The following is a 54,421-nucleotide window of genomic DNA, read 5'->3' as shown; positions in this document are numbered from 1 at the left end:
TCAGCGCCCGGTGCTCGGTCAGCAGCGACTCCACCACCTGGGCCGCGCCCGCGTGGCCCGCGCCGACGCGCTGCAAAGCGGACCTTGCCCGAGTGAGAAGCTGCTCGCAGTGCCTGTTTTCTTCTTCGAGTTCCTCGAGCAGCTGGTCGGCCTGCGCCGAGCGGCCGCGCAGCAATTCGAGCAGGACCACGCCTTTGGGGCGATGGGTGGCCTCGTCGAAGGCCCGGAGCCGGCCGATGAGTTCGATCAACCGGGGCGCCTCCGCGACCGGATTGGCGGCCCAGTCGGCCGTGTTCAGTTGGCCGCTCACAAGATCGAGCAACTCGCGCATGCGAGCATGTTCGGTTCGCAGAACGGTCCACGCGCACTCGGCTGACAGCATGATTGCACCCCCTTCGCGTCGTCGGTTCCAGTCTACGCGCGCGCCTGGGGAATTGAAGCCGGCCCGCATGCCCATTTGCAGTGCGTTTTGCCTGACGAGCTCGGTTGCTAGACTGGTCGTTTTCTTTCGCTCAGGTTCACACCATGTTCAGGCCCCATCTGTTCGCGGCCGCGCTGTTTCTGGCCAGTACGGCGAGCCATGCCGACAACAACAACTGCGACGCCATCCGCGCCCAGATCGATGCCAAGGTCCGTGCCACCGGTGTGACGGACTTTTCGCTGGCGGTGCTCGAGGCCAATGCCCAGGCCGACGGCAGGGTGGTGGGAAGCTGCGACCTGGGCACCAGGAAGATCGTCTATCAGAAGACTTCGTCGCCGGGTGTTTCGCCATCGAAGCCGAGACCGGCCAGGGAGCAGATCCTCACCGAGTGCAAGGATGGATCGGTCTCCATGGGTGGCGACTGCAAATCCTAGGAGGGTTTTTGAAAATGAACAGCACAAGCGGCAGCAACGCCGATCCGATCGGCACCTGGCACCGTCTGCTCAAGGCGCGGGACGTGCGGGGGCTCGATGCATTGCTGGCTCCGGACGCGGTCTTTCATTCGCCGGTGGTGCACACGCCGCAGGTCGGCAGGGCCCTGACCAAGGCCTACCTTGCCGCCGCCTTTGCCGTGTTCGGCAACGACACATTTCGCTACGTGCGGGAGCTGTGGTCCGGGCATGACGCCGTGCTCGAGTTCGAACTCGAGTTGGACGGCATCCGCATCAACGGTGTCGACATGATCCGTTGGAACGACCAGGGCGAGGTCACCGAGTTCAAGGTGATGCTTCGCCCGCTCAAGGCGGTCAACCTCATTCACCAGAAGATGGCCGCCATGCTGCAGGCGAACCAGCAGCAGCAGTAGCGGCCTCCGGGCCGCGAAGCTCAGGCCGGCGTAGCGAACTCGGGTCCGTCGTAGGTGATGGGCACATGCAGCCGTCCATCCGCGATCTCGGCCGCAACGCGCTCGATGCGCCCGCGCACCTCGGCGGGAACGTCGGGCGCCAGCGTGAGGCGCACGGCATCGCGCTGGGCGAGGCCGATCTTGCGGATCTCGCCCGCGGGAAAGCGGCCGGCCTGCAGGTCGCGCACCGCCTCGAACACGCCGACGCTGACGTCGGCGACGGCCGAGCCGACGAAGACCTTGGAGTCGCGCGCCACCCAGTCGCCCACGTTGCCGATCTGGCGCCGGCCCTGCTCGCGGCAGACCTGGGTGACGCCATCGCGGCCGGCATTGAGCATGGTGAAGATCACGTCCGCGCCGGCGCGGCTTTGCGCCAGCGCGACTTTGCGCGAGAGCGCGTTGTCATCCTGGTTGCCGGAAAAGTTGGTCAAGAGGCGCACCTTCGGATCGGCGGCGCGCACGCCGGCCGCGAAGGCCGCGCGGCCCTTGAGACCCGGCACCACCCGGATGCCTGACATGTGGCCGACCACGCCGGTGCGCGTGATCGACGCGGCCAGCACGCCGGCCAGGTAGGCCGATTCCTCCTGCAGCACGTCGTAGCTGGCCAGGTTGGCGCCGCGCACCGCGCCCTGGGTCACGACGAAGCGGGTGCCGGGATGGCGCGCCGCCACCTCGGCGCAGGCTTCGTTGTTCTGTCCGCCATGGGCCACGATCAGGTCGGGCTTGTCCTTGGCCAGCTCCTCCAGCGCCTGCGCCAACTGCGCCTTCTGGGGGGAGATGCCGTCGATGTAGCGGGTCTGGACGCCCAGCTCGGCGCCGGCGCGTTGCAGGCCGCGCCAACCGGCTTCCATGAAGCCCTGGTCGGCCACGTTGCCGGCGAACAGGGCCGACACCTTCAGTGTGGAGGAGGGGCTGCGTGCGGTGGCGCCGCAGGCCGCCAGCAGGGGAAGTGCGCAGGCGCTGGCCAGCAGGTGTCGGCGCGAGGGCGATGCAGGGGAGACGAGGTGGGTCATGGTGCTCGAAGAGGGTTGAGCCGTATTCAATGCGCCTCGGCCTGCTTGGCCGCAGCGATGATCGCGTCGTCGTCCTGCTTGGCGCCGTTCAGGAACAGGTTGAGCAGCACGGCAGCCACCGAGGCCAAGAGGATGCCCGATTCGACCAGCGAGTGGATGGCATGCGGCATCCATTGCTTGAAGTTGGGGGCGATGAGCGGAATCATGCCGACGCCGATGGAGACGGCCACGATCATCGGGTTGTAGCGGTTGGTCTTGAAGTTCACGCCCGCCAGGATGCGGATGCCGGTGGCGGCCACCATGCCGAACATCACCAGGCCCGCGCCGCCCAGCACCACGGTGGGCAGCGACTCGACCAGCGCCGCCATCTTGGGCAACAGGCCCAGCACGACCAGGATCACGCCGCCGGCCACGCAGACATAGCGGCTCTTGATGCCCGTGACGGCCACCAAGCCCACGTTCTGCGAGAAGCTGGTGTAGGGGAAGGTGTTGAACACGCCGCCGATGAGCGTGCCCAGGCCATCGGTGCGCAGGCCCCGTGCCAGGTCCTGCTGGCTCACCTTGCGCTCGGTCATCTCGCCCAGCGCCAGGAACATGCCGGTGGATTCGATCATCACCACGATCATGATGAGCGTCATGGTGAGGATCAGGATCGGGTCGAACTGCGGCATGCCGAAGTGAAAAGGCAGCACCACGTCGAACCACTGGGCACGCGCCACCTTCTCGAAGGTCATCAGGCCCGTCACCGCCGACACCACGCCGCCGATCACGATGCCCAGCAGCACCGAGATGTTGGCCACGAAACCCTTGGCGTACTTGACGATGAGCAGGATGGAGACCAGCACCAGCGCCGAGATGCCCAGGCCGGTGAGGTCGGCGTACTTGGGGTTGGGCACCGAGGGCACGATGGCCAGGCCCTTGGGCACGGGCGGCAGCGCCGAGCCGGGCGAGGTCACGTCGGCCAGCCACTTGGCGTACACCGGGTCGACCAGCGCAGGCGCCGTCGGGCCCACCGGGTTGCCGAAGATCCAGTTGATGCCCACGCGCATCAGGCTGATGCCGATGACGGTGATGATGGTGCCGGTGACCACCGGCGGGAAAAAGCGCAGCATGCGGCTGACCATCGGCGCGATCAGTATCGAGATGATGCCGGCGCCGATGATGGAGCCGAACAGCAGCTGCGCGCCGTCATGGCCGCCGTGCGCGTTGGCGATGGCCACCATGGGCGCGACCGACGCGAAGGTCACGCCCATCATCACCGGCAGGCGGATGCCGAACCACTGGGTGGCGCCGAGCGACTGGATCAAGGTGGCGATGCCGCAGCAGAACAGGTCGGCCGAGATCAACAGGGCCACTTCCTGCGGACTGAGCTTGAGCGCGCGGCCCACGATGAGCGGCACCGCCACGGCGCCGGCATACATCACCAGCACATGCTGCAGGCCCAGCGCGGCCAGCTTGCCGCCGGGCAGGCGCTCGTCGACCGGGTGGACGCCCGCGGAGGCGGAGGATTCAGGGGAAGCGGCGGCAGCCGACATGGCAAGTTCTCCCGGCAGGATGGTTTGCAAAATAAAGGACCTTGCGGCGCCGAAGCGGGTGCAGTGTCCACAGGATTTGTACGCGAAACTGTATACAAACAAGAATGCACCATGTATGGCGGAAAACCCCGATGCCGCGATGACATCTTCTTCGTCGGTCAGGCAGTCACATCCCAGTACGGCGGCTCGCCGAACGTCTGGCGCAGGCTGGCCACCAGCGCCCGCAACTTTGCCGATGACCGCCGGCCTTCAGCGTGCGCCACGTAGATGGACTCCGGCTCCACCAGGCGGCCCACGTCCACCACGCGCAGGGTGCCGGCTTTCAATTCCTGCCCGACGATAAAGGTGGGCAACAGCGCGATCCCCAGGCCGGCCAACGCGGCGTCGCGCATCATGTCGCCGTTGTTGACCCGCAGCGCTGCCGCGGGGCGCGCGAAGGCGCTGTCGCCATGGTCGAGAAAGCGCCAATCGGCCACGCCGCGGTTCAGGTAGTAGATCGCCCGGTGGCCGGCCAGGTCGTCGAGCGAGCGTGGACTTCCGTAGCGCGACAGGTAGCCCGGCGATGCCACCAGCAGTCGCTGGCTGGGTGCCAGCTGCCAGGCCACCAGGCGTGAATCCTCGAGCGCGCCATGCCTCACCACGGCGTCGAAACCGTCGGACGAGGCATCCACCCGGCGGTCATCCAATTCCAGGGTGAGCGCGATGTCGGGATGCGCCGCCAGGAAGGGGTACAGCGCGGGCCCCAGGTGCATGCGTCCGAAGGTGACGGGGGCCGACAGGCGCATGGGTCCGGTCAATTTGCCGCGCCGCTCCGCCATGTCTGCAGATGCTTCTTCCACCTCGCGCACGATTCGAGTCGCCTTGTCCAGAAAGACCGCACCATCCTCGGTCAGGCTCAGCTTGCGGGTGCTGCGCTGGAACAGCGATGCGCCCAAGCCGTGCTCCAGTTCCGCCAACCGATCGCTCACCACGGACTTGGACAGGTGCAATCGCCGTGCAGCGGCGCTGATGGATCCGGCCTCGGCGATGGCCACGAAGCTCGCGATGCCGTCCAGTTTGAGCATGTAGATCCTCGATGTGTGCGGGGGCGGGGCAGCGGCCATGCGCCATGGCGGCATTGTTCGCCATTTCCGGACGCCAGTTCCGTCATCTGCCGTCTTCTCGAACGGGCTGTCGAACTCCAAACTGCTGCTCATCCGTTCATCAACCTGTTCGACCCAAGGAAATTCATCATGAGCAAGCGACTCGAAGGCAAGACAGCCCTCATCACCGGCGCCAGTTCCGGCATCGGCCACGCCACGGCACTTCTGTTTGCACGGGAGGGCGCGAAGGTCGTCGTCGGCGCGCGGCGCCAAGCCGAGCTGGACCGGCTCGTCGCCCAGATCGAGGTGGCCGGCGGCCAGGCCGTGGCGCTGGCCGGCGATGTGCGGTGGGAAGACTACGCCAAGGCCCTGGTCGCCCTGGCCGTGGACCGCTTCGGCCGCCTGGACATCGCCTTCAACAACGCCGGCACCTTGGGCGAGGGCGGCGCCAGCACGGCCGTGTCCGAAGCCGGATGGAGCGACACGTTGGCCATCAACCTGACGGGCGCCTTCCTGGGCGCCAAGCACCAGATCGGCCAGATGCTGAAGAACGGCGGCGGCTCGGTGATCTTCACGTCCACCTTCGTGGGGCACACCTTCGCCTTCCCCGGCGTGGCGGCCTACGCGGCCAGCAAGTCCGGCTTGATCGGGCTGACCCAAGCGCTGGCGGCCGAGTTCGGCGCCCAAGGGGTCCGCGTCAATTCCGTGCTGCCCGGCGCGGTGGACACCGACATGTATCGGGGCATGAACGACACCGCCGAAGCGCAGGCCTTCGTGACCAATCTGCATGCGCTCAAGCGCGTTGCCAAGCCCGAGGAACTGGCCCGCTCGGTCCTGTACCTCGCTTCGGACGACTCGGCCTTCGTGACCGGCACGGCCTCGCTGGTGGACGGTGGCGCGTCCATTACCCGCACCTGAAGGCAATGATCATGTTCATCAAGAAATTCATGCGCGTTCTCGGTGCCGGCCTGATTGCCCTGGCGGCCGTCTTGCCGGCCCATGCCCAGCCCAAGCCCTTTCCATCCGGCTTCAAGGCCCAGCAGATCCAGACCGACGGCGCCAGCATCCACGTGCGGGTCGGCGGCAGCGGCCCCGCTGTCGTGCTGCTTCACGGCTTCGGCGATACCGGCGACATGTGGGCGCCGCTGGCCGCGGCCCTGGCCAAGGACCACCGGGTGGTGGTGCCGGACTTGCGCGGCATGGGCCTGTCCTCCAAGCCCCAGGGCGGCTACGACAAGAAGACCCAGGCCGCCGACATCCGTGCCGTGCTGGACAAGCTGGGCATCGACAGTGCCGACGTCGTCGGCCATGACATCGGCACCATGGTGGCCTACGCCTATGCGGCCCGCTACCCGAACAAGACCACGCGGCTGGTGGTGATGGATGCACCGGTGCCCGGTGTGCCGCCGTGGGAGCAAATCGTGCGGTCCCCATTGCTCTGGCATTTCGACTTCGGCGGCAAGGATGCGCTGCGCCTGGTTCGGGGCCGCGAGCGCATCTACCTGGACCGCTTCTGGAACGACTTCGCGGGGGATCCGCACAAGGTCGACGAAGGCACGCGCGTTCACTACGCCAAGCTCTATGCACGGCCTGGCGCGATGCGCGCCGCCTTTGCTCAGTTCCAGTCCATCCGCAAGGACAGCGAAGACAACGCCGAGTCCGTGAAGACCAGGCTCCGCATGCCGGTCCTGGCCATCGGCGGCGAGAAGTCCTTCGGCGCCACCCAGGCGGTGGTGATGCGCAACGCGGCAACCGACGTGACCGAGCTGGTGGTGCCTGCATCGGGCCATTGGTTGATGGAGGAGGCGCCGGCCATCACCGTCAAGGCGGTGCAGGAGTTCCTCGCGCCGCGCTGAAAAAGAAGCTACGCGAGCAGCGCCTTCACCAGGTCCATCTGCCGATTCGGCGTTTCGCTGTCCAGGCTCAGGTTGGCCTCGATGCGCGAGAGGTGTTCGGTCATGCAGGCGACGGCCGCCTCCACATCGCCGCCGCGGCAGACGCGAAGCAGATCCGAATGCTCGTCGGATGAGCAATGCGGGTCGTTGGACGAGTGATAGAGCATCGCGATGAGCGAGCTGCGCCCCACCAGTTCGCGCACCAGTTCGGTCAGCGTCTGGTTGCCGGCCGCTTCGGCCAGCGCCACGTGAAAGTCGCCCAGCAACTTCTCGCGTACCGTGCCGGTGGTGGCGGTCGAGCGCAGCGTGCTGCGCTCGAAGTGGATGTGCTGCTCCAGCGCCAGGTAGTGGGCCGGCTTGGCGCGCGCGATGAACAGGCGCACCACCTCGGCCTCCAACAGGCGGCGCACGCCGAACACCTCGCGCGCCTCCTGCACGCTGGGCTTGCTGACGAAGGCGCCCTTGTCGGGAATCATCTCGATCAGCTTGTCTTTGGACAGGGTGAGCAGCGCGGCACGGATCTTGGTGCGGCTGACGGCGTAGACACGGCCCAGCGCCTCCTCGCGCAGCCAGGTGCCCGGCGGCAGGCGCTTTTCGACGATGGCGGTGGCGATGTCCTGCGCGATGCTTTCGATGGTCGCGCTCTTGTCGGCAACGGAGGCCGCGGCGGATGCAGCAGGAGTCTTTTCAGCGGTGGGCATGGCCCGATTGTGGGCCAGCCACGCGCTCATCGCACGCCCGCGCGGACCCATCACGCGGCGCGTTGCAGCAGTGCCTTGGGCGCGGGCAGGGTGAAGTCCGACAGCAGGCCCGTCATCGGCTTGGCGAGCGGCGCCGCCAGTTCGCCGTGCTTGCTGGTGCCAAGGCGCAGGTTGACCAGCGATTCGATCAATTGCGTGCCGGCGGCGACGCCGTCGATCACCGGCACGCCCAGCTGCTGGCTGATGTGCTGGCACAGGTCGGCCATGCCGGCACAGCCCAGCACGATGGTGTCGCTGCCGTCCTCGGCGAGCGCGCGCCGGCATTCCTCCACGATGCGCTCGCGTGCGCCGCTGCCGGGCTTCTCCAGCTCGAGCACCGCAATTTCGCAGGCCCGCACGTTGGCGCAAAAGCGCTTCATGCCGTAAGCCTCGGCCAGGTGCCAGGCCTGGCCCATGGTGCGGCCCAGCGTGGTGACCACGGAAAAGCGCGTGCCCACCAGGCTGGCCACGTGCATGGCGGCCTGGGCAATGCCCACCACCGGGCCGCGCGCCAGCTCGCGCGCCGCCTGCAGGCCCGGGTCGCCGAAGCAGGCGATGACGTAGCCGTCCACGCCCTCCAGCTCGCCGGTGGCGATCTCCTGCAACAGGCCGGGCACGGCCAGCGCCTCGTCGTAGTGGCTCTCGATGGAGGCCGGCCCCATGGCCGGGTTCACCGCCACGATCGTGGTGCCGGGCCGTGCGGCCGAGCGGGCGCACTCGCCGATCTTCTCGGTCATGCTGCGCGTGGTGTTGGGGTTGATGACTTTGATTCGCATGGGAGTGAGTTCAGTGCTTGCGTGCGCAAAGGCCCAGGTAGCTGACGAAGCCCAGTGCCATGCCGATGAACCACGCGTAGTTGGCTGCGCCGTTGAGCGCCGGAATGAAGACGCACAGGCTGGGCACCAGGGCCGAAGGAACCAGCGCCCACACCGCCTTGCGGTTGACGCCGTTGGTGTACCAGTACTCGCCCTTGGGGCTCATGGTGTAGAGCGCGTCGACGTCGACCTTCTGCTTCCTCACCAGGTAGAAGTCGGCGATCAGGATGCCGAACAGCGGGCCGATGAAGGCGCCCAGGATGTCCAGCGTGTAGTGGATCACCTGCGGGTTGTTGTACAGGTTCCAGGGCGTGATGAAGACCGAGCCCACCGCGGCGATCATGCCGCCGGTGCGCCAGCTGATCTTGCTGGGCGCCACGTTGGAGAAGTCGAAGGCCGGCGACACGAAGTTGGCCACGATGTTGATGCCGACCGTGGCGATCATGAAGGTCAGCGCGCCGATCACCACCGCGGTGGTGCTGTCGATCTTGGCCACGGTGTGCACCGGGTCGGTGATGAGCTCGCCGAACACCGGCAGGGTGGCGGCCGAGGTGATGACCGACAGCAGCGAGAAGAACAGGAAGTTGACCGGCAGGCCCCAGAAGTTGCCCTTCTTCACCGCGTCGAAGCTCTTGCCGTAGCGCGAGAAGTCGCCGAAGTTGAGCATCGGGCCGCTGAAGTAGCTCACCACCAGCGCGATGGCGCTCAGCATCACCGGCAGGGCGGCCCAGCCTTCGAACTTGACGCCGCCCAGGTTCATGTCGATGTTGCTCCAGCCGGCCTTCCACACCAGCCAGCCGCACAGCACGGCCATCACCACGTACACCGCGGGGCCGGCCCAGTCGATGAAGCGGCGGATGGCTTCCATGCCATGCCAGAACACGAAGGCCTGCAGCACCCACATGGCCATGAAGGCGACCCAGCCCAGCGTCGACAGGCCGGCAAAGCCGTGCAGCTTGACGTCCGCGTAGGGCGCGAGGTTGGGGAAGAAATGCAGCGCCAGCAGCATGAAGGCGGCCGAGGCCAGGTAGGTCTGGATGCCGTACCAGGCCACCGCGATCAGTCCGCGGATCACCGCCGGCACATTGGCGCCCAGCACCCCGAAAGAGGCGCGGCAGATCACCGGGTAGGGCGTGCCCGTCACCTGGCTGGGCTTGGCCACCAGGTTGCAGAAGAACTGCACGATGCAGATGCCCACCAGCAGCGAGACCAGCACCTGCCAGCTCGACAGGCCCAGCGAGAACAGGCTGCCGGCCGTGATGTAGCCGCCCACGCTGTGCACGTCGGACATCCAGAAGGCAAAGATGTTGTATTGGCCCCAGGTCTGCTTTTTCAGCGGAGCCAGGTCTTCGTTGGTCAGGCGTGAGTCGTAGCCCGGCTTGATCAGGGCATTGGAATGCTCGGCGAGGGGGATGTGGCCGGATGCGAGGGATGGCTGCATGTCGGCGCTAGCTTGACTGACGGCGGTGTTCACGGGTTGTCTCCTCGTGGCGAATGGCTGGGATTTCCGGGCGCGAGCCTGGTTCGGTGATTGCACCCGTTATTTGTATACAAAAACTGGGTGCAATCAAGCGGCAAATGAAAGCTGGGTCTGGGTGTTTACCCGGAGCCCGGCGGCCACGACGACAATCGCCCGCCATGCATTCGCGGGTTCTTCGCTATCTGGACGAGGTCGTGCGCTGCGGCTCCATCCGGAAGGCCGCGGAGAAGCTGCACGTGGCGCCGACCGCCATCAGCCGGCAGATCCTCGAGTTGGAGCAGAACCTGGGCACCCCGCTGTTCGAGCGCATCCACAAGCGGCTGCGCCTCACGCCGCTGGGCGAAATGGTGCTGGGCCATGTGCGCCAGACCTTGCGCGAGCACCAGCGGCTGCTGTCGCGGGTGGAGGAATACAAGGGCGTGCATCGGGGCGAGGTGAGCCTGGCGGTGACGGCGGGCCTGGCGGGCTCGTTGCTGCCCTCGCTGGTGCAGGCGTTTCGCCGCCGGCATCCCGGCATCGTGGTGCGGGTCAACGACATGCCGGTGGCCGCGATCGAGCAGGCCATCGAGTCCGGCGCGGCGGATCTCGGCCTGGCCTATTTCCCGCCAGGCCCGCGCACCCTGCGCGTGCTGGCGGCCAGCGAATGGCGGGTTGGCGCCGTGGTGGCGCCGGCCCACCCGCTGGCCGGGCTGCCAAGCACGCAACTGGCCGATTGCGTGGGCTCGCCGTTGATCCTGCCTTCGGCCAGCCTCTCGCTGCGCGCGCTGCTGGATGCGGCCGCGGCGCATGCCGGGGTCGAGCTCAACCCCGCCATCGAGGCCAGTTCGACCGCGCTGATGCGCCAGCTGGTGGCACTGGGGGCGGGCCTGACCTTTCTCAACGAGCTCGACGTGTTCGAGGAACGCGCGCGCGGCCTGCTGGCTTACGTGCCGCTGCGCGACGAGGCGCTGGCGCAGCAGACGCTGCAGCTGGTGACCCGCACCGGCGGCGCGCTTTCCAGTGCGGCTGGGCAATTCGCCGATGCGGTGGCCGAGCGCATGGCGCGCCGCTTCGCCGACTGAGCCTCAGCCCATCGCCTGTGCACATTGGGTGCACACCCTGCGCGAAATTCTCTGCTTAGTGCCCGGGCGTTACCGCCCCTAGAGTCGACCGGCGCCGGGCCATGGCTCGGCGCTCACACACAAGCAACAACGATGCGGCCCGCACGGTCGCCGGAGACAACAAACCATGCACCCCCATTCCACGGCCACGCCGGACGGCGTTCATCCGGTCGACCAGATCCTGCCCTGGCATCGCCTGCTGGCGCTCGGCCTGCAGCACGTGCTGGTGATGTACGCCGGCACGGTGGCCGTGCCGCTGATCGTCGGCGGCGCGCTCGGCCTGCCCAAGGAGCAGCTGGCCTTTCTCATCAACGCCGACCTTTTCGCGGCCGGCATCGCCACTCTGATCCAGGCCATCGCGTTCTGGAAGTTCGGCATCCGCCTGCCGGTGATGATGGGCGTCACCTTTGCCGCCGTGGCGCCGATGATCGCGCTGGGCACCGACCCTTCCATCGGCCTGCTTGGCATCTACGGTGCGGTGATCGCCGCCGGCGTGTTCGGCATCCTGGTGGCGCCGCTCATGGGGCGGCTGCTGGGGCTCTTTCCGCCGGTGGTCACCGGCTCGGTCATCACGCTGATCGGCGTGTCGCTGCTGGGCGTGGGCATCCACTGGGCGGCCGGCGGCCAGCCGGTCGTGCACCAGGTGGTCGATGGGGTGGCCAGGAGCGTGCCCAACCCAGCCTACGGCCAGCCGCTGCACCTGGCGCTGGCGGGCGGCGTGCTGGCGCTGATCCTGGTCCTTGCCAAGTTCGGGCGCGGCCTGGTGGGCAACATCGCGGTGCTGCTGGGCATCGTGGCCGGCACGCTGGCAGCCATGGCGCTGGGCCGGGTCGGCTTCGACGGCGTCGCGCAGGCAGACTGGTTTGCCCTGACCACGCCCTTCCATTTCGGCATGCCCACCTTCCATGCGGGCGCCATCGTGTCGATGTGCATCGTGATGCTGATCACCCTGGTGGAATCCACCGGCATGTTCCTGGCGCTGTCGGACATCGTCGGGCGCAAGCTCTCCACCGAGGACCTGACGCGCGGCCTGCGCGCCGACGGCTTGGGCACCGTCATCGGCGGCGTCTTCAACACCTTCCCCTACACCTCCTTCTCGCAGAACGTGGGGCTGGTGACGGTGACCGGCGTGCGCTCGCGCTATGTGGCGGCGGCCGGCGGCGTGCTGCTGATCGTGCTGGGGCTGTTCCCCAAGCTGGCGCACATCGTGGCCTCGGTGCCGCAGTTCGTGCTGGGCGGTGCCGGCATCGTCATGTTCGGCATGGTGGCCGCCACCGGCATCCGCATCCTGGGCACGGTGGATTTCGGCCGCAACCGGCACAACCTCTTCATCGTCGCCGTGGCCATCGGCTGCGGAATGATCCCCACGCTGGCGCCCCGGTTCTTCCAGTACCTGCCCCAGTGGACCGAGGCGGTGACGCACAGCGGCATCGTGCTGGGCACCCTGGTGGCAGTCGTGCTCAATTTCTTCTTTAATGGCATCGAGAGCCGCGAGAACGCCTTGCGCGCCGCCGCGGCGACCGCCCAAGGCACCGAATGACTTCCTCCTCGCCCATGCGAGACAACAGCGACAAATCCGTTTCCGTGCTGGTGCTGCGGCACGCCGACGTGCTGGTCACCATGGACGCGCAGCGCCGCGAGATCGCCGACGGCGCGCTGGTGGCCGTCGACGGCGTGATCGCCTGGGTCGGCCCCAGCGCCGAACTGCCGGCGCACTACGCGGTGGCCGCCGATGCCGGCCGCGCGCGCGTGCTGGACATGCGCGGCCACGTGGTCGTGCCCGGGCTGGTGAACACGCACCACCACATGTACCAGAGCCTCACCCGCGCGCTGCCGGCGGCGCAGGACGCCGAGCTGTTCGGCTGGCTGCAGAACCTCTACCCGGTGTGGGCCGGCCTCACGCCCGAGATGGTGCGGGTGTCCACGCTGACGGCCATGGCCGAGCTGCTGCTGTCGGGCTGCACCACCAGCAGCGACCACCTCTATATCTTTCCCAACGGCAGCCGGCTGGACGACTCGATCGAGGCGGCCTCGCGCATCGGCATGCGCTTCCATGCCGCGCGCGGCAGCATGAGCGTGGGGCGCAGCCAGGGCGGCCTGCCGCCCGACGAGGTGGTCGAGGAAGAAGAGGCGATCCTGAAAGACACGCAGCGCCTGATCGAGACCTGGCACGACCCGGCCCGCCACGCCATGCTTCGGGTGGCGGTGGCGCCTTGCTCGCCCTTCTCCGTGTCGCGTGGGCTGATGCGCGAATCGGCGCTGCTGGCGCGCCACCACGGCGTCTCGATGCACACGCACCTGGCCGAGAACGACAACGACGTGGCCTATTCGCGCGAGAAGTTCGGCATGACGCCGGCGCAGTACGCCGAGAGCCTGGGCTGGGTCGGGCCGGACGTGTGGCATGCGCACTGCGTCAAGCTGGACGACGAGGGCATGTATCTCTTCGCGCGCACCGGCACCGGCGTGGCGCACTGCCCGTGTTCCAACATGCGGCTGGCCTCCGGCATCGCGCCGATCCGCGCCATGCGCGACCGCGGCGTGCCGGTGGGCCTTGGGGTGGACGGCAGTGCCAGCAACGACGGCGCCCACATGCTGGGCGAGGCGCGGCAGGCCCTGCTGCTGCAGCGCGTGGGCTTCGGCCCGGCCGCCATGGGCGCGCGCGAGGCGCTGGAGATTGCCACCCTGGGCGGCGCCCGTGTGCTGGGACGCGACGACATCGGCGCGCTGGCGCCGGGCATGTCGGCCGATTTCGCGGCCTTCGACGTGCAGGGTGTGTCGCACGCAGGCGCAGGGGAGGACCCAGTGGCGGCGCTGGTGTTCTGCGCACCGCAATCGGCGTCGACCTGCGTCGTCAATGGCCGCGTGGTGGTCGAGGCAGGGCGGCTCGCGACACTCGATCTGCCGGTGCATCTGGAAACGCATCGGCGCTTGGCCAGGCAGTTGGTGCGGGGCGCGGCCTGAGGACACGCAAGCGCTTGCGGCGCGAAAATGTGCGCATGAATCTGCCTCCTGATTCCGAAGTGCGCCGCGTGCGGGCGCATGGCCTGGTGCAGGGCGTCGGCTTTCGCGAAAGCTGCGTGGCCTACGCCCGTGCGAATGGCGTCGCCGGCTGGGTGCGAAACCGCGGCGACGGCTCGGTCGAGGCCATGCTGCAGGGGCCGCCGGCACTGCTGGATCGCATGTGCGATTGGCTGCGCCATGAAGTGCCGGGCGCGCGCGTCGATGCGCTGGACGTGCGGCCGGAGGCAGCGCCCGTCGAGCCGTCGAGTGGCTTCGAGCGTCGGCCTACGTTGTGATGTCGGGGCCGTCCAGCGCGGCCAGCAGTTCTGAAAGCGATCGGTCCAGGCCGAGCAGCTCGGCCGGGGAGAGCGCTGCAAGAATGGCCCGCTCGTTCTCCACGTGGGCTTCGACTGCGCGATCGATCAACGCCAGCCCCTTGGGCGTCAGCTGCACCAGCATGCTGCGCGCGTCCTCGCTGTTGGGCAGGCGCTGCACCAGTCCGTTCGCCTCCAGCCGCTGCAGCCGGTGCGTCATGGTGCCGGACGTGACCATCAAGGCCGAGAACAGGGCGGTGGGCGCCATGCGGTAAGGCTTCCCGGAGCGCCGCAAGGTGGCCAGCATGTCGAACTCCCAGGCCATCAGGCCGAACTCCGCAAAGGTCGCGTCCACCCGGCGCTGAAGCAGCACGGCGCAGCGTTTGAAGCGGCCGATGGGGCCCATGGGGCTGACGTCCAGATCGGGGCGTTCGCGCCGCCACTGGTCGAGGATGTTGTCCACCGCGTCGCGCCGTTTTGCTATCTTGGCCATAGGATTTTTATCTTGACTTCAAGACAAGTGATCTACAGAATTATTTTATCTTGAAGTCGAGATAAATCATGAATTCCTTGCTCTCTCCCTCCCGTTGGCGCGATGTCCTGGTGACGGCGCTGGCGCCGGCCATCTGGGGTTCGACCTACATCGTCACCACCGAACTGCTGCCGCCGGACCGCCCCTTCACCGCGGCGCTGATCCGTGCCTTGCCGGCGGGCCTGCTGCTGGTGCTGTTCACCCGGGCGGCGCCCGCGCGCGCCGAATGGTGGCGCCTCATCGTTCTGGCCGCGCTGAACATCGGCGTGTTCCAGGCGCTGCTGTTCGTCGCGGCCTATCGGCTGCCCGGCGGCCTGGCCGCGGTATTGGGGGCGATCCAGCCCTTGCTGGTCATGGGCCTGGCCTGGGGCGTCGACCGGCATGCGCCGGCCAGGCTGGCCGTGGGCGCCAGCGTGCTGGGCATCGCGGGCATGGCAGTGCTGCTGCTGTCGCCGCGCACCGTCTGGGACCCGGTCGGCATTGCCGCCGCGCTGGCCGGCGCCGCCTGCATGGCCGCAGGCACCTGGTTGACGCGGCGCTGGAAGCTGCACCTGCCGGTGCTGGCCCTGACTGGATGGCAGCTGCTGCTGGGCGGCCTGATGCTGGTGCCGGTGGCTTTGCTGGCCGACGCGCCCTTGCCCGCGCTGTCCTTCGAGCAGGTGTCCGCCTACGCCTATCTGAGCGTGGCCGGTGCGCTGCTGGCCTATGCCCTGTGGTTTCGCGGCATCGCGCGGCTGCCCTCGGTGGCAGTGTCGTCGCTGGGTCTCTTGAGTCCCCTGACGGCCGTGATCCTTGGCTGGGCACTGCTGGGGCAGGCGCTGACGGGTACCTCGCTGCTCGGCCTGTTCATGGTGCTGACCGGCGTGCTGGCCGTCCAGTGGGCGGCGGTTCAGCCCCGATGAGGGACGGCGCATTTTCTTCGACTTTTCATTGCACTTCTTTTCAGGTTCCCGTCATGACCCTTTCGATCCAGCAAGCCATCGCATCGCGTGTTTCTGTTAACCGCTTCGTTCCCGATCGCCCGCTGTCCGACGAAACCATCGAATCGCTGGTCGCCCAGGCCATGCGTGCGCCGTCGGCCTACAACTTCCAGAACTGGCGCTTCATCGCCGTGCGTTCGCCCGAGGCAAAGGCGCGTCTGAAGGCCGTGGCATTCGGCCAACAGAAGGTGGCCGATGCGTCGGTGGCCTTCATCATCTGCGGCACCCTGGCTGCGCACGAGCGGCTGGGGCAGGCGCTGGCGCCGTCCGTGCAGGCGGGCATCATGGACGAGCGGGCGGCGCAGGCGTGGGTCGCGCAGGCCGCCCAGGCCCATGCGGGCAACCCCGAGCTGCAGCGCGACGAAGCCATTCGCTCCGCGTCGCTGGCCGGCATGACGCTGATACTGGCCGCGCAAGGCATGGGCCTGGCGTCGTGCGCCATGGGCGGCTTCGACATGGAAGGACTGGCGCGCGAGTTCGACCTGGCGGCCACCGACGTGCCGGTTCTTGTGGTCACGGTGGGCCATGCGGCGCCGGGCAACTGGCCGCAGAAGGCGCGCCGGCCGATCGCCGACGTGCTGGAAGTGGTCTGATGCTGGCGCGCACCCCGGCGCTCACAACTCTCGCTAAGATCGCCCGCCGGTCCATCGGTCCATCAGAGGAGCGCAGTTTCAAATGAGCATCCCCACCACCCGCCTCGGCGCCACCGGCCTCGTCGTCTCGCGCCTGGCCCTGGGCACCATGACATTCGGCCTGCAGACCGACGAGACGGTCTCGCAGCAGATCCTGGACAAGGCCACCGGCGCTGGCATCAACTTCCTGGACACGGCCGACGTGTATCCGCTGGGCGGTACGCTCGAGACCGCGGGCCGCACCGAGGAAATCATCGGCCGCTGGCTGAAGAAGCAGGGTCCGGGCGGCCGCGGCAACTACATCGTGGCCACCAAGGCGGTCGGCAAGATGGGGCCGCATCCTTGGGACCAGGGCGCCTCGCGCAAGCACCTGCTGGCGGCCATCGACGCTTCGCTGAAGCGTCTGCAGACCGACTACGTCGACCTCTACCAGCTGCATAGCGATGATCGCGAGACACCGCTCGACGAAAGCCTGGAGGCGCTGGACGTCATCGTGAAGTCGGGGCGCGCGCGCTACATCGGCGTCTCCAATTTCCTGGCCTACCGGCTGGCGCGCGCGCTGGGCCGGGCCGACCTGCGGGGCCTTGCCCGCTATGTCTGTGTGCAGCCGCGCTACAGCCTGCTGTTTCGCGAGATCGAGCGCGAGCTGCTGCCCTTGTGCGATGAAGAGGGGTTGGGCGTGATTCCCTACAACCCGCTGGCTGGCGGCCTTTTGACCGGCAAGTACCGGGCCGGCGCGGACAGCAGGCGCGACGACAACACCCGCTTCACCCTGGGCACCGCCGGTGGCATGTACCAGGACCGCTACTGGAACGAGCGCAGCTTTGCCACCGTGGCGCAATTGCAGGCGCTGGCGCAGGAGGCCGGCGTGCCGCTGGCGACTTTGGCGGTGGCCTGGGTGATGGCCAATCCGTGCATCACGGCGCCACTTCTGGGCGCGAGCCGGCCGGAGCAGCTGGACGACACCCTGGCGGCGGCCGACTACAAGCTGGAGCCGGCGCTGAAACAGCGTTTGGACGAAGTCACCGCTGAATACAGAAAAGGGGACGCGCCGCGTTGACATGCGGCGCGGATGCGACAGCGAGCTTTCCACTGCTGCTTCCACAGGCAGTCCAGCGCAAAGCCCCGTGGAATAAGGCTTTGGCGCGGATCCAGCGCAGTTTTCCACAAGCTTGTCCCCGTTCTGAGGGGACAAACCGAGGCCTCCCGGTGCGGGGCTGGCTTTCAGGCGGCGCAGCTTCCCTGAGCGTCAGCTGAGCAGGTCGGCCAGCGTGCGGGCGATGACCTTGGTGGCGCGGCGCAGGTCTTCCAGCACCACGCGCTCGTCGCTGCGCTTGGCGTGCGATTCCAGCACGGTGCGGGGGCCGGCGCCGTAGATCACGCCGGGAATGCCGGCTTCGACATACAGGCGAACGTCGGTGTAAAGCGGCGTGCCCATCGCGGGGATCGGCTCGCCGAAGACTTCTTCGCCGTGCTTGCGGATGGCGTCGACCAGCGGCTTGTTGCCGGCCAGCGGCTGCATCGAGTTGGCCAGCAGCATGCGCTTGATTTCCACCGTGATGCCGGGCTTTTGCGCCGCCGCCTCGGCGATCACGCGGCGGATGGTGGCTTCCACCTCGACCGGGTTTTCTTCCGGAATCATGCGGCGGTCCAGCTTGAACACCACCTTGCCGGGGATCACGTTGGTATTGGTGCCGCCTTCGATGCGGCCCACGTTCAGGTAGGGGTGGTTGATGCCCGCGACCTTGGAGCTGACCTTCTTGTACTCGGTGTTCTGCGCGTACAAGGCGTTCAGGATGTGCGTTGCGCCCTGCAGCGCGTCGATGCCGGTGTCGGGCACAGCCGCGTGCGCCATCTTGCCGTGCACCGTCACTTCCATCTGCAGGCAGCCGTTGTGGGCCGTCACCACTTCGTAGCTGAAGCCGGCGGCGATCATCAGGTCGGGCTTTGTCAGCTTGTTCTTCAAGAGCCAGCCCGGGCCCAGGATGCCGCCGAATTCCTCGTCGTAGGTGAAGTGCAATTCCAGGCTGCCCTGGCTCGGCTTGGCCACGGCCTCGAGCGCGCGCAGGGCAAAGGTGAAGGAGGCGAAGTCGCTTTTGCTCACCGCCGCGGCGCGGCCGAACAGGCTGCCGTCTTCGATCTCGCCGCCGTAGGGGTCGTGCGTCCAGCCTTCGCCGGGCGGCACCACGTCGCCGTGTGCATTCAAAGCGACGGTGCGGCCGCCGTTGCCGTACTTGCGGCGCACGATCAGGTTGGTGATGGATTCGAGGCCATAGTCCTTCACCTCCTGTGCCGGCACGGCGTGCTTCTCGGCCGCCAGCCCAAAGCCTTCCAGCAGTTCTGCCGTGCGCTCGGCATGCGGCGCGTTGTTGCCGGGCGGCGTGTCGGTGGGGACGCGCACCAGTTGCTGCAGGAACTTCACTTCTTCGTCGAAGTGGGCGTCGATCCAGGCGTCGAGTTGGGTGTAGGCGGTGGTCATGGCGTCTTCAGTTCTGTTCTTGCGCGAGATCGTTCAGGAGGCGCTGGAAGGCTTCCACCGCCAGCTGCATGTCGTCGTTGGTGCTCGATTCGAGCGGGTTGTGGCTGATGCCGGAATTGATTCCGCGCACGAAGAGCATGGCCTGCGGCATCACCTCGTGCAGCTTCATGGCGTCGTGTCCGGCGCCGCTGGGCATGCGGAACAGGTCGACCCCGAGCGAGTCGACGGCCTTTTCCCAGCGCTGCTGCCAGTCCGGCGCGCTGGGCGCGGCGGAGGCACGCATGGCTTCCTCGATCTGGTAGCGAACGCCGCGGCGTTCGCAGATGTCATTCAGCGCGGCCAGCACGTCGTCCACCACCGCATCGCGCTGCGGGTTGTTGGGGGCGCGGATGTCAAGGCTGAACTTGCAGCTGCCGGGCACCACGTTGATGGAGCCGCTGGGCACTTCGAGCATGCCGACGGTGGCGACCGAATCGCCGTCCCTGGCGGCGCGCTGCTCGGCAAACAGGATCAGCTCGGCCACCGCGGCGGCGGCGTCGCGGCGGCGGTTCATCGGGGTGGTGCCGGCGTGGCTGGCCATGCCGAGCACTTCGCCCACGTAGCGCACGCCGCCGTTGATGGAGGTGACGATGCCCAGCGGCACGTCGAGCTCGTTGAGCACCGGGCCCTGCTCGATGTGGACCTCGACGAAGCCCAGGTACTTGCCCGGGTCGCGCTGGATCTTGGGAATGTCTTCCAGCTTGAGGCCGGCGTGCCGCATCGCCTCGCGCATGGTCACGCCGTCGGCATCCTGCTGGTCCAGCCACTTGTTGTCGAAGTGGCCGATGAGCGCGCCCGAACCCAGGAAGGTGGCCTTGTAGCGCTGGCCTTCTTCTTCCGCGAAGCCCACCACCTCGAAGGCGAAGGGCAGGCGCCTGTTCTGGCGCTTGAGCTCACGCACGCAGGCGATCGGCACGAAGATGCCCAGGCGGCCGTCGTACTTGCCGCCGTTGCGCACGGTGTCGTAGTGCGAGCCGGTGAGCAGGGTCTTGGCGCCGGGCGTCGCACCCGAACTTGGAACGAAGCCTTCGGCTTCGTAGCGGCCCACCACGTTGCCGACCGCGTCGATCTCCACGCTGTCGAAACCAGTGTCCTGCATCAGCTGCGCGATCTGCGCGGCGCAGGCGCGGTGCGCGTCAGTGAGGTAGGTGACGGTGAGCTGGCCCTTCTCGGCATAGCCGGGATCGGTGTGCTGCGAAAGCTGCTCCTGCCAGTCCCAGACGTCGTTGCCGAGCGTCGGCTCCACGCCGAACTTGTCGGCGAGCCGGATCTCGGCAATGCGGTGGATGTTGCGCAGCGCTTCGGCCCGCTCGAAGGCCGGGTGGTGGTGCAGCCGGCGCTCGAAGGTGTCGATGATCTCGCGCTTCGAAAGGCCCGTGCCACGCGGCCCGCGCACCGCCAGGATGAAGGGAAAGCCGAACTTGGCGTTGTAGTCGGCATTGAGCTTCTGGATCCTGGCGAATTCGTCCGGTGTGCAGTCGGTCAGGCCCGCCTTGCCCTGCTCGTGGGTCGATTCGGCGGTGAGGGTCTTGCTCACCATCGCCTTGCCGGCCAGTTCCGGGTGGGCGCGGATCAGGCCCAACTGCTCGGCTTCGGAAGCGGTCGACACGACCTTTGCCAGCGCGTGCTTGAGATGCGCCAGCGAGCGGAAGGGCCGCGCGGCCATGGCGCGCCGCGCGATCCAGGGCGAGTGCTCGTAGATGCCCTCCAGAAGATCGGCGGCGTCGTCGGGCGAAGCAGTGTTGAGTTGGTCGATGGAAAGCGCCATGTCAGGCTCCCTGGGCAGCAACGTTGAAGGGATGGGTCTTCTTCCAGTGGCGCGCAATGTCGACACGCTTGCACACCCACACGCGCTCGTGCGCGGCGATGTGATCGAGAAAGCGCTGCAGCGCGGTGATGCGGCCCGGGCGGCCCAGCAGGCGGCAGTGCATGCCGATGGACATCATCTTGGGCCTGTCCTCACCGTTCGGGTCGCCTTCCGCATACAGAGCGTCGAAGCTGTCCTTCATGTACTGGAAGAAGGGGTCGGCATGCGAGTAGCCCTGCGGCAGCGCGAAGCGCATGTCATTGCAGTCGAGCGTGTAGGGCACGATCAGTTGCGGCACCACCTCGCCATTGCTCTTTTGCACCTTCATCCAGAAGGGCAGGTCGTCGCCGTAGTAGTCGCTGTCGTATTCGAAGCCGCCGTAGTCGGCCACCAGGCGGCGCGTGCGCGGGCTGTCGCGGCCGGTGTACCAGCCCACGGCGCGCTCGCCGGTCAGGCGCTCGATGGCTTCCATGCCCAGACGCATGTGCTCGCGCTCGGTGGCCTCGTCCAGGTTCTGGTAATGGATCCAGCGATGGCCGTGGCAGGCGATCTCGTGGCCCATTTCCTTGAAGGCGCTGGCCAGCTCGGGGTAGCGCGTGAGCGCCATGCCGACGCCGAACACGGTGAGCGGCAGGCCGCGCTTCTCGAACTCGCGCAGGATGCGCCAGACGCCGGCGCGCGAGCCGTACTCGTAGATGCCTTCCATGCTGATGTGGCGATCGGGGAAGCTGGCCGGGTTGAACATTTCCGACAGGAACTGTTCCGAGCCGGCGTCGCCATGCAGCACGGCGTTCTCGCCGCCTTCCTCGTAGTTCAGCACGAACTGCACGGCGATGCGCGCCTGGCCAGGCCATTGCGCATGCGGCGGATTGCGCCCGTAGCCGACCAGGTCGCGCGGGTAGGGCAGGGTGGAGTCGTAGACAGCAGCCATGTTCGAGGATCGAAGAGGGTTGAAGGGGCAAGGTCAGGACAACGCGAGGGCGATGTCGCTGGTGGGAACCTTGCGGTCGAAGGTGAGGTTGGCCTCGACGTGCAGCAGGTGATCGGTCATGAGCTTCACGGCGCGCTCTTCGTCCTTGGCGGCCAGCGCCTTGACGATGTCCGCGTGCTCGTCGTTGGAATGCGCGGCGGCGCTGGCGCTCTGGTACATGAGGGTGATGAGGGCACAGCGCGAAATCAGCTCGCCCAGGATCTGCGCCAGCACCTGGTTGCCCATCAGCTCGGCCATGCGCACATGAAAGTCGCCCAGGAGCTCGGTGCGGCCGGAAACGTCTTCGCCCGAGACCGAGGCCTTTTCCAGCGCCACGTGTTCCTTCAGCGCCTTGATCTTGGCGGGGGTGACGGTGCGCACGAACTCGCGCGTCATCTCGGCCTCCAGCATGCGGCGCACGGCGAAGACCTGGCGCGCTTCGTCGACCGCCGGCGCCGCGACGAAGGCGCCACGCGCCGGCTCCAGGCGGATCAGGCGGTTTTGCGACAGCTGGAAAAGCGCCTGGCGCACCAGGGTGCGCGAGACGCCGAAGTGATCCGCCAGCTTCTGCTCGGCCAGCTTGCTGCCGGGCTGCAGGCGGTGTTCGACGATGGCCTTGGTCAGTGCATCGACGATGGCACGGGTGGTGGTCGAGTCCATGATTTCATGATAGCCCTAAAGCCAAGAACTGTATACACTTTTGTCCACCGGATTTTCCCGAGACATGACTTCCCACTTCAGGAGCACCCCATGGGATTGAGCACACACGTTCTGGACACGATGCACGGCGGCCCGGCGGCCGGCATGGAAGTGGCCCTCTACACCACCGATGGCGATGCGGCCACCCTGGTCAAGCGCTTCACCCTCAACAGCGACGGCCGCAGCGACGCGCCGCTGTACGACAACAGCAACCTGAAGACCGGCACGTATCGGCTGGTGTTCGACGTGGCGGGTTACTTCAAGGCCAAGGGCGTGAAGCTGCCCGAGCCCAACTTCCTCAACAAGGTGGCGCTGGACTTCGGCGTCGCGCACGCCGACCAGCACTACCACGTGCCGCTGCTGGTCAGCCCCTGGAGCTATTCGACCTACCGTGGCTCCTAGTCCTGCAGTTGGCCTTCGGTCAGCGTATCGAGTTGAAAATGCCCGCTCTTGTCCCACAGCCAGGTGTCCGTCCAGGTGACCTGGCCCAGCCTGGTCGCGACCGGGTAGGGCGCGGCGCTCAGCACCGTGCGCTCGATCTCCGCAATGACTTCGGGGGCATGCTTGGGCGCGCGCATCCAGTGCATCGATCGCACGCGGCCTTGCGCGTCGAGGTTCACCTCCAGCGTGCCGATGGCATAGAGCAGTGGTGGCAGCCTGCCCTTGTAGATGCGCTCCTTGTTGCGCGCATAGACATGGCCGGCCGCATCGCGCCGGTAGTCGCGCGGCGTGGCGGCGTTGGATGCGCGGGGCACCGGGTTCGGCGTCTGGTTGCTGGGCGTCGCGTCGCTCAGCTGTCCGCGAACCGTGCCGTCGGGGCCGGTGGTGCCGCAGCCGGCAAGCCACAGCGTGAGGGACATGAGACCCGCAAGGGCCAGGCGTCGGGGCAGGCGTTCAAAATGCATCGGCGGATTTATACCGTGCCTGCCCGACATGGCAGCAACATGAGGTTTCGATGAACGGATTGGTCGACACATTGCTGGCGCGACTGGCCCAGGGCGAGCAGGGCGTGCTGGTGCGCGTGCATGCCACCCAGGGCTCGGCGCCGCGCGAGGCCGGCACCTGGATGGCGGTCTGGGACAAGGACCTCACCGCCACCATCGGCGGGGGCCAGCTGGAGTTCCAGGCCACGCAGGAGGCGCGCGCCTGGCTGGCCGGCGGCGCGCCCATCGAAGAGGTGCGCCGCTATCCGCTTGGGCCCACCTTGGGCCAGTGCTGTGGCGGCGTGGTGTTCCTGGCCTACCAGCGCATCGGCGAGGCGGATATCGCGGCCCTGCGCAGCGAGCTGACGGCGCACTTGAATCCGGTGGCGCTGTTCGGCGGCGGCCATGTGGGCGCGGCGTTGGCGCGCCTGTTGGCCAGCTTGCCGTTCTCGGTGCGCTGGATCGACAGCCGCGACGGCGTGTTCCCGCTGCAGCTGCCGGTGCAGATCGAGACCGAGCATTCCGAGCCGGTGCAGGATGCGGTGGCCGACCTGGTGCCGAACTCGCGCGTGCTGATCATGAGCTTCAGCCACGCGGAAGACCTGGACATCGTCATCGCCTGCCTCAAGCGCCAGCGCGAGAAGGGCGACCTGTCCTACATCGGCCTGATCGGCAGCAAGACCAAGTGGGCCACCTTCCGGCACCGGCTGGAGGCGCGCGGCTTCACGGCCGCCGAGATGGATCACGTCACCTGTCCGATCGGCGTGCCGGGCATCACCGGCAAAGAGCCGGAGGTGATCGCCGTGTCGGTGGCGGCACAGTTGTTGCAGTCGCTGGGGGCGCCGGCGGCACTTTAGCTAGGGTTAACCATCACCCCGGAAGCTGCGAGCCCACTTCGATCAGCTTTCAAAAGTGTATACACTTCAGTCCACAACAAACAGCCGCAGCGGAGCGAGACAGCCCCACCTTCTGTCTGCGTTCGCGGCCATTTCTCTGCTTACAGCGCCCGCAGTGGTGAGCAGGTCACACGAAAGATGCGGCGCCATTTCAACGCGCCGCCAAGGTTGAGAGCCTCTCAAATGGAAAGCTACTACCTCGACTGGGCCAACCTGCTGCTGCGCTGGGTCCACGTCATCACCGCCATTGCCTGGATCGGTGCCTCCTTCTACTTCGTGATGCTGGACAACAGCCTCGAGAAGCCGCAAGACGCCGAATCGCTCGACAAGGGCGTGGGCGGCGAGCAGTGGGCGGTGCACGGCGGCGGCTTCTACAACATGCAGAAGTACGCGCTGGCGCCCAAGAAGCTGCCGGACCATCTGCACTGGTCGTATTGGGAAAGCTATTCGACCTGGCTGACCGGCTTCGCGCTGTTCACCATGTCGTACCTGTGGAACGCCAGCACCTACCTGATCGACAAGAGCAAGATGGACTGGCAACCAGGCGCCGCCATCGGCGTGGCGCTGGCCTTCTTCGTGGTGTTCTGGATGGTGTACGACGCCATCTGCCAGATCTTCGGCCGAAGGAAGAACGGCGACACCATCGTCGGCGTGCTGATCACAGTGTTCATCGTCTTCGCCACCTGGCTGGCCTGCCACTGGTTCGCCGGCCGCGCCGCCTTCCTGCTGGTGGGCGCGATGATGGCCACGACCATGAGCGCCAACGTGTTTTTCTGGATCATCCCCGGCCAGCGCAAGAACGTGAAGGCGCTGCGCGAAGGCAAGCCGGTGGACCCTATCCACGGCGCGCGCGGCAAGCAGCGCAGCGTGCACAACACCTACTTCACGTTGCCGGTGCTGTTCGCGATGCTGAGCAACCACTACAGCTTCACCTACACGCACAAGTACAACTGGATCGTGCTGCTGCTGATCATGGCGGGCGGCGCGGCCATTCGCCAGTTCTTCGTGGTGCGGCATCGTTTCAAGCTGGGCAACGCGGGCAACCCGTTGCCCTACGCCATGCTGGGTGTGGTGGTGCTGGGCCTGACCATCGTCTGGATGCAGCCGCAGCCCGCCGCCACGCCAGTGGCCGGCGCCAACGCCGCCGTCCAGAAGGTGGGCTATGGCGACGTGCAGAAGGTGCTGGAACAGCGCTGCTACATGTGCCACGGTGCCGCCGTGCAGATGAAGAACGTGCGCCTCGACACGCCCGACCAGCTTGCGCTGCACGCCCAGGGTGTCTATCAACAGGCGGTGGTGACCAAGATCATGCCGATGAACAACTCCACCGGCATCACCGATGCCGAGCGTGCCTTGCTGGGCAAGTGGTTCCAGGACGGGGCGTCGACCAAGTAACGGGTTTTGCGGCCGCGGCTCTGTTGATAGACATGACGTGCGGTGCTGTTGCATGGTTCGGGGTGGCGCGGCAGGTGTTTGCCGCGGCGGGCTCATAGTGCGGCGGTCGACGCTTGCGCATCGACTCCGCTGCGATGCTCGCGCAGGGGGCTGCATCGCGGAACTCGCTTCGCGCCCCTTCGGTGCGCTGCGCTCAGACAGCCGCGATGAGTCAGATGTTGAGGCACGCGTGTCCTTCGGCACGCGTGCACGCCCCCTGCGCTGCGCTTCTCGCCGCCGCACAAATCGCCCGCCGCGGCAAACACCTGCCGCGCTACGCGCTGCGGTTGAACAACCCGGAAACCAACGGCCGATCAAGCGCCCGGCGTCTCGGCAAAGGCCTGTGTGCCCCTGCGCCGGCGCGCCTCTCGGGCGCCGAGAAGCGCAGCGGGCCCGGCCCGCACGCGTGCCGAAGAACACGCGTGCTTCAACAACTGACTTGCGGCACCTGTCTGAGCGCAGGGCACCGCAGGGGCGCGTAGCGAGTTGTGCCGCGGGGCCGGGTCCGCGAGCATCGCAGGGGAGCCGGCGCGCAGCGCCGGCCGCCCGAGTGAAGCGCCGGCACAGGGGTACACAGGCCTTTGCCGCGCCCCCGCGCTCAAGAAGCCGCCATGCGATGGCCACGCATCAAAATGGAGGCATCGCGCAGAATCCCTGTTGAACAAGAGTGAGATGGAGACTGAACCAATGACCGCATCGAATCCGGCCTCGCGCGCACTGCCTGAACCCACGAAGGGGCCGCGCGAGTTCCTGGAACAGCTCTACCGTATTGCGGTGGACCGAGCCCTGCCGCTGTCGAGCATGGGCGCGCATCTGCCGCCGCCGCCGAAGAAGGGCCGCACCCTGGTGCTGGGCGCCGGCAAGGCCGGCGCCTCCATGGCGCAGGCGCTGGAAGCCCTGTGGCCGGCGGATGCGCCGCTGTCCGGCCTGGTGGTCACGCGCTATGGCCACATTCCGCCGCGGCCCGAAGGCCTGGGACAGCGCATCGAGATCGTCGAGGCCTCGCATCCCGTGCCCGATGCGGCCGGCATGCAGGCCGCCGAGCGCATCCTGGCGTTGACCGAAGGACTGACGGCCGATGACCTGGTGCTGTGCCTCATCTCCGGCGGCGGCTCCTCGCTGCTGGTGCTGCCGGCCGAAGGGCTCGACCTGGCCGACAAGCAGCGCATCAACAAGGAGTTGCTGGAGAGCGGCGCCAACATCGGCGAGATGAACTGCGTGCGCAAGCACCTGTCGCGCATCAAGGGCGGGCGCCTGGCCGCCGCCTGCGGCCCGGCCAAGGTGGTGACGCTCACCATCAGCGACGTGCCGGGCGACGATCCGGCCATCATCGCCAGCGGGCCCACCGTCCCTGACGAGAGCACCTGCGCCGACGCGCTGGCCATCCTGGACCGCTACCGCATCCAGGTGCCCGAAGCGGTGCGCGCCGGGCTGCAAAGCGGCGCACTGGAAACGCCCGATCCCAAGGACTCGGTGTTCGCCAACCATGAAGTGCATCTCATCGCCACGCCGCAGCAATCGCTGGAAGCCGCCGCCGCCGCAGCGCGCGCCGCCGGCATCGAGGCGCATGTGCTGAGCGACGAGATCGAAGGCGAATCGCGCGAGGTCGGCAAGGTGCATGCGGCGCTGGCGCGCGCGGTCGCGCATCGCGGCGCGCCCTTTGCGCGGCCCTGCGTGATCCTGTCGGGCGGCGAGACCACGGTGACGATCCGTCCGCGCCAGCCGGGCCAGGCCAAGGGCCGGGGCGGACGCGCCGGCGAGTTCTGCCTGGGCCTGGCCGGCGCGCTGATGGGGCAGGCGGGCGTGTGGGCCCTGGCGGCCGATACCGACGGCATCGACGGCGTCGAAGACAACGCCGGCGCCTTCGTCACGCCCGATACGCTGGCCCGCGCCGACAAGGCCGGCAGGAAGCTGTCCGACCACCTGGACCGCAATGACGCCTATGGCTACTTCGACGCCATCGGCGACCTGCTGGTGACCGGGCCGACCCACACCAACGTCAACGACTTCCGCGCCATGCTGATTCTTTGATCGACGGATCGATGTCGTCTGCCGAATCCGCCGTGCGCCCGGCGCCTCGTCCCGTTCGCCAGGCCGCCACGCTGATCGTCCTGCGCGACGGCAGCGAAGGGCTGGAGGCCTTGCTGCTGCGCCGCGCCGACAAGGCCAATGACCAGAACAGCGGTGCCAGCGTCTTCCCCGGCGGCCTGCTCGATGCGCACGATCGGCAGCTGCACGGCTGCTGCGCCGGCGGCCTCGATGACGCGGCCGCCAGCGCCCGACTGTCGATTGCGGAAGGCGGCCTCGACTACTACGCGGCAGCGGTGCGCGAATGCTTCGAGGAAGCCGGCCTGCTGCTGGCGCAGGATGCCCAGGGGCGCCTGGTCGATCTCGACGGCCTGGGCGAGGCGCAGCTGGCCGCGCTGCGCCGCGCCGCGGCTGCGGGCACCGACGCGCTGCTGGCGATGTGTGCTGCCCAGGGCTGGCAACTGGCGACGGACCGGCTCGCCTACTTTGCCCACTGGCTCACGCCGCCCGGCATGCCGCGCCGCTTCGACACGCGCTTTTTCGTCGCGGCGCTGCCGCCCGGCCAGCGCGTGAATGTCGACGGCGTCGAGATTGCCGGGCATGCCTGGCTGCGGCCGCTCGATGCCATTGCGCCGGAGCGCGGCCTCAAGCTGATGAACGTGACGCGCCGCATCCTGCAGCAGCTGGCGCAGTTTCGCAGCGTCGATGCGTGCCTGGCCCATGCCCATGCGCTGCGCGACATTCCACTTGCCATGCCGCGCCTGGCCGACGGGCCCGGCGGTTCGCGTGCGGTGAACATGGAAGAGCCGGCGTACGCCGAGCTCGCTTTCGTCGACCCCGAAGGCCACGGGCATGCCAGGCACACGCTGGAAGGCGGCCTGGTGCTGCAGCTGTCGCCCCGCGTGTGGCGCGTGACGGCGGACATGGGCGGCGGGACGCCCGGCGAGCACAGCTATTTCGTTGGCGGCGGCAGCGGCGCAGAAGCGGCCTGGGCGCTGATCGACCCGGTGCCGGCCCATGCGAGCCAGCTCGATGTGCTGCGTGCCAAAGCGCCTGGCCCGGTGCGCTGGATTCTTTGCACGCGTGGCGAGCCGACCGGCGAGGCACTGGCAGCACTGCAGCGCGCGTGGCCCGACGCCGAGCTGGCGACGGCGCTTGCCGAAGCAGGCAAGCGGCTGCAGTTGGCCGATGCCACCCTGGAGGCGCTGCCTGTGCCCGGCGACACGTTGGCGCGGCAATTCCTGTTGATGCCCGAGCGCCTGCTCTTCGCCGGCGCTGCGGCGGCCGGCGCATGCGCGCAGGCGGCGTGGATCGCATCGGCCAGCGGCTTCCTGCGCGCCGCCGCCGCGGCCGTCAATCGAACTTGAGCGAGCCCAGCCGCGCGACGATCAGGTCGTGCAGTGCCTGGGCCGCGACCGACAGGCTGCCTTCGCGCCGTTGCACCAGGTGCACGGTGCGCGTGAGTCCGGGCAGTGGCAGCGGCCGCGTCACCAGGGTTTCGCGCCGGAAATGAAAGAGCGTCAGGGCCGGCACCACGCTGATTCCCAGGCCCGCCTCCACCAGCCCCATCACGGTGGCCAGGTGCTCCACCTCGAACACCGCGTTCAGCCGCAGGGGATGCAACGCCGCATCGAGCGCCTGCCGCACGCTGCTGTTGCGCGTCATCTGGATGAAAGGCCAGGGGACGAGCTTCCTGGCCGTGAGGCGTGTCTCGCTGGCCAGCGGATGGTCGGCCCGGCACACCAGGTGAAAGCGGTCGGAGCACAGCTTGCGGCTGCGCAGGTCGCCCTGCGCCGAGCTGTCCGCGCCTGACGCGGCCAGGGCAAAGTCGGCCTGGCCGCCGCGCACCTGCGCAATGCAATCGTCCGACAGCGCATCGTTCAGGTCGATGCGCACGCCGGGGTAGTGGCCCATGAACTCGGCGAACACGCCGGGCAGCCAGCCGGCCGCCAGCGAGGGCAGGGCCGCCACCCGAACCCGGCCCTGCCGCAGCTGCGCGTGATCGGCCAGGTCCTGCACCGCGCCATGCATGTCGTCGATGAGGCGCCGGGCCGAGCTTTCGAACAGCCGGCCTTCGGGCGTGAGCAGGACGCGTCGCGTGTCGCGATCGAACAGGCGCGCGCCCAGCGAGTCCTCGAGCGTGCGGATCAGCGTGCTGAAGGCAGGCTGCGAGAGATGGCAGCTTTGCGCCGCGCGCGTGAAGTTGCGCTGCTCGGCCAGCGAGAGAAAGGCACGCAACTGGCGTGCCGAGAGATCGGGCGACTTCATGGCTTATCCGATTCTTGGATGAGTCGATCTGAACTTTCGATTTTACGGATGATGCCGCCGTGCCTAGAGTGCGGCCCATGGCTTCCGTCGACAACCACGCACCACCGCTGCTGATCGGCTGCGCCGCCGGCTTCTCGGGCGACCGCACCGATGCCGCCGGTCCGGTGGTGGACACCCTGGTGCGCCGCCTGCGCGAAGGCCCGGCCGGCCAGCGTGCCTTTCTCATCTTCGAGACCTTGGCAGAGCGCACCCTCGCGCTCGCCCAGCTGCGGCGCCGCGCCGATCCGGACGGCGGCTACGAGCCCCTGCTCGACGCCATGCTGCGGCCGGTGCTGGCGCGCTGCCTGGCGCATGGCATCCGCATCGTCAGCAACTTCGGCGCCGCCAATCCGCGCGCGGCGGCGCGGCACATTGCGCGCATGGCCGCCGAGCTGGGCGCCGACCCGCCGCGCATCGCGGTGGTGGAGGGCGACGACCTGTCGGGCCCCGAGCAACTCGCGCAGCTTCGGCGCGAGCTGGGCGCGCGCATGGAGGGATTGCGCATCGTCAGCGCCAACGCCTACATCGGTGCCGAGCCCATTGCGGCGGCGCTGGATGCCGGTGCGCAGATCGTGGTGTGCGGCCGCGTGGCCGACCCCTCGCTCACCGTCGGCCCGGCCATGTCGCACTTCGGCTGGCGCGCCGACGACTGGACGCGCCTGGGCCGCGCCACCATGGCCGGCCATCTGCTGGAATGCGGTGCGCAGGTGTGCGGCGGTTATTTCGCCGACCCCGGCTTCAAGGACGTGCCGCAGCTCGCGTCGGTGGGTTTTCCCATTGGCGAGATCGATGCCGACGGCGGCTGCGTCATCGGCAAGGCCGACGGCACCGGCGGCCTCGTGACCGAGGCGACGGTGAAGGAGCAACTGCTCTACGAGGTGCACGATCCGGCCGCCTACCTCACGCCCGACGTGGTGGCCGACCTCTCGCAAGCGCAGGTGCAGGCCATCGCGCCGGACCGGGTGCGGCTCTCGGGCATTGGCGGCCATCCCCGGCCCACGCACTACAAGGTCAATGTCTGCCACGAAGGCGGCTGGCTGGCCGAGGGCGAAATCTCCTATGCCGGTCCGCGCGCCGAGGCGCGTGCGCGGCTGGCGGCCGATGTGCTGCGCCAGCGCCTGGCCGGGCTGCAACTTCGCGTCGACCTGATCGGCGCACTGAGCATCCTGGGCGACGATGCCGGCCGCGCGCTGGCCGCCACGCACGACGCCGGCCTGCGCGACGTGCGCTTGCGGGTCGCGGCAAGCCATGAGGACCACGCGCAGGCCGAACGGCTGGTGCGCGAGGTCGTGGCGCTCTACACCTGCGGACCGGCCGGTGGCGGGGGCGTGCGCACCACGCTCACGCCGCGGCTCAACACCGTGTCCTGCCTGCTGCCGCGCGAAGCGGTGCCGCTGCGCTTTGCGCGTGTCGAGGAACCCGTGCCATGAACACGCACATCGAAGTCCCTCTGTACCGCGCGGCCCACGGCCGCACCGGCGACAAGGGCGACCGCTCCAACATCAGCGTGATTGCCTGGCATCCGCAGCTCTATGCGCTGCTGGTGTCGCAGGTCGACACGCAGGCGGTGGCGGCGCAGTTCCGCCATCGCCGGCCGAGCCAGGTGCAACGCTTCCTGCTGCCGCGCCTGCATGCCATGAACTTCGTGCTGGACGGCGTGCTCGATGGTGGCGTGAACGACGCCCTCAACCTGGACACCCATGGCAAGGCCCTGTCCTTCCTGCTCCTGGACCTGCGCATCCGCGTGCCGCGCGAGCTGGCGCCGCTGCTGGTCGGCGAGGGCAACTAGTTCTTTGACGTTAGCAACAACATCTTTGGAGACACCATGAATCGATTTACCCTTCCTGCGCTCGGCGCTGCGCTGCTGCTGGCACTGATGCCGGGCCTCGGGCAGGCCCAGGCCTTTCCGGACAAGCCCATCACCCTTGTCGTTCCTTTCGCGGCCGGCACGGCGACCGATCAACTGGCGCGTGCCATCGGCACCCAGGTCACGGCGCAGGCGCAGCAGCCGGTGGTCATCGACAACAAGGCGGGTGCCAGCGGCATGATCGCGGCCCAGCAGGTGGCCAAGGCCGCACCGGACGGCTACACCGTGCTCATCACCACCAACACCACGCACGCGGCCAACGAGCATCTGTACAAGAAGCTGCCCTACGACCCGGTGAAGGATTTCGCGCCGATCACCGGGCTGGGCAAGGGTGGGCAGATCATGGTGGTCAACCCGGCCTTTCCGGCCAAGAGCGTGGCCGAGTTCGTGGCGCTGGCCAAGAAGGAGCCGGGCAAGTACAGCTTCGGCAGCGGCAGCTCGTCCAGCCGCATGGCGGGCGAGCTGCTGCAACAGATGGCCGGTATCGAGTTGCTGCACGTGCCCTACAAAAGCAACACCTTGGCGGTGACCGATCTGCTGGGCGGACAGATCCACATGATGATCACCGACAGCGCCACCGGACTGCCGCAGATCAAGGCGGGCAAGCTGCGCGCGCTGGGCGTCTCCAGCGCCAAGCGTTCGCCGCTCGCGCCGGAGGTGCCCACCATTTCGGAGGCCGGCGTCAAGGGCTATGAAATGGGCTACTGGTTTGCCGCCTATGCGCCCGCGAAGACGCCGCCCGTGGTGGTCAAGCGCCTGAACGAGCTGCTCGCGGCGGCGGCAAAGAGCGAAGCCGCCAAGACCGCCTTCTACGAACCCAGCGGTACCGAGGTGTTCACCAGCTCGCCGCAGGAACTGGCGCAGTTCCAGGCCGCCGAAACGCAGAAGTGGGGGCGCATCGTGAAGGCCGCAGGCATCGAGGCGGAATAGGCCTGTTCAAGCACCCGCCCTTTGGGCAGGGTCGGCGGATCGGTGTATAGATCGAGAGGTCAAGGAGACCCGACCATGAACATCGACCGCATTGAAAAATCCGTCTTGCTGCAAGCCCCGCGCGATCGCGTCTGGCGTGCCGTCAGCCTGGCCGAGAATTTCGGCAGCTGGTTCGGCGCCGATTTCGATGGCCCCTTCGTCGCCGGCGCCCACCTCGCCGGCACCATCGTGCCCACCAGCGTGGATCCGGAGATCGCGCGCCAGCAGCAGCCTTACGCCGGCCAGCCCTTCGAGTTCCATGTGGTGAAGATCAAGCCCATGGACCGCATTTCGTTCCGCTGGCATCCCTATGCGGGCGACGCGAACGTCAGCGCCGAGCCGATGACCCTGATCGAGTTCGTGCTGGCCGACCAGGACGGCCTTACCTGGCTGACCATCACCGAATCGGGCTTCGACCAGCTGCCGCCGGCACGCCGCGCCAAGGCCTACGCGGCGAATGAAGGCGGCTGGACGGCGCAGTGCCTATTAATACAGAAGTACCTAGCGCTGCATCCGCAGCTCTGAGCACTGTCACACTGCCTTCAAAGAAGGCAATCTGAGCCGAAGCCTTGTGGGGCAAGGCCTTTGCCCGTTGGCGTACAAGTTTTCCACAAGCTTGTCCCCGTTCTCGGGGGACAGTTTTGCGAGCGGTACGCGGCACCGCGCTGGTGCGCTCAACGCCCGCCCGGCCGCCCGAAGGGCGTTGCGCCCCCTCGGGGGGCAGCGATACACGAAGTGATGAGCATGGGGGTGGTCATCTCATACTTCGCGGCCGCAAAGGCGCGCGATCTCGGCGGGCACCGGCAGCGCGCACAGGCTGCCGTCTTCGCGCCGGCCGCCGAAGATGCGCACCTCCTCGCATTCCAGGATGAGCGTTTCACCGCGCATCACCCGGTAGGCCTGCACGAAGCTCTTGTGGCGCCATTCCGCGACGCGGGTGGCGATGCTCAGTTCGTCGCCGTAGCTGGCGCTGGCGACAAAGCGGGTGTGGGTGTCCACCAGCGGCGTGCCGATCACGCCCAGCGTCTTGGCCGTTTCTTCCCAGCGCGGCACGCCGCATTGCATGAAGAAGTGACGCGAGGCGGCGTCGATCCAGCGAAAGAAATTGGGAAACCAGACGATGCCGGCCGGGTCGCAGTCGCCGAACTCGACGCGCACGCTGTAGATGACTTCCAGGGATGAGCTCATACCTACATTCTGGAGGGCAGCCACATCGCCAACACCGGAAAGGCGATCAGGATCACCAGCCGCACGAGGTCGGTCAGCACGAAGGGTGCCACGCCGCGAAAGATGGTGGTGAAGCTGACGCGCTCCACCACGCTCTTGATGACGAACACGTTCATGCCCACCGGCGGCGTGATCAGGCCCAGTTCGACCGTCATCACGATCACGATGCCGAACCAGATCGGATCGAACCCCAGGTGCGTGACCACCGGAAAGACGATCGGCACGGTGAGGATGATCATGGCCATGGCGTCCATCAGGCAGCCCAGCGCCAGGTACATCAGCATCAACAGCGCCAGCACGCCGTAGGGCCCCAGGCCCAGGCCGACCAGGAACTCGGTGATCTTCTGCGGCGTCTGCGTCACGGTGAGGAAGTAGCCGAACAGCAGCGCGCCGATCAGCACGGTGAACACCGCGGCCGCGGTGCGCGTGGCCGACAGCAATGCCTCGCGGATCTTGGCGCGGTCCAGTTTGCGCCGCGCCAGGCCCAGGATGAAGGCGCCGCTCGCGCCCACGCCGCCAGCCTCGGTGGGCGTGAAGAAGCCGCCATACAGCCCGCCGATCACGAAGACGAAGAGCGCCATCGGTGCCCACACGTTCTTCAGGTCCGCCACGCGCTCGCTCCAGGGGCGCAACTCGCCGGCCGGCAGCCAGCCGGGGCGCAGGCGCACGATGGCGACGATGGTCAGCACGTACATGAGCATTGCCAAGAGGCCGGGGATGATGCCCGCCATGAAGAGCTTGCCGATGTCCTGCTCGGTGAGGATGGCGTAGACCGCCAGCACGGTGGACGGCGGCAGCATTGCACCCAGGGTGCCGCCGGCGGCGATCACGCCGGTGGAAAAGGACTCGGGGTACTTGAAGCGCCGCATCTCCGGATAGGCCACGGTCGAGAAGGTGGCGGCCGTCGCCACCGACGAGCCGCAGATCGCCGCGAAGCCGCCGCAGGCCAGCACCGTGGCCACGCCCAGCCCGCCGCGCAGGTGGCCGATCATGGAGTTGGCGGCCTTGAACAGCTCGCGGCTCACGCCCGACACGGTGACCAGCGCACCCATCAGCATGAACATGGGAATCACGCCGAAGGTGTAGTCGGTGACGGTGCGCAGCGAGGTCTGGCCCACCAGCTTGAGCGCCGGCACCGGCCCCACCACGTAGCTGTAGCCCACCACGCCGACCAGGCCCATCGCCATGCCCACCGGCACGCGCAAGACCATCAAGGCGAACAGGGCCAGAAAGCCCAGCAGGGCGACCAGATCGGTGTTCAAGTTTTCTCCGCCTCGGTGGTGTCGATGGCGAGCGCCTGCTCGTAGCCCTGGTCGTGCAGCAGCTCGGGCGCAAAGATGAGGCGCCAGGTGCGCACCGCGATCAGCACCACCGCGCTGACGTCGCCGGCCCAGGCCACCGCGTAGAAGGGCCAGGTCGGCAGGTTGAGGTCGTAGGTGAGCACATGGTCGATGTAGGTCAGGCGCACCTTGTCGAACAGCATGACGGTCTGCATCACCACGAACACCAGCAGCATCAGGGTGGCGAAGATGTCGATGGCGCGCTTCATGCGCGGGCTGGCCGCCGCCCACAGCAGGTCGACCGTGATGTGGCCGCCGCGGTAGCTGGTGGCGGCAATGCCCCAGAAGATCAGGATGGCCAGCAGCATGCGGCCGAAGTCGTAGGCGTCCGGAATGGAGGTGTTGAAGAACTTGCGCAGCACCACCGAGATGAAGATGTTCAGCGCCACCACGCCCACCGAGATGGCGGCCAGCCACTCGATGGTGTTGATGATGCGGTCGGTGAGCCGCTCGCCTTCAGTGCGCATCAAAGAGCCGACTGGTACTTCGCCAGGCTCGCCTTGAGCGACTCCATGATCTGCCTGGGATCGCCGCCGCGCTTCTTCACGTCCTCGGCCCATTGCGCCTCGCCGGGCGCCACCGCCTTGCGCCAGGCATCGAGCTGCGCGGGTGTGAGCTTGTAGACCTCGTGGCCGGGCTCGGCGGCCAGCTTGGCGCGGCCGGCGGCCTCGTAGTCGGCCCAGTTGCCCGCCACCTTCTCGGCCCATTCGCTGGTGCAGTGATCGTCGATCACCTTCTTCTGCGCGGCCGACATGCTGTTGTACTTGTCCTGGTTGAGCGCCCAGACGAAGGGCGTGACGTAGAGCGGCACGTCCATGTGGTACTTGGTCACCTTGTCGATGCCGAACAGGATGATCGAACCCCAGGGGAAGGTGATGGCATCGGCCACGCCCTTTTCCAGCGCGTCGCGCGCGGCCGGCGCCGAGGCCTGTACGTTGGTGCCGCCCAGGGCCGTGACCATCTGGCCGATGGTGCTGGTGGCGGGCCGGATCTTCATGCCGCTGATGTCGGTGGGCAGCTGGATCTTCTTGCGCGCATGAAAGGTGCCGGGGTCGTGCACGAAGGCAAAGCAGAACTTCACGTCCTTCATTTCCTTGGCGGCGTATTGGCGGTACCAGGCGTCGATGGCGGCCGAGCCGCTCTTGCCGTTGGAAAAGAGGAAGGGCAGCGAGGCGCCGGCCATGATCGGGAAGCGGCCCGGTTGATAGCCCGGATTGACGTAGGCCGCGTCGGCGATGCCGTCGCGCGCCATGTCGTAGTGGTCGAAGGCCTTGCCCAGTTGCTCCGAAGGAAAGAGGGTGGCGGTGATGGTGCCGCCCGACGCCTTCTTGATGTCTTCCGCCCAAGCCTGCAAGGCCGGGTTGAGTGGGTGCTGGGCCGGCACCCAGCTCGACATCTTCAGGGCCACCGGCTTGTCTTGCGCGTACGCCGGTGCCACGGCCGCGCCCGCCAGCAGCGCAGCAGCGGCTGCCATCCGCGCGGCGCGCGCGGCGGCCGAAATAACGTTGCGTTGCTTGCTGCTCATCGTTGTCTCCTTGCGGGTTGTCGCGTTGAATCGGTGGCCGGCCGGATTTGGTTATTTTTTATAAGAGTCGGCCGTGAGTGCATCGGCGTTTACCTTGAGTGGGCGTGCTGCTGCCCATTGGCGGATGGCGTCGATGGCGGGCGCTTCATCCAGCGAATGGGCTGCGCCACCACGGGGCGCGGCGGCGCACCGTGCTGCTTCAGCGCGGCGTCCAGGGCGCTGCCGCTCTCTTCCTGCAATGCCGCTTCGCGCGCCGCGGCAATGGCGGCAGCGCGAGCCTGCGGCGAAGGGTCGGGCAAGGGCGCCAGCGCCAGGTGCTCGATCACATGCAGCAGGTTGCGCTTGCCGCGCTCGCTGGTGGCGCCATAGCCTTTGATGAGGCGGCCGCACAGGGCGATCTCGTGGCCCAGTTGCCAGCTGCTTTGCGCGGTGCCGGCCAGCACGGCGTCGAGCCAGCGCTGCATCAGCGCCTGCTCCTTCGCAAATCGGCTGCCGCGTCGACGCAGCCAGCGCAGCGAGGCCAGCAGGCACAGCGACGCCATGCCGAGCACCGAATGGCTGCCCACCTTGAGCGGCAGGGCCCAGGGCGTCTTGCCCGCGGCCAGGCGGCGCCGCTCCCAGGCGTGGATGCGCGCCGCCAGCGCTGGCGGCAGCAGCGCGGCGAACTCCGGGATGCCGGGCTTGAAGTAGTCGTAGACCTTGACGATGTCGGCCTCGCCCGCCTTCACCTCGCGCCGCACCCGCTGCGCGCGGCTGGCCCGGCTCTTGAGGTCGGCGACGCGAACGATGTCGTCGAAGGCCATCCACAGGGCCAGCCAGCGTGCCATCTCGCGAGTGATGTGCCAGCCGTGGGCGCCTTGGGGGTCGATGGCTTGCTCTGCCTGCAGCACTTGCAAGAGGCGCTTGACGTAAACGTCGGCGTAAGCCGCGTCCTGGTAGTCGACGAGGCGCGCGTGGCCCAGGGCCAGCATGTCATGCACCGGTGGCGGAAAGGCATCGCGCAGCGCATCGGGCAATCGCTGCGGCGGTGCGGGCGCCGCGTCGGGGCGGTCTGGCAGCTGCTGCGAGGCCTGCCCGCGCGCCTGGCATACCGCGTCGAAGGCAAGGGCGAAGCCGCGCAGGCTTGCTTGCGTGGCGCGGCTCGGCTGGCCCGTGTCTTCACTGCCGCGAATGGCCCGCTCGTGGTGTTCGCGCGTGAAGGGCAAGAGGCCGCTGCCGGCCAGCGCACCCAGCATCACCGCGCTGACGATGGTGCCGGCCTCGCGCGCCATGTCGCTCATGTCGAACACCTGGTGCGCGCGGCTGAAGGCCTTGATCACGTCCAGCAGGCGCTGCGCATCGGCGCGGCCGTCGCCCGGCACCATGCGCTCGGCCGTCGTGAGGGATCGTGCGGCAGAACTGATGACCAGCGTGCGCTCCGGCGTGCTCATGCCGTTGCCGATCTGGCGCACGGTCTCCAGGAGCTCGGACGAGACGATGGCATCGAGTGCGCCCGGCACCGGGCTCAGGCTGAACACCGGCTTGCGTCCGCCAAGTTCGGCATTGGGCAGCGGAAAGACCTCGATGTAGTAGGTGGTGGCGCCGGTGCGCTGCGCCACGCCGGGAATCGACGTGCTCTGCGCCGCATGGCCGGCCAGGCGCGCCGCCGCCATCAGCCATTCGGTGAGCACGCCGCCGCCTTCGCCGCCCAGGGCGCAGACCAGCAAGGCGATGGGGCGTGGGCTGCTCATGGCGAAACGCTCACGCGGGCTGAAGCGCACGCACGACGGCAGCGCGCAGGCCATGCAGCAGCCGCTCGTGCCATCGCGGGTTCTGCACGATCTCGGCGCGGTAGAAGGAGGGGCACAGCGTGGCGGCATGCGCGTTGGCGCCGCACAGCCCGCAGCCGACGCAGCCGTCGATCACCACCGCCACCGGGTCGACCTTGAGCGGATCGGGGTTGTCTTTGATGGTCAGGGTCGGGCAGCCCGACAGGCGGATGCAGGCATGGTCGCCGTTGCACACGTCCTCGTCCACACCGTACTTCACGCGCTCCACCCGCTCGCCGCGTTGCAGGAGGCTTGCGATCCAGGGCTTGATGCGGCGCTGCCGCTCGAGCTGGCATTCGCCTTCTGCGATCACCACCTTCAAGCCATTGAAGTCGCTGGTGAAGGCCTCGGTCAGCGTCTTGCGCATGGCGGCCACGTCATAGCTGTGCACGCTGCGCAGCCACCGCACGCCCAGGCCCTGCAAGGTGTTCTCGATGGTCCTGTTCTTGTCGACCAGGCTTTGCTGCTTGTCGTGCGCGCGCTCCTTGATCTGGTCGCCCGGCGTCGAAATGATGTCCTGCGTGCCGGTGGCCGAGGTGTAGCCGTTCTTGAAGATCAAGAGCACCGCGTCGTCGCCGTTGAACAGGGCGCTCTGCACACCGGTGAGCAGGCCGTTGTGCCAGAAGCCGCCGTCGCCCATCACCGACAGCACGCGCCGCTGCATCACCGGCGAGACCCCGGCGCGGCTGGCCAGGCTCATGCCATAGCCCAGGATCGAATGGCCCATCGAGAAGGGCTCGAAGGTGCCGAAGGCGTGGCAGCCGATGTCGGCGGCGATGTGCACCGGTCCGGTGTCTTCCTGCGCCAGCTTGAGCGCGGAGAACACCGGCCGCTCCGGGCAGCCGATGCAAAAGCTGGGCGGGCGGTTGGGCAGCGGCGCCTCCAGCATCTTCGCGACCGCGGCGCGGCGCTCGCGGTTGGCGTCCAGCCATGGCGTTGCAGCGCCGTTCCCGCGCTGTGGCAGGTAGCGTGCGGACCAGCCAGCCAGGCCTGCCGCCAGCGCCTCCACCCCCAGCTCGCCAGCCAGCGGGATGAAGTCCTTGCCATGCAGCGGCGTCTGGATGTCGCGCCGGCGCAAGAGCGTCGCCAGTTCCTGCTCGATGTATTCGGGCTGGCCTTCCTCCACCACCAGCACGGCGCGCTTGCCGGCGCAAAAGTCCGCCAGCTGGTCAGGCAGCAGCGGGCAGGTGACGTTGAGCACCAGCAGCGGGATGGTGCTGGCGCCGAAGGCATCGGCCAGGCCGTTGTGCTGCAGCGCGCGCATGAGCGCGTTGTGCAGGCCGCCCTGCACCACGATTCCGATGTCCGCATGCTCGCCGCTGCCCGGCATCAGCTCGTTGAGCCCGTGCAGGGCGATGTAGCGGCGCGCCGCCGGAATGCGCTCTTCGCCCTTGAGCTTTTCCTGGCGGAAGGTGACGGGCGGGTGCGCCAGGCGCATGTAGTCGAAGCCGGCCGGCTCCGTCATCAGGGCACGGGTGGAGATGGCCGGCGCGACGTTGTCGCTGCACTCGAAGCTGCCGCGCACGTGGCAGGCGCGGATGCGCAGTTCCATCATGCAGGGCATGTTGCTGGCCTCGGACAGGGCAAAGCCATGCGCCACCATGCGCACCATCTGCGGCAATTCGGGCCGCGGGTCCAAAAGGCACATGCCGGACTTGAGCGCATAGGCATGGGTGCGCTCCTGGATCACGCTGGCGCCTTCGCCATAGTCCTCGCCCACCACGATCAGCACGCCGCCCTTGACGCCCGGCGATGACAGGTTGGACAGCGCATCCGCCGCCACGTTGGTGCCGACGATGGACTTCCAGGTCACGGCGCCGCGCAGCGGGTAGTGGATGGAGGCGCCCAGCATGGCGGCCGCCGAGGCCTCGTTGGCGCAGGCCTCCACGTGCACGCCCAACTCGTCCATGTAGGGCTTGGCCTGCACCATCACGTCCAGCAGGTGCGACACCGGCGCGCCCTGGTAGCCGCCCACGTAGGCCACGCCCGACTGCAGCAGGCCCTTGGTGATGGCGAGGATGCCCTCGCCGTGAAAGGTCTGGCCCGCGCCCAGGCGCAGCGACTCGATTTCCTTGCTGAATGAAACTTCCAACTGGCTCTCCCTGTTGGCGCGCTTCTTTTGCAAGCGGCCGGCTGGCTTCTCGATGGACTTTCTATTTGCTGCCTGCCGTGAAGCGGGCCAGGTAGTAGGCGAGGGTGTCCAGGTCTTCCGGCGGGATGCGGCTCACCGCCTCGCCCATGGCCATGGTGTAGCCCGGCCGCTTTCCGCTCTTGAACTCCTGCAGGGTCATGGCCAGGTATTCCTCGCGCTGCTGTGCGATGCGCGGCACCTGCTGGCCACCGGAGAAATCGGCGCCGTGGCAGAACACGCACTTGTGCTCGTTCGCCAATGCCTTGCCGCGCGCCATGCGCGCGACGTCTGGCGGCCCGCTAGGCGGCGGGGCCGGCACCGGCGGCAAGGTGCCGATGAACTCCGAAAAGCCGCGCAGGTCATCGTCCTTCATGGGCTTGGCCACCGCGCTCATCGCCTCGTTGGCGCGCCGGCCTTCGCGAAACAGGAAGAGCTGGGTGATGGCGTAGAAGGAAGGCTGGCCAGCCAGCACCGGCACGCCCTGCATCTCGCTGCGCCCGTTGGCGCCGTGGCAGGCGGCGCACAGCTGGGCATAGCGCTGCGCGTAGGGGTTGCCGCCGGGCTTGCCGCTGCTTTGTTGCGCAGCGCAAGTGCCCGGCGCGCCGAACCAAAGGAATGCTGTCGCCGTAGTCGTTGTGATGACGAAGCGCAGCCTCTTCATTTGCCGCCGGTGTAGCTGATGCGGTAGATGGCGCCGGCGTGGTCGTCGCTCACCAGCAGCGAGCCGTCCTTCATCACCAGGAAGTCGACCGGGCGGCCCAGGTACTGGTTGTTCTCGACGAAGCCGGTCATGAAGGGCTCCACCTTCGCGCCGCCCTTGCCGTCGGGCCAGGCCACCGACACGTCGGCGTACTTGACGGTGCGGTTCCAGGGGCCGTGGCGTGCGATGAACATGGCGCCGCGGTACTTGGCCGGGAACATCTTGCCGTCGTAGAACTTCAGGCCCAGCGAGCCGGCGTGGGGCCCCAGCAGTGCGGCGGGCTTGACGTAGTCGCTGCACTTCTTGCCCCAGCCGAATTCCGGATCGGGCAGGTTGCCCTGGTGACAGAAGGGGTAGCCGTAGTGCTGGCCGAGCTTCTTCATGTCGATGCGGTTGAGCTCGTCGTTGGGCAGTTCCTCGCTGAGCCAGTCGCGCCCGTTGTCGGTGAACCAGAGGTCGCCGGTCTTGGGGTCGAAGTCGAAACCCACCGTGTTGCGCACGCCCGCCGCCAGGGTCTCGACGCCGGTGCCGTCGAGGTTCATGCGGTAGATCTTGGCGTACTCGCCCGGGTCGCACAGGTTGCAGGGTGCGCCGATCGGAAAGTACAGCTTGTTGTCCTTGATGCGAAGGAACTTCCAGCTGTGGTCGTTGCCGCCGGGCAGCTTGTCGTAGATGACTTTGGGCTCGCCGATGTTGTCGAGCTTCGCGTCGACGTTGTCGTAGCGCATGATTTTCGTGTGCGTGGCCACGAAAAGCGTGCCCTTGTCGTAGGCGATGCCCGCCGCCATCGGCATCTTGTCGATGATGGTCTTGAGTTCGCGCTTGCCGCCCTTGTCGACCACCGCGTAGACCTTGTTGGCCACGAACAGGGTGCTGACGAACACGGTGCCTTCGGCGCCATGGCGCAGTTCGCGTGCATCGAGCACGCCGGGCAGCCAGGTCTCCACCTTGAAGCCGGGCGGCAGCTTGAACTTGGCCGTCGGCAGCTTGTCGGGCGCCGTCGGAATTGGGAAGGCCGGCACCGGCGCCATGCGCATGGCCTCTTCGTTGCTCTTGGGGCGGCCCTTGGCCCAGCCGGGCTCGTCGGTCGGCGGCGTTTGCGCCAGTGCAGCGCCGCACAGCAGCGCGGCCATTGCGGAAATCAAGCGAATGCGTGGCATGTCGATGTCTCCTTTTCTTGTGGGCTGAACCGGGGAACCAGCGCGGAGTGTGGGCGCCCGCGGGCTGCCCTTCAATACAATGAGCGGCCTAAGTAATATGCATGTCATGCATATCGAAGCGATCGACCTGAATCTGCTGCGGCTGTTCGACGCCATCTACAAGACGCGCAGCGTCAGCCGCGGCGCCGAGGTCCTGGGCTTGACCCAGCCGGCCGCCAGCCATGGGCTGACCCGGCTGCGCCTGTTGCTCAAGGACGCCTTGTTCACCCGCGTGTCCGGCGGCGTGGCGCCCACCCCGCGCGCGGAGCGCCTGGCCGTGGCGGTGCGCAGCGCGCTGGCGACCCTGGAGCAGGCACTGGAGGAGCCCGAGCGCTTTGATCCGCGCGCCTCGTCCAAGCGCTTTCGCATCCACATGAGCGACATCGGCGAGGGCCGCTTCCTGCCGGCGCTGATGGCCAGGCTGGCGCCGCTGGCCCCGGGCGTGCGCATCGAGACCATGGCGCTGGCCCCCGGCGAGATCGCGCCGGCGCTGGACAGCGGCCGCATCGAATTCGCCTTCGGCTTTCTGCCGGAGGTACGGGACACGCAGCGCACCTTGCTCCTGAAGGACCGCTACATCGTGCTGCTGCGCGCCGGCCACCCGTTCGCGCAGCGCCGAAAGAGCGGCGCCGCCTTGCTGGAGGCACTGCGCAAGCTGGAATACGTGGCGGTGCGCACCCATGCCGAGACCTTGCGCATCCTGCACCTCTTGAAGCTGGAAGACCGGGTGCGCCTGACCACCGAGCATTTCATGGTGCTGCCGGCCATCGTGCGCTCCACCGACCTGGCGGTCGTGATGCCGCGCAACATCGCGCGCGGCTTCGCGCAGGATGCGGGCTACGCCATCGTCGAGCCGGCCTTCCCGCTACGCGACTTCGACGTCTCGCTGCACTGGAGTCGGCGCTTCGAGGACGACCCGGCCAACCGCTGGCTGCGCCAGCTGATCTGCGAGCTGTTCGTGCAGGGCTGAACGTCCGCCTCGCACGGCCCGCAAATAATTCCGGACAGGCCCGATCTCCTGCGGGAGAATCCGCTCGCCGTTCACTCCAGAAGGTCGATCGATGAATGCTCCTTCCAGGCCCGATATCGCATTCGAAACCCGGCTGTCCAGGAAGCTCTTGGACGTGTTCATCCGGGCCGGCCTGGTGCTGGCGCTGACGCTGCTGTGCTACAGGATCTTCTCGCCCTTCATCTCATTGATGGCATGGGCGCTGATCCTGGCGGTGACGATCTATCCGGCGCACCAGTCGCTGGCCCGCAGGATGGGCGGCAAACAGGGGTGGGCGGCCACCTTGCTGGTGCTGGGCGGCATCGCGCTGATCGTGTTGCCGACAGCCGTGGTGCTGAGCTCGATGGGCGACTCGGTCCACGAGATCGTCGTCAGCGTGCGCGACGACACCCTGAAGATTCCGGCGCCGCCGGCCGGCGTGGCCGAGTGGCCCGTCATCGGCCAGAAGGCGCACGAGCTCTGGTCGATGGTGCATTCGGACTTGCCGGCGGTGATCAAGAAGATGCAGCCGCAGATCGGCGAGCTGGCCGGCAAGGCGCTGGAAATGGTGGCCAGCCTCGCCGGCACGGTGCTGCTGTTCATGTTCTCCTTCATCATCGCCGGCATCATCATGGCCTTCGGCGAGTCGGGCGCCGCCGGCGTGCGCGCCATCTTCGGGCGCATCGCAGGCGGCGCGCAGCGGGGCGCGGAGTTCGCGGCGCTGAGTACCTCGACGATTCGCGCGGTGGCGCTGGGCGTGGTCGGCGTGGCCTTCATCCAGGCCATGGTCGTGGGCATCGTGCTGATCATTGCCAGGGTTCCCTTTGCCGGCATATTGGCCATGGTCGTGCTGGTGCTGGGCATCGTGCAGGTGCCGGCGCTGCTGGTCAGCATCCCGGTCATCGGCTACATCTGGGCGAGCGGCGACTACGGCACCGTGCCGGCCGCCATCTATTCGGTGCTGCTGGTGGTCGCCGGCATGCTCGACAACGTCCTCAAACCGATCTTCCTGGGCCGCGGCGTGGACGCGCCGATGCCGGTGGTGCTTCTGGGCGCGCTGGGCGGCCTGGCCGGCGCCGGCATCCTGGGCATGTTCGTCGGCGCGACCGCGCTGGCACTGGGCTATCAGATCCTCATGCGCTGGGTGGCGACCGACCCGGATGCCGTCGTGACGGAGCAGGAATCGCGGGCCGACGCCTGAGAGGCTGTGAGCCGATGCGCGCGATGCCGGCGAAGCGATCGGGTGTGCGAATGATGGCGTTGGCCGGCGCCGCGATGCTCGGGGGCTGCACCACGGTGGGCCCCGATTTCGAGCGGCCCGGCGTGCCTTGGCTGTCCGGCTGGACCGGCGGCTCCCTCGATTCCCTGGTGGCCGCCGATCCGCAGCGCCCGCGTGGCGGCGCCATGCAGGCGTGGTGGCGCAGCTTCAACGACCCCGTGCTCGATCAACTCGTCACCGAGGCCCAGCGCGTCAACCCGGGCGTGCGCATCGCCGGCCTGCGCATCATGGAGGCGCGGGCCCAACTCGGCGTGGCCGGCAGCACGCGCTATCCGCAGGTGCAGCAGGTGACCGGCGAGCTGCTCGGTGTGGGCGAGGAGCGCAGCGGCGCACGCGACAGCAGCAGCGCGCTGTCCTTCAATGCCGGGCTGCGGGCGAGCTGGGAGCTCGACTTCTGGGGCAAGTTCCGGCGCAGCATCGAGTCCGCCGACGCCGCCTACCTGGCCAGCATCGCCCAATACGACGACATGCAGGTGCTGATGGCCGCGCAGGTGGCAAGTCTTTACAGCTCGATCCGTACCGTGGAAGTGCGGTTGCGCATTGCCCGCGAGAACGCGCAGCTGCAAAGGCGCAGCCTGCAGATCACCGAGCTGCATTTCAGGCACGGCAACGAGTCCGAACTGGACGTGCAGCAAGCCAAGGCCCAGTACCTGGGCACGCTCTCCACCATCCCGCAGCTGGAGCTGGCCTTGCGCCAGACCCAGAACGCGCTGAGCACCCTGCTGGCCCGCGCGCCGGGCCCCTTGCCCGAGATGGCCGCGGGCCAGGCTCAGATCCCGCAGGCCGGCCTGGACGTCATCGTCGACATGCCGGCCGAGTTGCTGCGCCGCCGTCCGGACGTGCGGGCGGCGGAAATGCAGCTGGCTGCGCAGTCCGCCCTGATCGGCGTGAGCGTGGCGGACCTCTACCCCTCCATCTCGCTGCTGGGCTCGGTGGGCCTGTCGGCCACGTCGGTGAGCGGATCGTCGCGGGTCCTGAGCTGGGCCGTCGGGCCGGGCCTGGTGTGGAACGTGTTCGACCACGGGCGCCTCAGCAACACCGTGCTGCTGCAGGACGCCAGGTTCCAGCAGCTCTACGAGCAGTACCAGGACACGGTGCTGCGGGCGGCGCGCGAGGTCGACGATGCCTCGGTCGGCTTTGCCAAGACCGGGGAGCAGATTGCCCTGCTGGCCGAGGCGGTGCAGGCCGCGCAGCGTTCGCTGGACATCGCCAACATCCAGTACACGGAAGGACTGATCGACTTCCAGCGCGTGCTCGATTCGCAGCGCACCCTCTTCAGCCAGCAGGATCTGCTGGTTTCCAGCCGAGGCAGCCTGTCGCAGAGCCTGATTGCTATCTACAAGGCGATGGGCGGCGGCTGGGAGCCGGGGCGCAGCCGGCCCGTGCTCGACGAGGCAACGCGCGAGACCATGGGCCGGCGCAGCGACTGGCAAGGCCTGCTGGCGGCGCCGCTGCCGGCGCCCGGCGCCGATGCATTGCCGATTCCGCAGGGGAGCACACCACCATGAGCCAGGACAACGCCAGGCCTCACGCGCCGGCTGCGCCGAAAGAAGTGGACGAAGCGGCCGAGCCTGCACCGCAGGCCGGCAAAGGCGCGCGCATCGGCGCCATCGTCGTGCTGGTGCTGATCGTCGCCAGCCTGGCCTGGTATTTCGTGTCGGACCGCCTGACGCCCTACACCTCGCAGGCCCGGGTCCAGGCCTTCGTGGTGCCCGTGGCGGCGGAGGTATCGGGCCGGGTGCTGAAGGTGCACGTGAAGAACAACGACGACGTGCAGCAAGGGCAGCGCCTGTTCGAGATCGACCCGGCCCAATACCGCATCGCGCTGCAGCGCAGCCGTTCGGACTACGAGTCGGTGCGGCGCTCGGTCAATGCGTCGGTGGCGGCGGTGGATGCGGCCAAGGCCGCGCTGGCGGCGGCGGTGGCCAACCATGTCTATGCCCAGCAGGATGCGACGCGGCTGGAGCAGATCTTTGCGGACGACCCCGGCGCGATCTCCATCCGCCGCGTCCAGAGCGCACAGGCCGGCCGGGTCAAGGCACTCAGCCAGGAGCAGGCCGCCAAGGCGGATCTGCTGCGTGCCCAGGAGGCGGCTGGCGACAGCGGCGAGAACAACGCGCAACTGATCAGCGCCCGCTCGGCCGTCGAAAAGGCCGAGCTGGACATGCAGCGCACTGAAGTGCTCGCGCCGGCTGGCGGCCTGGTGACCGATCTGCGCACCGACGCCGGCCACTTCGTGCAGGCCGGCGCGCCGGCCATGACGCTGGTCACCATCCACGACCTCTGGATCAGCGCCGACATGACCGAGAACAACATCGGCAACATCCAGCCTGGCAACCAGGTGGCCATCGTGCTCGACGTGATGCCGGGCAAGGTCCTGAAGGGGCGGGTGCGCAGCGTGGGCAGCGGGGTCGCGGCCGGACAGCCGGCGCAGCCTGGCACCCTGCCCACCATCGAGAACAGCCGCGACTGGCTGCGCCAGGCGCAGCGCTTTCCGGTGGCCGTCGAGCTCGATCCCTCCGAGCGCGAGCAGCTGCGCGGCGTGCGGGTCGGCGGGCAGGCCGAGGTGCTGGTCTACACCGGCGAGCATGGCTTGATGAACGGGCTGGGCGCGGTCTTCATCCACCTGATGAGCGCGCTGTCCTATGTCTACTGACATGAAGAGGGGGCCGATGCACCGGGCGGACAAGGCCGTGCTGCGGCTGGCCATCGGCCTGGGCCTGGCGGTGCTGGTCGCCTACGGCCTGGCGCTGCAGGCGCCCTACGTGGTGTGCGTGATGGCCGTGCTGATCCTGTGCAAGCCGGGGCCACCGATCCCGCTGGTCAAGGGCGCCGTCATGGCCATGGTCATCGCCGCGCTGATGGCCGCCGGCGTGCTGCTGGTCCCCGTGCTGGAGAACTACGCCCTGGCCGGCGTGCTGGTCACGGGGGCCTTGCTCTATGCCGTGTTCTTTTCCGGTGTGCGCAGCGCCAATCCGCTGACCACGATCCTGGTCATGGCCGTCACCCTGATTCCGGTGGTCGGGGTGGTGGCGCAAGCGCTGGCCTTCAATGTCGGCGCGACCCTCGCGGTGGGCATCTGCACCGGCGTGCTGGTCAGCACCGCGTCGCACGCGCTGTTCCCTGATCCGCCCGCAGCTGCCGGCAAGCGGGCCGCGGCTGCCACGCCCAGCCGCGAGTCGGCCAGCTGGATCGCGTTGCGCGCCACCCTGGTCGTGATGCCGGTCTTCGTGCTGGCACTGACCAACCCGTCCTTCTACCTGGCGGCCATCATGAAGACGGTGGCCCTGGGCCAGCAGGCGGGATCCGCCAGCGCCCGTTCGGCCGGGCGGGAACTGCTGGGTTCAACACTGGCGGGCGCGGCGATGGCGGCGTGCGTCTGGTTCGGCTTGTCGCTGCGGCCCACCCTGTGGATGCTGATGCTATGGATCGCGGCAGCGGCCCTGTGGGCGGGCACGCGCCTGTTCCGGGTGCGGGCCACGTCATTGCCGCCGTCCTTCTGGGTCAATGCCCTGGTGACCATGCTGCTGCTGCTGGGGCCGGCCATCGAGGACAGCGCCAGCGGCAAGGATGTACTCACGGCGTCGGCCATGCGCGTCGCCTTGTTCGTCGCCGTGGCGCTCTACGCATGGGCCACGGTGTGGGCGCTGGAACATTGGCGAGCAGCCAGATCCAGCGCGCTGTTCTTCAGGCGGGGCTGAACGGGGAATCACATATGCTGATCAATCTTCTGATCGGGCTGCCGATCATGCTGCTGTGCCTGGTGCTGCAGACGGGCTTCACTTTCTGGACCGTTCGCTTCTACACCGGCCGAACGCAACGGGCGCCTGCGCTTGCGGGGCCGTTCGCCCAGATCCGGTCGCTGTTGATCGTGATGATCGTGCTGATGCTGGGCAACTTCATCCAGATCACCATCTGGGGCGTGCTGTTCATGGCCCTGGGCGAGTTCAGCGAGTTGTACGAGGCGGTCTACCACTCGGCGGTGAACTTCTCTTCCCTGGGCTACGGCGACGTGGTGATGAGCAAGCGCTGGAAGCTGCTGGGCCCGCTCGAGGCGGCCAACGGTGTATTGATGTTCGCCTTGACGGGCGCCGCGCTGATGGCCATCTTGCAGCAGCTGGTCAGGGCGCAGGTCGGGAAGTAGGCCGGAACCTTTCACGCGGGCGTTGTACAAACAGGCTTCCCGTCAAGCTGGAGAGACCGCACGTGACCCCAACCGAAACCCAAGCCATCGTCACACTGAGCTTGCTGGCCGCCTTTGTCGATGGCGAAAAGCACGAGCGCGAGCGCGCCGAGATCAAGCGCATTGCAGAAGGCCTGTCGCAAGCCGACGGCGTGCACCTGCCGACGCTCTATCAGGACGTGCTGATGAAGCGCGTCTCGCTGCCCGCCGTCGCCGCGCAGCTGCAAAGCAACGAGGCCAGGCAGCTGGGCTACGAGATGGCCGTGTGCGTGTGCGATGCCGATGGCACGCAGTCCGAGGCGGAGCGCAAGTTTCTCGCTGAAGTGGCACTGGCGCTTGGCCTCCATGCCGGGGCATCGGCGCAGTTTGCCAACCAGGCCGAGGAGATCGCCGCGGTGCCGCTGTCGCCCGCGGCCGCGCCGGTGAGCGCCGTGCCTTCGACAGCGCCAGCCGCCACCGTGAACGGCGCCGAGCTCGACCAGGCCATCCTGAACGCGGCCATCCTCAATGGCGCGCTGGAGCTGCTGCCCGAAACGCTCTCCACCATGGCCATCATCCCGCTGCAGATGAAGCTGGTCTACCGCATCGGCCAGGCCTACGGCTACGAGCTCGACAGCGGCCATGTGAAGGACTTTCTGGCCACGGTCGGCGTCGGCCTCACGTCCCAGTACCTCGAGCAGGCCGGGCGCAAGCTGCTCGGCGGCCTGCTGGGCAAGGTGGGCGGCGGGCTGCTGCGCGGTGTCGGCAAGCAGGCCGTGAGCTCGGGCCTGAGCTTTGCCACCACCTACGCGCTGGGCCACGTCGCCAAGCGCTACTACGCGGGCGGCCGCCAGCTCTCGACGCAGATGCTGAAGGAGGCCTATGCCAGCGTCACCCAGGAGGCACAAGGCCTGCAGTCGCGGTACCTGCCGGCCATGCAGGAGAAGGCCCGCACGCTGGACGCCGGCAAGATCTTGTCGATGGTGCGCAGCGCCTGAGGCAGGTAGGCGAAGCGGTGGCCTTCGGCGCGCTGGGTTAGCCTCGCGCCATGGATTCGCTGATCGCCGCCTCCGCCCGCGCGCTTGCCGCCGGCGATGCGCTGGGCGCCCTCAAGCGCGTGGCCTTGCGCGAAGACCCGCCGGCGCTGGCGCTGCGCGGCATCGCCATGGCCCAGCTCGGCGAGCACCCGCGTGCCCGCGAGCTGCTGCGGCGCGCCGCCCGTGGCTTCGGCGATCAGGAAGAGCTATCGCGCGCGCGCTGCGTGGTGGCCGAGGCCGAGGTGGCGCTGGCCATGCGCGACTTCGGCGATTCGCCGCGCCTGCTGGTTGCGGCATCGGCCACGCTGCAGGCGCGCGGCGACCGCGTCAATGCGCTGCATGGCCGGGTCATCGCCGCGCGCCGCTTCCTGCTGTTGGGCCGGCTCGACGAGGCGACGGCCGTCTTGGCGCACGTCGACGCGCAAGGCCTGCCGGCTTCGCTGGCGGCGGTGGCCGGGTTGACCGAGGCCGAACTGGCCTTGCGTTCGCTGCGCACCGCCGATGCGCAAACGGCGCTGGCCCGCGCGCAGCAAGCCGCCAATCGTGCACAGGTACCGGCGCTGCTGATCGAGGTGGCGGAGGCGCGGGCCGCGTTCGCGCAGCCCGCCGCCCGGCGCATCGGCGTCGACGGCGAGCAGCTGCTGCGCCTGCATGAAGTCGAGGCGCTGTTGTCCTCGGGCGCGCTGGTGGTCGACGCCTGCCGCCGGGGCGTGCGGGCCGGCGCTGCCTGGCTGCCGCTGGCGCGCCGGCCGGTGCTGTTCACCTTGGCACGCGCGCTGGCCGAGGCCTGGCCGGGCGATGTCGATCGCGAAGCCCTGATCGCGCGGGCATTTCGCACCCGGCGCCCCAACGAGACGCACCGGGCGCGGCTGCGGGTCGAGATCGGCCGGCTGCGCGCGCTGGTCAGCGCGCTGGCGAACATCGAGGCCACCGCGCGCGGCTTTGTGCTGCAGCCCGGCGGCGGGCAGCAGGACGTCGTGCTGCTGGCGCCGCCCATCGACGGCGAACAGGCCTCGCTGGTGGCGCTGCTGTCCGATGGCGCGGCCTGGTCCACCTCGGCCCTGGCCCTGGCCATGGGCGCCAGCCAGCGCACCGTGCAGCGCGCGCTGGTGGACCTGGAGGAGGCAGGGCGGGTGCGCGCAATCGGCCAGGCACGGGCGCGCCGCTGGCTGGCGCCGCCGCTGGCCGGATTCACGACGATCTTGTTACTCCCCGCTTCGCTCCAGCTTGAGTAAATTGGGCTCCAAGGTGCCGAAGCACGGTGCATTGCAACAGCAAAGAAGGAGCCCATGATGAGCCGCGAAAGCAATCAGCGAGAAGACAGAACCGAGGCGCCGGCGCGCGCGGCCGAGATCGTGCGCGAGTACGGTCCCTTCGCCGGCGCCGACACCATCCATGGCGTCACCCACGACGGCCGCCGCGTCTGGGCGGCCACCGGCGCCCGGCTGCTGGCCTTCGATCCGGCGAGCGGCGAGCCCACCGACACCCTGGCCTGCGCCGGCGATGCCGGCACCGCCTTCGACGGCACCTACCTCTACCAGATCGCCGAAGCGCGCATCGACAAGATCGACCCGGCCACTGGCAAGGTGCTGGCATCGATCCCCGCGCCCGGCAAAGGCGCGGACTCCGGGCTGACCTGGGCCGAAGGCAGCCTGTGGGTGGGGCAGTACCGCGATCGCAAGATCCACCAGGTCGACCCCGAGACCGGCGCGGTCAAGCGCACCATCGAATCCAACCGTTTCGTCACCGGCGTGACCTGGGTCGACGGCGAGCTCTGGCACGGCACTTGGGAAGGCGACGAAAGCGAGCTGCGCCACATCGACCCCGAAAGCGGCGCCGTGCTCGAGCGGCTTGCGATGCCGGCCGGCGTCGGCGTCAGCGGGCTCGAATCGGACGGCGCCGATCTCTTCTATTGCGGCGGTGGACCGAGCGGCAAGGTGCGCGCGGTTCGGCGTCCCAAGGCTGCCGCCGGATCGTGAGGAGCAGCCCATGAACACCGCCATCGCCCAAAAGGAAAGCAGCGCGTCCGCGCATCCCGTCGTTGCGCCGGACCGCTGGCTGGCGGCGCGCAAGACGCTGCTGGCCCACGAGAAGGAGCTGACGCGCTTGCGCGATCAGATTGCCCGCGAGCGCCGCGCCCTGCCGTGGGTGCACATCCGGAAGAACTACGTGTTCGACGCGCCCGAAGGCCGGCGCTCGCTCGCCGACCTGTTCCAGGGCCGCCACCAGCTGATGGTGCAGCACTTCATGTTCGGGCCCGGATGGGAGCAGGGCTGCCCGAGCTGCTCCTTCATGGCCGATCACGTGGCCGGCATGGCGCTGCACCTGGCGCAGCGAGACGTCAGCTTCGTGGCGGTGTCGCGCGCGCCGCTGGCCGACATCGAGCGCTTTCGCCAGCGCATGGGCTGGCAGTTCAAGTGGGTGTCCTCGCATGGCAGCGACTTCAACCACGACTTCGGCGTCAGCTTCACGCCCGAGCAGGTGGCGGACGGTGCCGTGCCCTACAACTACCAGGTGCAGGCCTTTCCCAGCGACGAGGCGCCCGGCGTCAGCGTGTTCTACAAGGACGACGCGGGCACGGTGTTCCACACCTATTCGACCTATGGCCGCGGGGTGGAAGTGATGATGGGCACCTACGACCTGCTGGACCTCACGCCCAAGGGCCGCGACGAGCACAACGCGGCCTACCCGATGGATTGGGTGCGCCATCACGATCGCTACGCACCGGCCGCGCCGGTGAAGGCGGCATCGGCAGGCGGCGCTTGTTGCCAGGCCTCCGAATCGCAGGTCTGAAGCGCAGTCCGTTGAAGCCGGTGCGCGCGTCATCATGGCGACAAGCCTTTGGCCCTGGCTGGTGCTGGCGGGGGTTGGTGCCCTCCATGGGCTGAACCCCGCCACCGGCTGGATGCTCGCAGCCGCCTGGAGCGTACGTTCGCACGACCGCAGGCTGGCGCTACGGGCCCTGTTGCCGATCGCGGCCGGGCACGCCGCCTCGGTCGCGCTCGTGGCTGGCGCAGTGGCTTGGGGCCTGGCCATGGACCGCGTCGTGCTGCAGGCCCTGGCGGGCGCTTTGCTGGTGCTGCTTGCGGTGGCGCATCTTGCGGGTCGCACGCCCAGGTCGGCGCGCGCCTGCGCGGGGCATGCCGGGCTGGCGCTCTGGTCCTTCATGATGTCCAGCGCGCACGGCGCCGGCTTGATGCTGGTGCCGGCCTTGATCCCGCTTTGCGCGGGGGATTCGTCCGCCCTGGCATCGGGACCGCTGGCGCTGGCGATCGCGGCCGTCGGTGTCCACACCGCGTCGATGCTGGCCGTGACCGGCGCAGTCGCCGTCCTGGCATGCCGCGGCGTCGACGCCGGGCAGCGCCTTGTCGGCGTCTTCAGGCGGATGCGGCCCGCACGGACATCGTCCGTGGTGCGGCCCTGACTGCCGGAACTTCAGCGCCGGACGCCCGGTCGAACCTGCTCGGCAGACCTACCGCCGCGAGCGGGCAGGAGAGGACCATGGCAAACGAGCAAAAAAAGCATGCGATCGCCCAGTTCGAGCCCGGCGCCTACCGGGTGAATCCGCCCAAGAACGCGAAGGAGGTGATCGGCCTCGTGCGGGAGCACGGCATCCAGATCGTCGACCTCAAGTTCACCGACCTGCCCGGACTGTGGCAGCACTTCTCGATCGGGCTGCCGGAACTGAATGACGCGCTGTTCGACGAGGGCATCGGATTCGACGGCTCCTCGATCCGCGGCTTCCAGGAGATCCACGAGTCGGACATGCTGCTGCAGCCGGACCCGGCCACCGCATTCATCGACCCGATGTGCGAGACCCCGACGTTGTCGATGACCTGCAACGTGATCGACCCGGTATTGAAGGGGCCCTACTCGCGCGATCCGCGCTTCGTCGCCCGCAAGGCCGAGCGTCACTTGAAGGACAGCGGGATCGCGCAGACCTGCTACTTCGGCCCGGAGCTCGAGTTTTTCATCTTCGACTCGATCCGCTTCGAGCAGAACGCGCACTGCGGCTACTACTACGTCGATTCGGCCGAGGGCGCATGGAACTGCGGCCGGGACGAAGGCGCTTTCGGGGGCGGCAACCTCGGGTACAAGCCGCGCTACAAGGAAGGCTATTTCCCGGTGCCACCGCACGACACGCTGCAGGACATCCGCTCGGAG

54 protein-coding genes (2 of these 54 running past the window's edge) are annotated in these 54,421 nt (G+C 68.1%); 32 read left to right on the top strand and 22 right to left on the bottom strand.

From position 1 onward, the window contains the following. On the bottom strand, nucleotides 1-382 hold the 5' portion of the coding sequence (locus ACIPRI_RS24445) for a hemerythrin domain-containing protein (protein ID WP_446624096.1). Its footprint begins 152 nt before the window's first position; the window shows 382 of its 534 coding nt (coding positions 1-382); the start codon lies at nucleotides 380-382; its stop codon lies beyond the left edge, outside the window. 143 nt (nucleotides 383-525) lie between these two features. Between ACIPRI_RS24445 and ACIPRI_RS24440 the strand changes: the two genes are divergently transcribed. Continuing rightward, on the top strand, nucleotides 526-855 hold the full coding sequence (locus tag ACIPRI_RS24440; RefSeq protein ID WP_446624095.1) for a DUF1161 domain-containing protein: 330 nt from the start codon (nucleotides 526-528) through the stop codon (nucleotides 853-855). A gap of 14 nt (nucleotides 856-869) precedes the next feature. Then, complete coding sequence (locus tag ACIPRI_RS24435) at nucleotides 870-1,286, top strand: nuclear transport factor 2 family protein (protein ID WP_446624094.1); 417 nt, start codon at nucleotides 870-872, stop codon at nucleotides 1,284-1,286. Between the two features lie 20 nt (nucleotides 1,287-1,306). On the opposite strand, the gene ACIPRI_RS24430 is transcribed toward ACIPRI_RS24435, so the two are convergent. From ACIPRI_RS24430 to ACIPRI_RS24420, 3 genes are all read right to left on the bottom strand, one after another. Further along, nucleotides 1,307-2,338 (bottom strand): BMP family protein, encoded by a 1,032-nt coding sequence (locus tag ACIPRI_RS24430; protein WP_446624093.1) that lies wholly within the window; start codon nucleotides 2,336-2,338, stop codon nucleotides 1,307-1,309. Nucleotides 2,339-2,364: 26 nt separating this feature from the next. Further along, nucleotides 2,365-3,873 carry a nucleobase:cation symporter-2 family protein gene (locus tag ACIPRI_RS24425; protein WP_446624092.1) on the bottom strand — a complete coding sequence of 503 codons (1,509 nt, stop codon included), beginning with the start codon at nucleotides 3,871-3,873 and terminating at the stop codon, nucleotides 2,365-2,367. Between the two features lie 158 nt (nucleotides 3,874-4,031). Continuing rightward, the gene (locus ACIPRI_RS24420; RefSeq protein ID WP_446624091.1) at nucleotides 4,032-4,937 is read right to left on the bottom strand and encodes a LysR family transcriptional regulator; all 906 of its coding nucleotides are present in this window, start codon (nucleotides 4,935-4,937) and stop codon (nucleotides 4,032-4,034) included. Nucleotides 4,938-5,105: 168 nt separating this feature from the next. Here ACIPRI_RS24420 and ACIPRI_RS24415 point away from each other — a divergent pair, with 168 nt between their 5' ends. Further along, on the top strand, nucleotides 5,106-5,873 hold the full coding sequence (locus tag ACIPRI_RS24415; protein ID WP_446624090.1) for an SDR family oxidoreductase: 768 nt from the start codon (nucleotides 5,106-5,108) through the stop codon (nucleotides 5,871-5,873). A 29-nt stretch (nucleotides 5,874-5,902) separates the two neighbouring features. Further along, complete coding sequence (locus tag ACIPRI_RS24410) at nucleotides 5,903-6,811, top strand: alpha/beta fold hydrolase (RefSeq protein WP_446624120.1); 909 nt, start codon at nucleotides 5,903-5,905, stop codon at nucleotides 6,809-6,811. A gap of 8 nt (nucleotides 6,812-6,819) precedes the next feature. On the opposite strand, the gene ACIPRI_RS24405 is transcribed toward ACIPRI_RS24410, so the two are convergent. The 3 genes from ACIPRI_RS24405 to ACIPRI_RS24395 are packed head-to-tail and all read right to left on the bottom strand — an operon-like array spanning nucleotide 6,820 to nucleotide 9,846. Further along, on the bottom strand, nucleotides 6,820-7,551 hold the full coding sequence (locus ACIPRI_RS24405; protein WP_446624089.1) for a GntR family transcriptional regulator: 732 nt from the start codon (nucleotides 7,549-7,551) through the stop codon (nucleotides 6,820-6,822). A gap of 50 nt (nucleotides 7,552-7,601) precedes the next feature. Beyond that, nucleotides 7,602-8,366 (bottom strand): aspartate/glutamate racemase family protein, encoded by a 765-nt coding sequence (locus ACIPRI_RS24400; protein WP_446624088.1) that lies wholly within the window; start codon nucleotides 8,364-8,366, stop codon nucleotides 7,602-7,604. A gap of 10 nt (nucleotides 8,367-8,376) precedes the next feature. Beyond that, the gene (locus ACIPRI_RS24395; protein WP_446624119.1) at nucleotides 8,377-9,846 is read right to left on the bottom strand and encodes an NCS1 family nucleobase:cation symporter-1; all 1,470 of its coding nucleotides are present in this window, start codon (nucleotides 9,844-9,846) and stop codon (nucleotides 8,377-8,379) included. A 197-nt stretch (nucleotides 9,847-10,043) separates the two neighbouring features. Here ACIPRI_RS24395 and ACIPRI_RS24390 point away from each other — a divergent pair, with 197 nt between their 5' ends. From ACIPRI_RS24390 to ACIPRI_RS24375, 4 genes are all read left to right on the top strand, one after another. Further along, nucleotides 10,044-10,946: a LysR family transcriptional regulator gene (locus ACIPRI_RS24390; RefSeq protein ID WP_446624087.1), complete on the top strand. Its 903-nt coding sequence runs from the start codon at nucleotides 10,044-10,046 to the stop codon at nucleotides 10,944-10,946. Nucleotides 10,947-11,112: 166 nt separating this feature from the next. Further along, nucleotides 11,113-12,525: a nucleobase:cation symporter-2 family protein gene (locus ACIPRI_RS24385; RefSeq protein WP_446624086.1), complete on the top strand. Its 1,413-nt coding sequence runs from the start codon at nucleotides 11,113-11,115 to the stop codon at nucleotides 12,523-12,525. Nucleotides 12,526-12,539: 14 nt separating this feature from the next. Then, nucleotides 12,540-13,946, top strand: a complete 1,407-nt coding sequence (locus ACIPRI_RS24380; RefSeq protein WP_446624085.1) for an 8-oxoguanine deaminase — start codon at nucleotides 12,540-12,542, stop codon at nucleotides 13,944-13,946. A 35-nt stretch (nucleotides 13,947-13,981) separates the two neighbouring features. Then, entirely contained in the window at nucleotides 13,982-14,281 is a 300-nt protein-coding gene (locus ACIPRI_RS24375; protein ID WP_446624084.1) for an acylphosphatase, read from the top strand. Here ACIPRI_RS24375 and ACIPRI_RS24370 read toward each other — a convergent pair. Beyond that, nucleotides 14,271-14,792: a MarR family winged helix-turn-helix transcriptional regulator gene (locus tag ACIPRI_RS24370; RefSeq protein ID WP_446624083.1), complete on the bottom strand. Its 522-nt coding sequence runs from the start codon at nucleotides 14,790-14,792 to the stop codon at nucleotides 14,271-14,273. The genes ACIPRI_RS24375 and ACIPRI_RS24370 overlap by 11 nt on opposite strands. Nucleotides 14,793-14,860: 68 nt before the next feature. Between ACIPRI_RS24370 and ACIPRI_RS24365 the strand changes: the two genes are divergently transcribed. The 3 genes from ACIPRI_RS24365 to ACIPRI_RS24355 all read left to right on the top strand — a co-directional run bounded on the left by ACIPRI_RS24365 (nucleotide 14,861) and on the right by ACIPRI_RS24355 (nucleotide 17,503). Then, nucleotides 14,861-15,733, top strand: a complete 873-nt coding sequence (locus ACIPRI_RS24365; RefSeq protein ID WP_446624082.1) for an EamA family transporter — start codon at nucleotides 14,861-14,863, stop codon at nucleotides 15,731-15,733. A 53-nt stretch (nucleotides 15,734-15,786) separates the two neighbouring features. Continuing rightward, complete coding sequence (locus tag ACIPRI_RS24360) at nucleotides 15,787-16,404, top strand: nitroreductase family protein (RefSeq protein WP_446624081.1); 618 nt, start codon at nucleotides 15,787-15,789, stop codon at nucleotides 16,402-16,404. An 82-nt stretch (nucleotides 16,405-16,486) separates the two neighbouring features. Then, complete coding sequence (locus ACIPRI_RS24355; RefSeq protein ID WP_446624080.1) at nucleotides 16,487-17,503, top strand: aldo/keto reductase; 1,017 nt, start codon at nucleotides 16,487-16,489, stop codon at nucleotides 17,501-17,503. 189 nt (nucleotides 17,504-17,692) lie between these two features. Here the strand turns inward: ACIPRI_RS24355 and ACIPRI_RS24350 are convergent, their stop codons facing one another. The 4 genes from ACIPRI_RS24350 to ACIPRI_RS24335 are packed head-to-tail and all read right to left on the bottom strand — an operon-like array spanning nucleotide 17,693 to nucleotide 22,398. After that, complete coding sequence (locus tag ACIPRI_RS24350; protein WP_446624079.1) at nucleotides 17,693-18,922, bottom strand: M20 family metallopeptidase; 1,230 nt, start codon at nucleotides 18,920-18,922, stop codon at nucleotides 17,693-17,695. A 7-nt stretch (nucleotides 18,923-18,929) separates the two neighbouring features. Further along, nucleotides 18,930-20,729, bottom strand: coding sequence for a 2-oxo-4-hydroxy-4-carboxy-5-ureidoimidazoline decarboxylase (uraD, locus tag ACIPRI_RS24345; protein WP_446624078.1), 1,800 nt, complete (start codon nucleotides 20,727-20,729; stop codon nucleotides 18,930-18,932). Nucleotide 20,730: 1 nt separating this feature from the next. Continuing rightward, complete coding sequence (gene puuE, locus ACIPRI_RS24340) at nucleotides 20,731-21,699, bottom strand: allantoinase PuuE (protein WP_446624077.1); 969 nt, start codon at nucleotides 21,697-21,699, stop codon at nucleotides 20,731-20,733. A gap of 33 nt (nucleotides 21,700-21,732) precedes the next feature. After that, nucleotides 21,733-22,398: a GntR family transcriptional regulator gene (locus tag ACIPRI_RS24335; protein WP_446624076.1), complete on the bottom strand. Its 666-nt coding sequence runs from the start codon at nucleotides 22,396-22,398 to the stop codon at nucleotides 21,733-21,735. 90 nt (nucleotides 22,399-22,488) lie between these two features. On the opposite strand from ACIPRI_RS24335, the gene uraH reads away from it, so the two are divergent. Then, nucleotides 22,489-22,839: a hydroxyisourate hydrolase gene (gene uraH, locus ACIPRI_RS24330; protein ID WP_446624075.1), complete on the top strand. Its 351-nt coding sequence runs from the start codon at nucleotides 22,489-22,491 to the stop codon at nucleotides 22,837-22,839. On the opposite strand, the gene ACIPRI_RS24325 is transcribed toward uraH, so the two are convergent. Further along, nucleotides 22,836-23,342, bottom strand: coding sequence for a hypothetical protein (locus ACIPRI_RS24325; protein ID WP_446624074.1), 507 nt, complete (start codon nucleotides 23,340-23,342; stop codon nucleotides 22,836-22,838). The two genes, uraH and ACIPRI_RS24325, sit on opposite strands and share 4 nt — an antisense overlap. 50 nt (nucleotides 23,343-23,392) lie before the next feature. On the opposite strand from ACIPRI_RS24325, the gene xdhC reads away from it, so the two are divergent. The 4 genes from xdhC to ACIPRI_RS24305 all read left to right on the top strand — a co-directional run bounded on the left by xdhC (nucleotide 23,393) and on the right by ACIPRI_RS24305 (nucleotide 29,085). Next, nucleotides 23,393-24,217: a xanthine dehydrogenase accessory protein XdhC gene (gene xdhC / locus ACIPRI_RS24320; protein ID WP_446624073.1), complete on the top strand. Its 825-nt coding sequence runs from the start codon at nucleotides 23,393-23,395 to the stop codon at nucleotides 24,215-24,217. A gap of 222 nt (nucleotides 24,218-24,439) precedes the next feature. After that, entirely contained in the window at nucleotides 24,440-25,651 is a 1,212-nt protein-coding gene (locus tag ACIPRI_RS24315) for a urate hydroxylase PuuD (protein ID WP_446624072.1), read from the top strand. Nucleotides 25,652-26,377: 726 nt separating this feature from the next. After that, nucleotides 26,378-27,721 carry a glycerate kinase type-2 family protein gene (locus ACIPRI_RS24310; protein ID WP_446624071.1) on the top strand — a complete coding sequence of 448 codons (1,344 nt, stop codon included), beginning with the start codon at nucleotides 26,378-26,380 and terminating at the stop codon, nucleotides 27,719-27,721. Nucleotides 27,722-27,732: 11 nt separating this feature from the next. Continuing rightward, the gene (locus ACIPRI_RS24305) at nucleotides 27,733-29,085 is read left to right on the top strand and encodes an NUDIX hydrolase (RefSeq protein WP_446624070.1); all 1,353 of its coding nucleotides are present in this window, start codon (nucleotides 27,733-27,735) and stop codon (nucleotides 29,083-29,085) included. On the opposite strand, the gene ACIPRI_RS24300 is transcribed toward ACIPRI_RS24305, so the two are convergent. Then, on the bottom strand, nucleotides 29,072-29,986 hold the full coding sequence (locus tag ACIPRI_RS24300) for a LysR family transcriptional regulator (protein WP_446624069.1): 915 nt from the start codon (nucleotides 29,984-29,986) through the stop codon (nucleotides 29,072-29,074). The two genes, ACIPRI_RS24305 and ACIPRI_RS24300, sit on opposite strands and share 14 nt — an antisense overlap. Before the next feature lie 77 nt (nucleotides 29,987-30,063). On the opposite strand from ACIPRI_RS24300, the gene ACIPRI_RS24295 reads away from it, so the two are divergent. The 4 genes from ACIPRI_RS24295 (at nucleotide 30,064) to ACIPRI_RS24280 (ending at nucleotide 33,386) form a co-directional block, all read left to right on the top strand. Then, entirely contained in the window at nucleotides 30,064-31,455 is a 1,392-nt protein-coding gene (locus tag ACIPRI_RS24295; protein WP_446624068.1) for an acyclic terpene utilization AtuA family protein, read from the top strand. Beyond that, nucleotides 31,452-31,814 carry an AtuA-related protein gene (locus ACIPRI_RS24290; protein ID WP_446624067.1) on the top strand — a complete coding sequence of 121 codons (363 nt, stop codon included), beginning with the start codon at nucleotides 31,452-31,454 and terminating at the stop codon, nucleotides 31,812-31,814. Before ACIPRI_RS24295 ends, ACIPRI_RS24290 begins: the two co-directional genes overlap by 4 nt. Nucleotides 31,815-31,850: 36 nt before the next feature. Continuing rightward, the gene (locus tag ACIPRI_RS24285; protein WP_446624066.1) at nucleotides 31,851-32,822 is read left to right on the top strand and encodes a Bug family tripartite tricarboxylate transporter substrate binding protein; all 972 of its coding nucleotides are present in this window, start codon (nucleotides 31,851-31,853) and stop codon (nucleotides 32,820-32,822) included. Between the two features lie 75 nt (nucleotides 32,823-32,897). Then, entirely contained in the window at nucleotides 32,898-33,386 is a 489-nt protein-coding gene (locus ACIPRI_RS24280; protein ID WP_446624065.1) for an SRPBCC family protein, read from the top strand. A 234-nt stretch (nucleotides 33,387-33,620) separates the two neighbouring features. Here ACIPRI_RS24280 and ACIPRI_RS24275 read toward each other — a convergent pair whose 3' ends face one another. The 8 genes from ACIPRI_RS24275 to ACIPRI_RS24240 form a co-directional block, all read right to left on the bottom strand. After that, entirely contained in the window at nucleotides 33,621-34,049 is a 429-nt protein-coding gene (locus tag ACIPRI_RS24275) for an acyl-CoA thioesterase (protein ID WP_446624064.1), read from the bottom strand. Between the two features lie 2 nt (nucleotides 34,050-34,051). Then, nucleotides 34,052-35,350, bottom strand: a complete 1,299-nt coding sequence (locus tag ACIPRI_RS24270) for a TRAP transporter large permease (protein WP_446624063.1) — start codon at nucleotides 35,348-35,350, stop codon at nucleotides 34,052-34,054. Further along, entirely contained in the window at nucleotides 35,347-35,895 is a 549-nt protein-coding gene (locus tag ACIPRI_RS24265; RefSeq protein ID WP_446624118.1) for a TRAP transporter small permease, read from the bottom strand. Before ACIPRI_RS24265 ends, ACIPRI_RS24270 begins: the two co-directional genes overlap by 4 nt. Further along, nucleotides 35,895-36,953, bottom strand: coding sequence for a TRAP transporter substrate-binding protein (locus ACIPRI_RS24260; RefSeq protein ID WP_446624062.1), 1,059 nt, complete (start codon nucleotides 36,951-36,953; stop codon nucleotides 35,895-35,897). The genes ACIPRI_RS24265 and ACIPRI_RS24260 overlap by 1 nt, the downstream gene beginning before the upstream one ends. 89 nt (nucleotides 36,954-37,042) lie before the next feature. Further along, nucleotides 37,043-38,683, bottom strand: coding sequence for an indolepyruvate oxidoreductase subunit beta family protein (locus ACIPRI_RS24255; protein WP_446624061.1), 1,641 nt, complete (start codon nucleotides 38,681-38,683; stop codon nucleotides 37,043-37,045). A gap of 10 nt (nucleotides 38,684-38,693) precedes the next feature. Beyond that, the gene (locus ACIPRI_RS24250; RefSeq protein WP_446624060.1) at nucleotides 38,694-40,853 is read right to left on the bottom strand and encodes a thiamine pyrophosphate-dependent enzyme; all 2,160 of its coding nucleotides are present in this window, start codon (nucleotides 40,851-40,853) and stop codon (nucleotides 38,694-38,696) included. 61 nt (nucleotides 40,854-40,914) lie between these two features. Then, nucleotides 40,915-41,553, bottom strand: a complete 639-nt coding sequence (locus tag ACIPRI_RS24245; RefSeq protein ID WP_446624059.1) for a c-type cytochrome — start codon at nucleotides 41,551-41,553, stop codon at nucleotides 40,915-40,917. Beyond that, nucleotides 41,550-42,752, bottom strand: coding sequence for a PQQ-dependent sugar dehydrogenase (locus ACIPRI_RS24240; protein ID WP_446624058.1), 1,203 nt, complete (start codon nucleotides 42,750-42,752; stop codon nucleotides 41,550-41,552). The genes ACIPRI_RS24245 and ACIPRI_RS24240 overlap by 4 nt, the downstream gene beginning before the upstream one ends. A gap of 106 nt (nucleotides 42,753-42,858) precedes the next feature. Here ACIPRI_RS24240 and ACIPRI_RS24235 point away from each other — a divergent pair, with 106 nt between their 5' ends. The 12 genes from ACIPRI_RS24235 to glnA all read left to right on the top strand — a co-directional run. Beyond that, nucleotides 42,859-43,761, top strand: coding sequence for a LysR family transcriptional regulator (locus tag ACIPRI_RS24235; protein WP_446624057.1), 903 nt, complete (start codon nucleotides 42,859-42,861; stop codon nucleotides 43,759-43,761). Between the two features lie 91 nt (nucleotides 43,762-43,852). Beyond that, entirely contained in the window at nucleotides 43,853-44,980 is a 1,128-nt protein-coding gene (locus tag ACIPRI_RS24230; protein ID WP_446624056.1) for an AI-2E family transporter, read from the top strand. Between the two features lie 23 nt (nucleotides 44,981-45,003). After that, nucleotides 45,004-46,566 carry an efflux transporter outer membrane subunit gene (locus ACIPRI_RS24225; protein ID WP_446624055.1) on the top strand — a complete coding sequence of 521 codons (1,563 nt, stop codon included), beginning with the start codon at nucleotides 45,004-45,006 and terminating at the stop codon, nucleotides 46,564-46,566. After that, a complete protein-coding gene (locus tag ACIPRI_RS24220; RefSeq protein WP_446624054.1) occupies nucleotides 46,563-47,714 on the top strand; it encodes an HlyD family secretion protein in 1,152 nt (383 codons plus the stop codon). Before ACIPRI_RS24225 ends, ACIPRI_RS24220 begins: the two co-directional genes overlap by 4 nt. A gap of 16 nt (nucleotides 47,715-47,730) precedes the next feature. Further along, a complete protein-coding gene (locus ACIPRI_RS24215) occupies nucleotides 47,731-48,759 on the top strand; it encodes a DUF2955 domain-containing protein (protein WP_446624053.1) in 1,029 nt (342 codons plus the stop codon). A gap of 14 nt (nucleotides 48,760-48,773) precedes the next feature. Continuing rightward, on the top strand, nucleotides 48,774-49,202 hold the full coding sequence (locus ACIPRI_RS24210; RefSeq protein WP_446624052.1) for an ion channel: 429 nt from the start codon (nucleotides 48,774-48,776) through the stop codon (nucleotides 49,200-49,202). Nucleotides 49,203-49,264: 62 nt separating this feature from the next. Beyond that, the gene (locus tag ACIPRI_RS24205; protein WP_446624051.1) at nucleotides 49,265-50,218 is read left to right on the top strand and encodes a YcjF family protein; all 954 of its coding nucleotides are present in this window, start codon (nucleotides 49,265-49,267) and stop codon (nucleotides 50,216-50,218) included. Between the two features lie 50 nt (nucleotides 50,219-50,268). After that, nucleotides 50,269-51,492: a helix-turn-helix domain-containing protein gene (locus ACIPRI_RS24200; RefSeq protein ID WP_446624050.1), complete on the top strand. Its 1,224-nt coding sequence runs from the start codon at nucleotides 50,269-50,271 to the stop codon at nucleotides 51,490-51,492. 54 nt (nucleotides 51,493-51,546) lie between these two features. Then, the gene (locus ACIPRI_RS24195; RefSeq protein ID WP_446624049.1) at nucleotides 51,547-52,236 is read left to right on the top strand and encodes a Vgb family protein; all 690 of its coding nucleotides are present in this window, start codon (nucleotides 51,547-51,549) and stop codon (nucleotides 52,234-52,236) included. 10 nt (nucleotides 52,237-52,246) lie between these two features. Further along, nucleotides 52,247-53,050 carry a DUF899 domain-containing protein gene (locus tag ACIPRI_RS24190; protein ID WP_446624048.1) on the top strand — a complete coding sequence of 268 codons (804 nt, stop codon included), beginning with the start codon at nucleotides 52,247-52,249 and terminating at the stop codon, nucleotides 53,048-53,050. Between the two features lie 34 nt (nucleotides 53,051-53,084). Further along, nucleotides 53,085-53,681, top strand: a complete 597-nt coding sequence (locus ACIPRI_RS24185; RefSeq protein WP_446624047.1) for a hypothetical protein — start codon at nucleotides 53,085-53,087, stop codon at nucleotides 53,679-53,681. 77 nt (nucleotides 53,682-53,758) lie between these two features. Beyond that, nucleotides 53,759-54,421: the beginning of a type I glutamate--ammonia ligase gene (gene glnA, locus ACIPRI_RS24180; protein WP_446624046.1), read on the top strand. 834 nt of this gene lie beyond the right edge of the window; 663 of the gene's 1,497 nt are visible here — the first part of the coding sequence; its start codon is at nucleotides 53,759-53,761; the stop codon falls past the right edge of the window.

The sequence above is a fragment of the Variovorax sp. LARHSF232 genome (genome assembly GCF_052871435.1).
This window is presented reverse-complemented; position numbering and strand designations above follow the sequence as displayed.

Bases quoted from the DNA above. Each gene is read 5' to 3' on its own strand.
- ACIPRI_RS24430 (WP_446624093.1), bottom strand. From the start codon at position 2,338: ATGACCCACCTCGTCTCCCCTGCATCGCCCTCGCGCCGACACCTGCTG.
- ACIPRI_RS24190 (WP_446624048.1), top strand. From the start codon at position 52,247: ATGAACACCGCCATCGCCCAAAAGGAAAGCAGCGCGTCCGCGCATCCC.
- xdhC (WP_446624073.1), top strand. From the start codon at position 23,393: ATGAACGGATTGGTCGACACATTGCTGGCGCGACTGGCCCAGGGCGAG.
- ACIPRI_RS24230 (WP_446624056.1), top strand. From the start codon at position 43,853: ATGAATGCTCCTTCCAGGCCCGATATCGCATTCGAAACCCGGCTGTCC.
- ACIPRI_RS24435 (WP_446624094.1), top strand. From the start codon at position 870: ATGAACAGCACAAGCGGCAGCAACGCCGATCCGATCGGCACCTGGCAC.
- uraD (WP_446624078.1), bottom strand. From the start codon at position 20,729: ATGGCGCTTTCCATCGACCAACTCAACACTGCTTCGCCCGACGACGCC.
- ACIPRI_RS24255 (WP_446624061.1), bottom strand. From the start codon at position 38,683: ATGAGCAGCCCACGCCCCATCGCCTTGCTGGTCTGCGCCCTGGGCGGC.
- ACIPRI_RS24215 (WP_446624053.1), top strand. From the start codon at position 47,731: ATGCACCGGGCGGACAAGGCCGTGCTGCGGCTGGCCATCGGCCTGGGC.
- ACIPRI_RS24195 (WP_446624049.1), top strand. From the start codon at position 51,547: ATGATGAGCCGCGAAAGCAATCAGCGAGAAGACAGAACCGAGGCGCCG.
- ACIPRI_RS24355 (WP_446624080.1), top strand. From the start codon at position 16,487: ATGAGCATCCCCACCACCCGCCTCGGCGCCACCGGCCTCGTCGTCTCG.
- ACIPRI_RS24395 (WP_446624119.1), bottom strand. From the start codon at position 9,846: ATGCAGCCATCCCTCGCATCCGGCCACATCCCCCTCGCCGAGCATTCC.
- ACIPRI_RS24335 (WP_446624076.1), bottom strand. From the start codon at position 22,398: ATGGACTCGACCACCACCCGTGCCATCGTCGATGCACTGACCAAGGCC.
- ACIPRI_RS24420 (WP_446624091.1), bottom strand. From the start codon at position 4,937: ATGCTCAAACTGGACGGCATCGCGAGCTTCGTGGCCATCGCCGAGGCC.
- ACIPRI_RS24425 (WP_446624092.1), bottom strand. From the start codon at position 3,873: ATGTCGGCTGCCGCCGCTTCCCCTGAATCCTCCGCCTCCGCGGGCGTC.
- ACIPRI_RS24285 (WP_446624066.1), top strand. From the start codon at position 31,851: ATGAATCGATTTACCCTTCCTGCGCTCGGCGCTGCGCTGCTGCTGGCA.
- ACIPRI_RS24375 (WP_446624084.1), top strand. From the start codon at position 13,982: ATGAATCTGCCTCCTGATTCCGAAGTGCGCCGCGTGCGGGCGCATGGC.
- ACIPRI_RS24410 (WP_446624120.1), top strand. From the start codon at position 5,903: ATGCGCGTTCTCGGTGCCGGCCTGATTGCCCTGGCGGCCGTCTTGCCG.
- ACIPRI_RS24385 (WP_446624086.1), top strand. From the start codon at position 11,113: ATGCACCCCCATTCCACGGCCACGCCGGACGGCGTTCATCCGGTCGAC.
- ACIPRI_RS24310 (WP_446624071.1), top strand. From the start codon at position 26,378: ATGACCGCATCGAATCCGGCCTCGCGCGCACTGCCTGAACCCACGAAG.
- ACIPRI_RS24240 (WP_446624058.1), bottom strand. From the start codon at position 42,752: ATGCCACGCATTCGCTTGATTTCCGCAATGGCCGCGCTGCTGTGCGGC.
- ACIPRI_RS24200 (WP_446624050.1), top strand. From the start codon at position 50,269: ATGGATTCGCTGATCGCCGCCTCCGCCCGCGCGCTTGCCGCCGGCGAT.
- ACIPRI_RS24275 (WP_446624064.1), bottom strand. From the start codon at position 34,049: ATGAGCTCATCCCTGGAAGTCATCTACAGCGTGCGCGTCGAGTTCGGC.
- puuE (WP_446624077.1), bottom strand. From the start codon at position 21,699: ATGGCTGCTGTCTACGACTCCACCCTGCCCTACCCGCGCGACCTGGTC.
- ACIPRI_RS24315 (WP_446624072.1), top strand. From the start codon at position 24,440: ATGGAAAGCTACTACCTCGACTGGGCCAACCTGCTGCTGCGCTGGGTC.
- ACIPRI_RS24415 (WP_446624090.1), top strand. From the start codon at position 5,106: ATGAGCAAGCGACTCGAAGGCAAGACAGCCCTCATCACCGGCGCCAGT.
- ACIPRI_RS24380 (WP_446624085.1), top strand. From the start codon at position 12,540: ATGCGAGACAACAGCGACAAATCCGTTTCCGTGCTGGTGCTGCGGCAC.
- ACIPRI_RS24260 (WP_446624062.1), bottom strand. From the start codon at position 36,953: ATGAGCAGCAAGCAACGCAACGTTATTTCGGCCGCCGCGCGCGCCGCG.
- uraH (WP_446624075.1), top strand. From the start codon at position 22,489: ATGGGATTGAGCACACACGTTCTGGACACGATGCACGGCGGCCCGGCG.
- ACIPRI_RS24365 (WP_446624082.1), top strand. From the start codon at position 14,861: ATGAATTCCTTGCTCTCTCCCTCCCGTTGGCGCGATGTCCTGGTGACG.
- ACIPRI_RS24225 (WP_446624055.1), top strand. From the start codon at position 45,004: ATGCCGGCGAAGCGATCGGGTGTGCGAATGATGGCGTTGGCCGGCGCC.
- ACIPRI_RS24360 (WP_446624081.1), top strand. From the start codon at position 15,787: ATGACCCTTTCGATCCAGCAAGCCATCGCATCGCGTGTTTCTGTTAAC.
- ACIPRI_RS24290 (WP_446624067.1), top strand. From the start codon at position 31,452: ATGAACACGCACATCGAAGTCCCTCTGTACCGCGCGGCCCACGGCCGC.
- ACIPRI_RS24400 (WP_446624088.1), bottom strand. From the start codon at position 8,366: ATGCGAATCAAAGTCATCAACCCCAACACCACGCGCAGCATGACCGAG.
- ACIPRI_RS24405 (WP_446624089.1), bottom strand. From the start codon at position 7,551: ATGCCCACCGCTGAAAAGACTCCTGCTGCATCCGCCGCGGCCTCCGTT.
- ACIPRI_RS24235 (WP_446624057.1), top strand. From the start codon at position 42,859: ATGCATATCGAAGCGATCGACCTGAATCTGCTGCGGCTGTTCGACGCC.
- ACIPRI_RS24220 (WP_446624054.1), top strand. From the start codon at position 46,563: ATGAGCCAGGACAACGCCAGGCCTCACGCGCCGGCTGCGCCGAAAGAA.
- ACIPRI_RS24370 (WP_446624083.1), bottom strand. From the start codon at position 14,792: ATGGCCAAGATAGCAAAACGGCGCGACGCGGTGGACAACATCCTCGAC.
- ACIPRI_RS24300 (WP_446624069.1), bottom strand. From the start codon at position 29,986: ATGAAGTCGCCCGATCTCTCGGCACGCCAGTTGCGTGCCTTTCTCTCG.
- ACIPRI_RS24280 (WP_446624065.1), top strand. From the start codon at position 32,898: ATGAACATCGACCGCATTGAAAAATCCGTCTTGCTGCAAGCCCCGCGC.
- ACIPRI_RS24390 (WP_446624087.1), top strand. From the start codon at position 10,044: ATGCATTCGCGGGTTCTTCGCTATCTGGACGAGGTCGTGCGCTGCGGC.
- ACIPRI_RS24245 (WP_446624059.1), bottom strand. From the start codon at position 41,553: ATGAAGAGGCTGCGCTTCGTCATCACAACGACTACGGCGACAGCATTC.
- ACIPRI_RS24185 (WP_446624047.1), top strand. From the start codon at position 53,085: ATGGCGACAAGCCTTTGGCCCTGGCTGGTGCTGGCGGGGGTTGGTGCC.
- ACIPRI_RS24210 (WP_446624052.1), top strand. From the start codon at position 48,774: ATGCTGATCAATCTTCTGATCGGGCTGCCGATCATGCTGCTGTGCCTG.
- ACIPRI_RS24305 (WP_446624070.1), top strand. From the start codon at position 27,733: ATGTCGTCTGCCGAATCCGCCGTGCGCCCGGCGCCTCGTCCCGTTCGC.
- ACIPRI_RS24440 (WP_446624095.1), top strand. From the start codon at position 526: ATGTTCAGGCCCCATCTGTTCGCGGCCGCGCTGTTTCTGGCCAGTACG.
- ACIPRI_RS24265 (WP_446624118.1), bottom strand. From the start codon at position 35,895: ATGCGCACTGAAGGCGAGCGGCTCACCGACCGCATCATCAACACCATC.
- ACIPRI_RS24350 (WP_446624079.1), bottom strand. From the start codon at position 18,922: ATGACCACCGCCTACACCCAACTCGACGCCTGGATCGACGCCCACTTC.
- ACIPRI_RS24325 (WP_446624074.1), bottom strand. From the start codon at position 23,342: ATGCATTTTGAACGCCTGCCCCGACGCCTGGCCCTTGCGGGTCTCATG.
- ACIPRI_RS24295 (WP_446624068.1), top strand. From the start codon at position 30,064: ATGGCTTCCGTCGACAACCACGCACCACCGCTGCTGATCGGCTGCGCC.